We start from the raw sequence: 55,845 nt of genomic DNA, 5'->3' as shown, positions 1-55,845 counted from the left end.
GCGGTTCCGTCACGACCCGCTGGCGCGTGTCAAGGTGCGCAAGGAACTCGGCATGGGGGATGAGGACGTGGTCGTCGGCGTCGTGGGGAGGCGGGTGAAGGAAAAGGGGACTGCGGAGTTCGTCGCAGCCGCTCGGGCATTGGGGGATCGCGCGCGATTCGTGTGGGTCGGCCCGGGTGATCCGGACAAGTCAGATGCCGTGGTCGACGAAGATCCCGCGGTTCAGTGGGTGTCTGCGCGCTCGGACATGGCAGCGGTCTACTCGTCCTTCGACGTCTTCGTGCTCCCCTCCTATCGGGAGGGTTTCTCGCGGTCCGCCATGGAGGCGGCCGCGTGCGGGTTGCCGATGGTGCTCAGCGACATCCGCGGGTGCCGCGAGGTCGGGGTGCACGGGCAGCAGTTGCTGCTCACACCCCCGCGCGATGCGCGCGCGTTGACGTCGGCAATCGCCGCTCTGCTGGACGACCCGGCGTTGCGGCAGCGGCTGAGCGCAGGTGCCGAGCAACGGGCGCGTTCCACCTTCGATCAGAGGGAGGTCGCGGCGTGGTCTCTGCGAACCTATGCCGCAGTGGCCCGCCGGCGCGGCCTCGGTTGGGAGGTGGCATGACGATCACTGCTCGGCGCTACCGGGGAGGAAACGGCTTGCGCCGAGCCGTGGACGTGATCCTCGCGGCCGCCGCTGCTGTGGTCCTCGCTCCGGTGACTGCGGTTGCGGCGCTGCTCGTGCGCTGGCGGATGGGGCCGCCTGCACTCTTCTGGCAGCGCCGTAGCGGCCTGTACGGCCGCGAGTTCGACATTTGCAAGTTTCGTACGATGCGCGCTGAACGCTATGCCGGCGAGCCGGACCCCGAACGACTGACATCTCTAGGGCGGGTCCTGCGGTCGACCAGCCTCGACGAGCTCCCACAGCTGTGGAACGTTCTGCGCGGCGAGATGGCGCTGATCGGACCCCGCCCAACCCTGCCTGAGCAAGTCGCGCATTACGACATGCGCCAGCGGGGCCGGCTCGCCGTGCGTCCCGGCATCACCGGATGGGCGCAGGTAGAGGCGCGAAACAGCATTCCGTGGCCGGAGCGGATAGAACTAGACCTCTGGTACGTCGAGCACCGAAGCTGGGCACTGGACGGACGTATCGTGCTGTTCACCGCGGTTCGGCTCCTACGTCCCCGCGGTGTTACCGCCGTGGGCGGGATCAACCCGGGCTTCCCGCAGCCGGCTGAGTCGCCGCAACCGAAGGCGGCATTGTCAGATGAATGTCCGGGACCGCGAAATCAATCTCAAGACGGATCCTTGCGTGGCGGCGATTCGATTGGACTCCGAGCATGCTGAAAAACATTGCGCGGAATGCGCTGCGACCGTCCTACCTGCGTGAGATGACTCGTAAGGCCTCCTTGCGGATCAGATCCACTGGTCGTGAGGTAGAGGAGGCGAAGGCGTGGGCTTCCGCTAACGCTGTCGACATGACGGCGTGGGCAACGGAAGTCGATCCGGACCTCTGGCGGGAGGCAGAAGAATTCGCATCCGCCATGGCCGCGGACGCTCGTCCACGCGTCGCGGCATTGGAAGACGCCGGCATTACGATGGGAGGAGGAGGGGCATATGGATTGCTCTATTTTCTGGCCCGCCGCCTCGCCCCCGAGCGCATCCTGGAGACCGGGGTGGCCGCCGGGTGGTCCACCTGGGCGTTTCTGGCTGCGATCGAGACGAATGGTCGGGGCTCGCTCTATTCCAGCGACTTTCCATATTTTCGCATCGCAAATCCTGAGCAGTACATCGGCTATCTCGTTCCCGATCGGCTCCGAAACCCCAACTGGCACCTTTACACGAAGGGGGACAGGGCAAACCTGAAGAACATCCTGGCTAAAGAGAAAAGTTTCGGCTTAGTGCATTATGACTCGGATAAGACGCGGGCCGGTCGACAGTTTTGTGTGGATGCATTGAGAGGTCACCTTACCGATCGTTCGGTGCTTGTCATGGACGATATAGGCGATGATCTCTTCTTCCGCGACGTCCTCTACTCCCCGGATGACGCAGTGATCTTCGCCTGGGAGGGCAAGTACCTAGGCATGGTCGGCAAGGTGTGACTTCTCGCCCGAGTCCGACCGTGTCGCCGAGGGGAAGGGTTCATCTCCCTGTGGCCAGTGCGGTCGCGTCAAGATCGTTGCGATATGCATCCGGAGCGTATCGCCAGGCCATGCGTCGAAAGCAGTAGTCGCCGTGCGTCTTATGGGACTGCTGAAACGCAGGAAGGGAGTCGGCTCTCTCTTCAAATACAGCGCCACGTATGCAGCGGGCGATCTCCTTGAAAAGGCAATCGGCCTTGCGATGCTCCCGGCCTATGTCTACTTCCTCGCTCCAGCCGACTTCGGAATCATCGCCTTGGTGGGGACTGTCACTGGGCTCGGCGGCGCCGTGTTGAGTCTCGGCGTCTACCAGTCAATCGTGCGGTACTACCACAACCCGCCCGAAGCGAAGGACGGGCAACAGATCGTAGGTGCCGCGTGGCTGGTGCTGATGATCGTACCTGCGGCAGCCATAGTCGCATTGTTAACGATCGGACGGCCCGTTCTGGAGTTCTTGCTCGAGGGACTGTCCTACGGTCGTTACATTCTGGTGGCGATGCTGATCACGTACTGCAACGTCGCCTTCATCGAGACGGTTCTGGCGGTGACCAGAACCAGGGCCCTGGTTCGCCGCTATGTGACGGTAGTTCTTCTTCGCGCAATCTTGACGGCCCTCTTCGCTCTCGCGATCCTAGTGATGGTCGACCAGCCTTCAGCGTTTGAGGTAATCCTCTCCCAGGCGGTCGCGACGCTGCTTTGTTCGATGTACAGCATCCGTCTGCTGCTATCCGAAGCTCGTCTATCGAGCAGTGCGCAATTATTCGGCCCCCTACTGCGGTTCGGCATTCCCCTCATGCCGCTGAGCTCCTCCCAATGGGCCCTCCGGGTGCAGGACCGCCTGATCCTGAACCGGTTCGTGGCATTGAGTGACATCGGTGCATATGCGGTCGGCCAGCGGGTGGCCAGTCCCATGCAAATCCTCATGGCTGCGGGCGTGCGCACGCTGCAACCCATGATGAGCCAGGCGGCCCGCGGACAGGATCTGAGTGGGCTCCGTTCAGCGGTGGTGCGCATCTACGGCGTCGGAACCGTGATTTGCCTTTTCGGCTCCCTGCTGGCGCCGACTGTCTCCCGCGCCCTCCTCCCGCCGGCCTACGGCGATTCTGCCGAGTTGACAGCGGTCCTCATTCCCGGGTTATTCGCTGCGGCGGTCTTCCAATTGGCGTCGAGCGCATCGGTCTTCTACGGCGGCAAGACCTATCGAATGACTCTCTTGGCCTTGATTGCGGCGGTGATGAACGGGGCTCTGAACCTCGTCTTGATACCGATTCATGGAATCTACGGCGCCGCACTCGCCAGTCTCGTCACATCTGTTATCCTAGCCGTCGCCGCCTGGTCTACGAGCCCACTGCCCGCACTCCTCGAGAATGTTCGGCGTAGCTTGTTCTGGACAACGGCTAGTGGAGCGCTTCTCCTCTTCGGGGGCGCATGGCTAAACGCTTCCGCGTTCTCCGGCCACATTGGCGGGCTCCTCATGTCATTGGCGGTATTGGCTGCCCTGACGGTCCAGGCGTTCGTGGTGAATCTGACGATCAAGAAGGCGGGGCATGAGCGAGACTGAGGCGTCGAAATGCACGTCGGAACTTCTTCGCGGCGTTCCCGTAGGAGCGGTCCTCGTGACCCACAACAGGCCTGTCGAGTTGCGCGAGTCCGCCCGCGTGGTTGCCGCTCAGTCCCATCCGCTATCGACGATCGTCGTGGTGGACAACGGCGTGGATCACCAGGCCACCAGGGACGTCCTCGACAGTGTGGAATGGGGCGAGACGGGCGTGAGTCTCGTCCACAAGCCGGAGAACATCGGGCCGGCCGGAGGATTCGCCGTGGGATGCAGACAGCTCGATGCCGTGGATCCCGTCGACTGGGTGCTCCTCTTGGACGACGACGATCCGCTCCCGGGCCCGAGTGTCTTGGGTGACCTGCTCGAACTGGCTCTGGCGATGCGACGCGCCGACGAGACCTTTGGCGGCATTGCAATGAAGGGCGCCAGGTTTCGGGCCCGTTCACTGCGAACGCTGGGGGTGGAACTCGACGACCAGGCGGTGGCTCCGGTCGACCACCTGCACGGCTGTAACGCTCCGCTGTATTGGAGGGCCGCCCTGCGGGACGTGGGCGAGTTCGACGAGAAACTCTTCTGGGGCCTGGAAGAACTGGACACCGGGCTGAGGCTCACGAGGAGAGGGTGGCGCCTCTACATGGCCGTCGGGTTGATGAAGCAGTTTCCCCTGCCTGAGAGGTACTACCGCCTCCGGCGCCGTCCGAGGCTGACCGTCTCTGAACCTGTGCCTGCCGACTACTACCGCATTCGGAACCTCGCGTACATCGGGTGGCGTCACGCTGCGCCGATCAACGTGGTTTCGGCATTGTTCGTCCGCGCCATCGGTAAGCCGCTTGTGAACCTGGTCATTCATCCTCGCCGCGCCTCCCGAACGCTGGCGATGAACTTGCGCGCCCTCTACGACGGCACGACCGGCCGGATGGGACGGAGGCTGTAGATGTACTCATCCGACGCACGGAGCGGATCGGTCTTCATCATTGGGTGCGGTCGTTCTGGTACGACGCTGCTGTACGAGTTGCTCGCGACCCACCCAGGGTTCGCATGGCCGTCGACGTGGACGGACCGAACACTGCGCCCGTCGCTCGCTGCCTTAAACGGCGCATTCCGATGGAGTCGTCGCGGCTCGACCTCGCATCGCGGCGTTCCGCGCCCCTCCGAGGGCTATCGGCTGTGGGATGCCGCTCTGGGGCCGCGCCAAGGGGCTGCAGACGGCGTCCTTGGTTCGGCCGACGTGGACGAGGAGCAGGCGCGGAAATCGCGTGACATGGCTGACGCTCACCGACGGTGGTCGAGGGGTGCTGTCTTCCTGAACAAGAACACGCGCAACACCCGGAGAGTGGCGGCCCTGAGTGCGATCTTTCCGGACGCGACCTTTATCCACGTCCTCCGGTCCCCGCTCGACGTGGTGAGTTCCCTACTCGCGGTGTCCTGGTGGAAGGACCTCCCTCTCTGGACACGTGCTGGGGAGCAGCCCGGCGTGCGGTCTGCCGTCGAGCAGGCCTCGATGGCTGGTGAGCTCTGGACCCGTGAGGTCGAGGTGGCCTGTGACAGCGCTACGCGGCTTGATCCCGACCGATACTTCGAGGTCCGGTATGAGCAGCTTCTGCAGAACCCCCGTGACGTCGTATCGATGACGCTCGACCGGCTCGGTCTCACGATGTCCCGTTCGACGGAGCGTGCCGTCGGTGGGCTCACCGTCTTGCAGCGACGCGGAACCTACAGGTCGCGCCTCACGCTCGAGCAGCAGTCGGCAGCCTGGGAAACCGCCTCCTCAACCGCTCGAGCGCACGGGTACGCGAGCGACTCTCCGTCGTTGTAGGGCGTCGGAAGGAGTTAGGCGCAGAGATGTCCTCACCAATTCGTCGCCGAGTCGGTCGGCGCTTGCGGCTGTGGTTCTTGGCGGGCGTCGAGGCGTGGTTGTGGCTCGTGCGCATCGCATTGCGAGCCCGCCGTACAAGGCGACAGCGGGTACTGCTCGCCGCGGCGAATCCGCTGATGGCGGACTACGTCCTGCGGATGTGGCACACGATTGCCGACCTCGACGGCGTGGAGGCGCGGCTCACCCGTCACACGGGCTTGGCGCAGCGACAGGAGAGGGTCAAGGCGATCGCGCGCTGGAGAGCACGTTTGTACCCCTGGGACCTCATACTCCTCGCGGATCACATGCCGCTCGAGTACGCCCGTACCATTCCCAAGGTGATCATGCCGCATGGGCCTGGTCCATCCCGGATCGTCCGTGGAGGTAGTTACTACTACGACCGGCAACGGGTGTTCTGGCCGGATGGCGAGCGCGTATACACGTTGATGTTCGACACGAGCGAGGTGGCGAAGACCCGCGCCCTCGCCGGCGTTCCTGAATATCGCGACAAAATCGTGGTGGTCGGTGACCTGCGCGCAGATGAGCTCCTCAAAGCGAGCGCTCGTGCCGAGGAGACGAGATCGGGGATGGGCATCGGTGACCGGAAGCTCGTGGGGATCATGTCCACCTGGGGTCCGTACGGTCTGGTACCGACCCTCGGCGAGGCTCTCGTGGGCGAACTCAAGCGCATAGCCTCAGTCGGGGAGTACGCCTTTGCGTTGACGATGCACCAGAATCTGTGGGACGTGTCCCGCTGCGGCACAACCCGGTGGAGGGACATGCTGCTGGGTGCGGAGTCGGAATTCATCCGCGTAATCCGCCCCCATGAGGACACTGCTATGGTCCTTGGCGCGTGCCATATGGTGGTCAGTGATCATACGTCACTAGCTATGACCTTCTCCATACTCCGTCGTCCTATCATTCCGGTGGCAGTCCCCGTGGGCGTCGTTGGCGAGGGCACGTTTTCACACTGGCTCTTGACCAACCGACGCCCGCTCAGTCGCGCGGACGAACTGTACGAGGCGCTCCGCACGGCGCATTCAAACTATGCACTAGACGGCGCTCCCACCGTCATCGACCGCTTGGGCGAGAGCGCCGGGTTGGTGCGTGAGGCTCTCGCGAATGCCCTGAATAATGGCGACAGGCAGCGCTAGGGAAGAGTGATCCCATCGACAATGAGCGGCAATCCATCGTCCTTCATGGGGCATCGGTGACGTGGGAAATGCCATGCGCTCGAGTAGGTCGTCCCACGCAATGGCATCGCTCCTCGACGCTTACGCGCCGGTGTCGCGCCGAGAAGTTATTGTGACAGCCGGTCGCGGGTCTCCGCGGCACGCCCGTTCAGGCGCGGCTGGAGGGAGTCGCTCGACGACTCACGGCGTCCCAGGCTCCGTGAGCTACAGGTAGGCCGCAGCAGAATTGGGCTGAGCGCCTACATGTCCCGGGCTCTGGTGCAGCGTCGCGTACAGCGAGTCCTTTGGCCACCTCGATGCCTGTAACCCTGACCCTCTTGGTGGCTCACCCGGTAGGTCACGCAAGATCGACGTATCCGAACCGAGCCGCTGCCCGTTCTAGGTCGTCCTTTTCTCTTCCTGCTGGCAGGTCAGACCATTCGATGCCGGTCAGCTTGGTTCCGCGACGGGTGGAGCTGTTCACGTCCCTGTCCACGCTCGCAAAGGCGGCCCCTGCAGTGTCTGGGTCGGCGCCGATCATCTCGAGCAGATTGGCGAACAGTTCAGGGTTCAGATCCTCGAGTCGGAACGTCTTCGTAGCGTGCTGAGCGCCCATGTTGTTCCAGAACACCCACCAGCGCATCGCATCGAGCATGTCATTCCCAGACGGCGTAAAGAAGGTCGTTGCGTACCGGTACTGAGTCCGATGCGGTTGAGGGTTTGAGAAAAAGCGCGTCCCTACAAAACTGCGAACCACCGCCAACGGGTGACGAGTCTGAAGGAAGGACACGCCTCTGAATGCGGCAAGCCTGGGAACTGCCATCCAAGACGAGTCGCCGTCGAGATGGGTGGTGGCGCGCCTCCGAGACTCTCGAACCCTAGCCAGCGGTTCCTTTGCTCGCGCAATCCAGCCAGACCGCGGTGCCCCCTTCTCGCGCCCCGCAGGCCGTTCGGTGAATACTTCTTCGTGCCCGCAGGTCAAGCCGGCAGCTGTGAATAGTGCGGCTGTGTATCCAGTGCCGCTCCTGCCTGTACCTGTCACCACGAAGCGCATGGTTGGGCAATGTACTTGAGAAACGTATCCAGCGGGTCGGGTTGCGGGTCATCACCGCGAGACAGACTCGCTCGTGAGAGTCATGCCACGCAGTGAACGGAACAAGTGCCCTGGGGGCGGGGGATCAACGGGAGAACGGCCACAATGTATGCGTGTACCTCTACATCGCCGGAGCCGGTGGGCTCGGCAGGGAGACTCTCGACGTGGCACTGGCATGCGGTGTCGGGGTGAGAGCCTTTCTCGACGACCAGAGGGCCGGTGTATCGGTCCGCGGCGTGCCGGTAGTGGTGCCCGCCGAGGCGCCGGAAGGGGCCCACTACGTCGTCGGCATCGCCGACCCGCGGGCCCGCCGCCGGCTCGAGCAGCTGCTCGACGGCCGAGGGCTCGAGCCCTTCACCCTGATCCACCCGAGGGCGGTCATCGCCCCGGAGACGACGTTGGGGATCGGCTGCCTGGTCCTCTCTGGCGCGTACGTATCCAGCAGCGTCGTGCTCGGCGCGCACACCCAGGTCCAGTACAACGCCACGATCGGGCACGATGCCGTTCTCGGCGACCGGGTGACTGTCCTGCCCGGCGCCAATGTCTCCGGGTCGGTGACGCTGGAGGATGACGTCACCGTCGGCAGCAACGCCGTCGTGCTGCAGGGCCGGCGTGTGGGGCGTGGCGCGTTCATCGGCGCCGGTGCCGTCGTCACCCGTGATGTGCCGCCCGGTGCGGTGATGATCGGTTCCCCGGCGCGACCGCTGCAGCGCTGAGCGGGCCCTATCGAGCGGGACGAGCGATGTGCGACGGGGGTTGGACTCGTGTGGGCGCTTCGGCCGCGGCCGTACCGAGACCAAGGATGAACCCCGCAGTCGCAATCAGGACGGGGAACTGGAACAGGTAGTCGACCGATGCATGCACTGCGAGAGCGGCTGCGGTGGTCGCGGTGATGAGGCCGACGCCGGTGGACATCCGCGAGGAACCGACGAGCAGTGGCCTGGTTGCCGCCCAGACGAGCAGAGCCAGTAGGGCCACCGCACCGGGCCAACCGACCTCGGCCGCCATTTGAAGCGTCGCGGAATGCGCTTCCCGCGTGTCGGGATCCAGCTGAGCCGTCGGGCTGGCTGCCGGGAAGCGGCGCGGCCCGACACCGATGAGTGGGTGGTCGGTTGCCAGCCGCACGGCGTCGCTCCACAGGTCCAGCCGACGCTCGCTCAGCGAGGCTGTCACGGCGGCCTCGGACGATGACGCGTGGACCGAGGGCCGGTGTGTAGCGCCCAGGACCAGGACCGCAACGTGGGCTCCGATCAGCACGACGGCGATGCCGCCGGCGAGCACGGAGCGTGCAGGTAGCCGCCACCTGAACAATGAGGCGGAGATCGCGGCGACCACGGCTGATCCCGTCACGAAGCCGCCGACCGACTGCATTGCTCCGGCAGTCAGGACGAGAACCACCGAGCAGGCCACCGTGGCCTCCTGCCATACCCCACTGCCAGCGAGGACGGCGGCCACGCCTGCGATCCCCGCCGCTTGCACATACAAGGCTGCGTTGGCGTTCGCGTAGGCCAGTGGAGGCCCCAGCGGTGCTGAGGACAGGGCAAACGGCAAGGCAATCAGGGGTACGAGGGTCGTGGCCGCCGCGATGCCCGCCACCGCCAGCAGACGCGGCATCAGCTGCCGGCCGGCGGCATAGCTCGCGCCAGCCACGGTGAGCGTCGCCAGTGCCGGCCACGGGTTGCCCGCCCCGACGACTGATGAGACCACCACGGTGGCGGCGACGAGTAGGAGTAGTCCGCCGCCGACCGCGTCAGCCAGCCGTGGCCGAGGCACCTATCGGGCTCGGCTGCTCGGAGGAACGATCAGCAGGGGAGAGGCTCTCGAACCAGGCCACCGTGCGTTCCAGCCCCGTCCGCAAGGGCACCGGTCCCAGTTCGGGGAACAACGCTCGCAGGCGTCCGTGGTCGGCCTGCGAGTGCGGCACGTCCCCCGCCCGCGTCGGCAGGTGTTCGACGTCGAGCCGGCGGCCCAGGATGTCGCCCAGCAGGTCGATCACTTCCATCAGCGTGGTGCGCGAGCCGAACGCCAGGTTGACCGGGTCAGGGCTGGACACCCGCCGCAGAGCCGCCTCGCTCAGCACTCTGGTCACGGTCTCCACGTAGGTGAAATCCCGGCTCTGCGAGCCGTCACCGTGCACGGGGAGGGGGCGGCCGGCGAGGGCTGCATCGACGAAGGCCGGGACCACAGCTGCGTAGGCGTGGCCGGCTGCCTGCAGCGGGCCGAACACGTTGAAGAAGCGGAACGGCAGCACCTCGAGGTCGTAGCAGGCGGCGTAAGCGAGCGCGTAGCTCTCGGCCGCCAGCTTGCTCACCGCGTACGGACTCATCGGCTCGCAGCGCAGCTCCTCGTGCTTCGGCAGCGCCGGGTTACGCCCGTACACCGACGAGGACGATGCCAGGACCACGTGGGCCCCCACCCGCCGCGCAGCCTCGAGTACTTCGAGACTGCCGGTGGCGTTCGCAGCGTGGCTCGCCACCGGATCGACCAGCGACCGGGGAACCGAGGGGATCGCGGCCAGATGCACGATCGACGAGACGCCCGCTGTGACGGCGTCCATGACCTCCCGGTCCAGGATGCTGCCGACGACGAGTGAGGCGTCGACTCCCTCCAGATTCGATCGGGAACCCGTCGAGAGATCGTCCAGCGCGATCACGTCCAAATCTGGCGTTGCGGACAGCGTGCGGCAGAGGTTTGCGCCGATGAAGCCAGCGCCACCCGTTACCAGAATCTTCATGAATACCCCCGTGCGTCGGCGCCAGACTAGGCGCTCGTCGGTCGGTGGGACGGACGGGGCTGCCCGAGCGATCAGAGGGCATTGGATCTACGCCCGCGGCGTCCCTACTGGCGACGGGCGACCTTTGTCAGAGTGGGTGTGCCGGTCTCAGGCAGCGTCGCGACGACCGGCGGCAACCGACGCCAGCACCTCGTCCGGGATGAAGTCCGGCACGAGGGACGACGGTCGGGTCGCCTCCGCATCCCGCCGGTCGGCGATGCGCATGGCGCGGCCGATCATCAGGCCGACCGGGACGGACAGGAGCGTCCAGGTCAGCGCGAGGATCAGCAGCAGATGCATGTCGACCTTCCTAACCGAGTGGCACAGCGTGACTACGCACCGCCATGCGGCAAACCCTGCTGAAGGCAACGGCTGCTGACTGGCGTTTCTGGAGGCCACGCCACGATCGGATGAACGGACACCTCCGAAGAAAGTCCTGACCTGTCCGTCACGTTGGTGGCGGTTCCTGCCGATGTAGAAGGCGTGTGGTGGCTCTGGGTTCTGGGTGGACTGGTCGCGTGGACCGTCCTCGCCTTCGCGGTGGCGGTCGTCGTGGGCCGGGGGGTCCGCCTGGCCGACCGCTGGTCGCCCGGCACCGGTGAGGCTGCGCCGCTGACTACGGCCGCGCTGGGCGCGGCCCCGGCCGTCCAGCTGGCCGAGCCTCGCGCGCGCCGCCGCGCCATCCCACTCCCGCCCATCGGCATCGCGCTCGTCGCCATCGCCGTCGCGCTCGAGACCGCCGGCTACATCACGCGTCTGAACGGCTCCTCGGGCGCCACTGCGCAGTTGCTGTCGATGGATGCGGCCTTCTCGCTGCCCCGACTCTTCGTCGCCGCTGTCTTCGCTGCCGCCGCGCTGGCCGCCGTCGCCGGGGCTGGAGCGCTCCCCGGACGCCGTGCCTGGTGGCTCGCCGTCGGTCTGGTCGGGGGCGTCATCGCCGCGGTCAAGGCCGGCAGCACCGTGCACGCCGAGGCGCTTAACTCGCTCAGCCGCACGGTCGGCGGCTACGCGGCCCTCGCCATCAGCGTCGGTGTCGTCCTGGCCGTCGTCGCCACCCTGGCGTTCCTGACCCGCACCGAGCGCCGCGACCGGCGCCGGGTCCTCTCTGTACTCGCTCTCTACGGCGTCGCCGCCGTGGGTCTGTCCGCCGTCTCGTCCGTGGTCTCCGATGCGTACGGCTGGGCCAGTAACTGGGCTGCCGCCGCGACGTTCGTGGAGGAGTCCGGTGAGGCGCTCGCCGGTGTCGCCTTCCTCGTGGCCGTCCTCGCCGGTGTCGCGCCGCGGGTGGTGCTGCCCGCCAGTTGGGCGCTCCGCCGTGAGGTGGACGCCCAGACGCTCGACCTGCCCGAGCAGGTGCCCGGCCGATCGGCGATTCGCGGCTCGCAGCGCTGAGCCGCAGCACGTTCAGCTACCGAGGCACCTCGGGCAGCTGCTGCTTCTCGAACTCGTCCGCGTTCTGCGACAGCGAGTCGGTCTGCAGGTAGGTCCACATCCGGTCGCACTCGACCCGGTCGAGATACACGACGCTGGCTGCGCCCTCCCGGCCGGTGCCCTCGACGGGCGCCGTGAAGAAGTCGACGTTGTCCGGGGTCACGTTGCGCATCGAGTAGGCCAGCGAGAGCAGATCGCCGTTGCCGAGGCTGTCGTCGATGCTCACCGCGCTGGTCACGGCGAGCAGCGCCGAGTCCAGTCGGCCCGGGTTGGTGAAGGTGTCGGAGCTGAACAGCTTTCCGAACATCGAGCGCAGGTACTGCTGCTGCCGCTTCACGCGGTCGAAGTCGCCACCCTGCAACCCGTAGCGCTGGGCGAGGTACCACCGGGCCTGCTCGCCGTTGAGGTGGTTCACGCCGGCTGGGAAGGTGTACGGGCCGTTGCGGGTCGTCTCGGCGACCACGACGTCGACACCGCCGAGGTCGTCGGTCACCTGGATGATGCCGTCGAAGTCGATCGCCACATAGTGGTCGATGCGTACGTCGGTGAGCTGCTCGACCGTCGCGATCAGCAGTGACGGGCCACCGAACGCGTAGCTCGCGTTGATCTTGTTCATCCCGTGGCCGGGGATGTCCACCCAGGAGTCACGAGGGATCGAGATCAGCTGCGCGTGCCGACGGTCGGCGCTGAACCGGGCGATCATGATCGCGTCAGACCGGCCGTCGGGGTCCTCGCCCTCCAGCGTCTCGCCGCGGGTGTCCGAGCCGACCAGCAAGAACGTCACCGGGTCCTCGCCCGCCTCCTGCGCCGGCGTCGCCGGTGCCGGGCGGGCGTCCTCGTCGAGGTCGCCGAAGACGTCGGAGATGCGGTCGATGTTGCCGGCGTAGCGCTCGGTCAGGAACCACAGCCCGCCGCCGATGAGCAGCGCGAGTACCAGGCCGAAAACACCCAGGCTGATCAGGATCCGGCGCATGACCCTGCGTTTGCGGGGGTGCTCGTCGTCGGGCTCGGCCTCGTGGGTGCGCTCAACGTCGGCGTCCGTCCCCGTGGGAGTCTCGACGGAGTCGCTGTCCGCGGTCCCGCTGTCACGCCTGGGCGCGCCCGTTTCGTCCGTACTCATGAACGACCCCCGTCTGCGGCGTTGACCGGGCCGAGGATACGGGTCCGGACCGGACCGGAGGCGGCGCGCTCACCCCGCCGGGGGAGGCGTCAGCCGATGCCGGTACGGCGGATCGGGTCGGTCTGGCTGCCGGACTCCTGCGCCCTCGGCGCCCCGGGCCGCGCCACCGGGATGCCGGGAATCGTGGGGGCGTCGCCGGTGGAGGGGCGCGGTGCGGGCGTCGGCGGGGCGTCGCCGGCGGTGGCCGGGAACGGGAGCACCGTGCCCGCCGGGGACCCGCCCGGCTCGGTTGCCGGGTCGACCGCGAAGTTCGGCTCGTCACGCTCCGCCTCAGCTGCGGCCCTGGCGTCGGCCAGGCGCACCGAGCGCCCGATCAGCACCGCGATCAACGCGGCAAGCAGCAGCCAGCCCGCCCCGATCACCAGGACCCAGGTCATGTGACCTTCTTAGGGGACGGCCGGATCCCTGTCGGGCTCCGGCGCGGTCGTAGGGTGCCGAAAACCATTGAACGCCTTGGTGCAGCCGTCCGGTTCCCCCAACATTGGTGGATCATGCGTGGCCGGTGTGACGGATGTGCCGTCCGGGCCCGTCGAGCCGGGCTTTCTCGTTCCGTTGGCGTGGCGTGCTGCGGGGGCCGTGCGCGAGCCGCTACACACCGGTAATGAACCGGTCCGTCCCAGAGCGGCGCCGGTCGAGCTCGACACGACGCGGACGGTGCGCGGTCTTGCGTGGCTCAGGTCTCCGGCCGTCGTGCGCGCAGGGCCACCCAGCACCCGGCTGTGGCTTACCGTCGTTGACCGGGTGTACGAGCGGCCGGGTCGACGCACCCGACCGGAGCACAACGAATGGAGCACGTCCGTGAAGATCTCGGTCATCGGCTGCGGCTACCTCGGCGCCGTCCACGCCGCGTCGATGGCCGAACTGGGTCACGAGGTCGTCGGCATCGACGTCGACCAGGACAAGGTCGAGTCCCTGTCGCAGGCGAAGGCGCCGTTCTACGAGCCCGGCTTCGAGGAGCTGCTGGGCCGGACGCTGGCCACCGGGCGGCTACGGTTCAGCACCGACTTCGGCGACGCCCGAGGCTCCAAGGTCCACTTCGTCTGCGTGGGCACGCCACAGAAGCGAAGCGAGTACGCCGCCGACCTCCGGTTCGTCGAAGGCGCCACCGAGAGCCTGCTCGATGTCCTGGCGCCGGGTGACCTCGTGGTCGGCAAGTCCACCGTTCCGGTCGGGACGGCGGCACGCCTGGCCGACCTGGTCAGCTCCAAGGTGCCCGGCGCGATCCTCGCCTGGAACCCGGAGTTCCTGCGCGAGGGCTTCGCGGTGCAGGACACCCTCGAGCCCGACCGGCTCGTCTACGGCATCCCCGACGACGTCGACGGCGAGACCGCCCGCGCCCTGCTCGACGAGGTCTACGCCTCCATCCGAGAGCGGGGCACCCCCCAGGTCGTCACCGACTACGCCACCGCCGAGATGGTGAAGACCGCGGCGAACTCGTTCCTCGCTACCAAGATCTCGTTCATCAACGCCATGGCCGAGCTGTGCGAGGCCACCGGCGCCGATGTGAAGCAGCTGGCGGACGCCATCGGCTACGACGACCGCATCGGCCGCAAGTTCCTCAACGCCGGCCTCGGCTTCGGCGGCGGCTGCCTGCCCAAGGACATCCGCGCGTTCATGGCCCGGGCCGGCGAGCTCGGCGCCGACCAGGCACTGACGTTCCTGCGCGAGGTCGACAACATCAACATGCGGCGCCGGATCCGCATGGTCGACCTCGCTCGCGAGGTCTGCGACGGCTCGCTCGTAGGCAAGCGGGTCGCCGTCCTCGGGGCGGCGTTCAAGCCCGACAGCGACGACATCCGTGACTCGCCGGCGCTCAACGTGGCCGCCCAGCTGCAGTTGCAGGGCGCCGTCGTGCGGGTGACCGACCCGGCCGCGGTGGAGAACAGCCGGCGGCTGTGGCCGCAGCTCGACTACGCAGCCACGCCCGAGGAGGCCGCCGAGCGCGCAGACGCCGTGCTCGTGCTCACCGAGTGGAAGCAGTACCGCGAACTCGACCCGGCCGCCTTCGGCAAGGTGGTCAAGCAGAAGCGCGTGCTCGACGGGCGCAACGCCCTCGACCGCGACGCGTGGACGGCGGCCGGTTGGAGCTACCGCGCATTGGGCCGCCGACACGGCTGAGGCGCGTCAGACCTTCAGGTCGAGGCGATCCGGCTGCTCCAGCACTTTGATGGGAGCGGGTTCGACGCGCTCGCGGAGCAGCCCGATCACGAAGGCCGCGAGCACGGCCATGACGGCCAGTTCGCCGCCGTCCTCGAACGCCCCGGCGACGGGGCCGGCCACCGGCAGGCCGTCGAGGAACATCGAGTGCAGTTGGTCGAACACGATGCCGAAGAGGACCAGCGCACCGAGCAGGACGCCGAGCGCGGCGCTCAGCCGCCGGGTCGGGCCGTCGCTGAGCCGGTGCAGCACGACGACGGCGAGCAGGGGCAGCAGCGCCAGGACGGCCCACACGGCCAGTTCGCCGACGTCCTGCGCCCGGACGCCGAGGATCTCCGTCGGTGAGCCGAGCAGCCGGACCAGGATCCGACCGCCGCGCTCGTGCACCATCATCTGGTCGTCGAGCAGGATCAGCGCGAACGTGGCGGCCCAGGCGTGCAGCACCGGCCGGGAGCGCCGCCGGCCCAGGACGACCAGCCCGACGATCCCGATGGTGAGCAGCGCGTAGCCGTACAGCTCGGGAATGCCCCGGTCGCGTTCCACCGACCACTCCGACGTCGCCAGCCACTCGGCTGCTGCCGGGGTCCCGCTCGCGCCGCTCCACAGGTGACGGGCGAGGAGCCCTGCCACGATCCCGAGGAAGAGGATGAGGGCGACCGGCGAGCTGCGCCGCAGCGGCTCGGACCAGTCCCCGACCCGGTACGGCCGGGTACTGCTCGACGTCATTGCTCAACAGTGACCGACAGGGACCCGCCCGCACCACACCCGTTGGGGGCACGGGTGACCCCTGAACGGGGTCGGCGGGCACCCGTCCGGCTTACGTTTTCTCCCATGAGCTCGGTCGACGAGGTTCTCGAGGTCGCACAGCACGACGATCTGCTCGTGCCGCGGCCCGTGCCGTGGGGCGGCATCGTGGCCCGCCTGCGCGCCAGTTCCGGGCTGCGCCGGCTCGTCCCGGCCCCGCTCGCGATGGCCGTGCTCGACCTCGGGCAGCGGCTCGCCGTCGCCCGCAACCCGAAGCGGCTGGAGACCGGCCGCGCGGCCATGCGCGCCGTCGTCGGCAACACTCCGCTGGAGGGCGACCTCGAGCGGCTGGCCTTCCGGCACCTGTGCGCGTGGGCCCGCGGCTGGGAGCTCATGTGGCGCCCCTGGCTGCTGGCCAAGATGCCGGTCGAGGGCCTCGAGCAGCTCGACGGCATCGAGCCCGGTCGCGGCGTCGTCTTCAGCGCACCGCACTTCGGGCCGCTCGTCGGCATGGCCGCGCTGCCCCAGCACGTCGGCCCGATCCACGCCGCGGTCGGCGAGCACCAGGTCACCGGTGACCTCCCGGCCGGCTACAACGGCTACCAGATCGAGCAGGTGCGCAAGATCGTCGGCCGGTTCGGCTTCGTCCCGGTGCGCGCCATCGGCTCCGCCCGCACGTTCACCACCGTCCTCAAGGAGGGCGGCCGGGTGCTGATCAACCTCGACGTCCCCGGCAAGACGCCGGTGCAGTTCCTCGGCAAGACCGTCGAGCTGATGAGCGGCACCGCGCGCCTGGCGGCGAGCACCGACGCCGTCGTCGTCCCGGTCGTCCCGCTGCCCCGCGGGCACAAGTGGTACGTGCACGTCGGCGCCCCCCTGGACCCGCGCGACTTCCCGTCCTGGGAGGACCTGCTGCAGGCCGTGGCCACCGCGGTCGAGGAGCTCGTCCTGCGCGCCCCCGAGTACCTGGAGGACCCACTGCGCGACGGCGGCTGGGCCGCCGCCGACCGCGACGGCTGGCGGAGGTCGGCCTGACGACGGCCCCGGTCCGCGCCCTTCTCGTCAACGAGAACATCGGTGGCCACGCCACCGTGCACCACCACCTGCGCACCATCGCCGCGGACCGCGACGACATCGACGTCCGCATCGTCGACGTCCCGCCGCCGTCGTTCTGGCGGAAGGTCGCCGGCGTCGCGGTGCCCGGTCTCAGCCGTCTGGACGCCGACCTGCGGGCCGCCCGCTACCAGCTCGCGCAGTCGGCGTGGGTCGCCCGGCAGCTGCCCGGGTGGCTGGCGGGCAACGGCTCCGGCCCGGTCGACGTCGTCCACTTCTACACGCACAACGCCGCGCTGCTGGCCCGTCGCGCGCTGCGCGGCACGCCCTACGTTGTCACGCTCGACTCCACCAACGCGCAGAGCAACCTGCTGCACCCGGCCCGCCGGCCCACGCGCTTCACGCCGCTGAACACCCGCATGACCCACCGGTTCGAGCGGGGCGTCTACGGCCGCGCCCGCACCGTGGTGGCCAACAGCCGGTGGACGGCGGACTCGTTGGTCGGTGACTACGGCCTCGATCCGGCTCGCATCGAGCTGCTGCCGATGGGCGTGCCGGTGCCGCCGCTGCCGGCGCGGGTGGCCCAGGCCGGGCTGCCGCGGGTCCTGTTCGTCGGCCGCACGCTCGCCCGCAAGGGCGGCTACGACCTGCTCAGCGTGCACCGCCGCTGGCTCGCCGACCGCTGCGAGCTGGTCATGGTCACCACCGACCAGGTGCCGCCGGCCCGCAACGTCACCGTGGTCGACGACGCCCGGCCCGGCGACGGCACCGTCGACCGCCTGCTGGCCTCGGCCGACGTCTTCGTGCTGCCCAGCCGGATCGACCAGTGGCCCAACGCGGTCATGGAGGCGATGTCTGCGGGCGTTCCCCCGGTCGTGAGCGACGTCGGCGGGATGCCGGAGATGGTGCGGCACGGCGAGGCCGGTGTGGTGCTGGCCGACGGCGCCCCCGAGACGCTGCGCGACGCGATCCTCGGCCTGCTCGACGACCCCGCCCGCCGCCAGGCCCTCGGTGCGGCCGCCCGCCGCCGGGTCGAAACCGACCTCGACGTCCGCCGGACCGCCGGCCGCCTGCTCGACGTGGTGCGCGACGCCGCCGGGACGTCACCCGCCCCCTGATGCGGTGTCTTCCCCGAAGCCGTTCTCCATGCAGGTGCCCCGCAGGTGCGGCAGGTCGGCGAGATCCGGATCGGCACACAGCACGCTGAGCAGCGGGTGGAAGTGCTCCTTGACCTTTGTGGGCTCGCGTCCGGTCCGCTCCGAGTGCCTGATCAGGTAGAACGCAACGGCGCGCTGCCGGTCGGTCGGGACGTCGGGTGCCCGCCGGTCGACCAGCGTCGTCACCAGACGCAGGTACGCGGCGACCGCGTTCCGGTCGCGGGCGTGCTCCTGGTACCAGTGGCCGAGCGCGGCGTTGGCCTCCTCCCGCATGCGCAGGTCGACGCGGCGGTCGATGCCGAGGACGTTCCCCGAGTACCAGCCCGCGGCTGCCAGCTCGTCGAACGCCTCCAGCCCGCGCCTGTCGACGACGCGACCGACCACCGCACGCACCAGGTGCTGCCAGAAGGTGTGCACGTAGGGACGCGCTGAGTCGGTGTCGTCGGCCCGGCGGGTCGAGGGTGCGACCGTGACGGTCTTCAGGAACTTCTCGACGTTCCTCAGCCAGGCGAAGCAGTCGTCGCGGAAGATCTCCAGGGCAGGGGCGGTCACCGCGCCTGCCGCGGCGTCCGCGGCGTCGGCCAGCTCCGTGCCAGTGAGCCGCCCGAGGACGGCGGCGTAGTTGTGCGTGGTGCAGAGTTCGAGGTCGCCGACGATCCGTCCGATGACCCATTCCAGGTAGGGGCCCAGGCCGAGGCCGCCGATCCGGGCGTAGGTGCGGGAGACGACTGCCAGGCGCTGCTGCGCCTGCCAGTCGACCGTCTCGGCCCCCGCGAGCAGGCGGAGCAGGGCGAACCACTCCCGCTTGCCCGCCGGCTCGTGTTCGTGATGGGCCAACCAGCCGGCCACCGCCCCCTGCGCGGCCGGCGGAGACCCGACGGCGGCGAGCCAGGCCGGGGGCTTCGGGGCGTCCGGGTCGTCGAGCCACCGGGTCCAGACGTCCTTCTTGGCGCGCGGGGAGGCCGGGCCCTCCGCGAGCAGCCGGAGCCCGATCTCGCAGACCGCTGCGTCGAGCGGCTCACCGGCGGCGCCGTCGGCGAGGAAGGGGCGCGCCGCCGAGAGGAAGGCCTGCGAGGGCACCCGGTCGCGTTGCGCCGTGTCCGTCAGGGGCCGGGCGATGCGGTACGCCCACAGCGGCGCGAGCCGTGGGGTCACTATCTCCTCCGGCAGGTCCAGTTCCGCGTCGCCCTCCGACGTCACCTGCAGCACGCCGGCGTCGCTGAGGCGCATCAGCAGCGCTCGGGCCGAGGTGGGCCGCTGCAGCAGCGCGGCGGCGTCCGGCCGCTTCAGCACGCCGAGCACGTCGCGCAGCGGCGCCGTGCGGGGCGCCCCCGCGGCGTAGTGGCGGGCGAGCAGGAGGACGACCTGATCGAGCGCGTCGGTCTGCTCCCGGTCCCCTCGGCCGAGCGCCACCTTCCGCCGGTCCCAGAAGCGCCTGATCACCGCGCCCGCGTGGACGTCGACGACCGCCGGGTGCTCGTTCCCGGCGCCGTCCGGGTCCGGGTCGACGTGCAGCCACGCCACGAGCGGCGCGCTCAGCAGCGTGGTCTCGTAGCGGAACGAGGCCGGGTCCCGGCCGAGCTCGGCCAGTTCGGCCCGGATCCCGGGAGGCCCGTGGTCCTCGAGCAGCTGGAGCCCGATGGACTGCCGGACGTTGGATGCGTCCAGGTCGAGCCATTCCTCCGGCCCGGGGTCCATGACGCTGGCCCAGACGTAGGCCGGCCAGAAGCGGGCGCGCGACCGGTCGTCGGACAGCAGGGCGTGGAACCGGCTGTGCTCCGCGGTCAGGGTCCATCGGAGGCGGTCGTGGGCCGTGGCGGCCGCGATCGTGTCCTGGAGGTCGTCGAGGGCACCGGCTCGTCCCGCGCACCACTCGTCGGCGTCGTCCAGCAGGAGGTGCAGGTCCGCGCCGAGCACCTGGTCGAGGAACCGGCCGAGGTCTTCCAGCGACGCGAACGGCCGGGCGAAGAGCCGGCCGGCGCCCGTGAGTACGTGCGCCTCGAGGGAGGTCTCGGCGGGCGCCGGGCGCAGGAACAGGGCGAAGTCGCCGTCGGACACCGCGGTCTCGGCCAGCTCGGTGACGAGTCGGCTGCGCCCCGACCCCCAGCTGCCCACGCAGGCGAAGCAGGCCCGGAACCGTGGTTCGTCCACTTCGCTCCGCAGCCACCGCAGGTCGGCGCGGAGGCCCAGGAGTTCGCGCCGCAGGGGCCGGTCCCCGTCGTCCTCCGGGTCGAGGTGCGACAGCGCCGTCCGGACCGCCGCCAGCATCGCGCCGAGCGGCAGCCGACCCAGCCGGACCACCACCGACACGAACGTGCCGCTCGCGTCGAAGCCGTCGAGCGCCGCGGCGTGCGCCCGCAGCTCCGGGTGGTTCCGTGCCGAGACGGCCAGCGCGGCAACCCGGTGACCGACGCCGTGCCGCCAGCTCGCCGTCCCCGCGTAGTCGGCCCACTCCGTCAGGGCCGACGAGTTGATGAGCACGCGATCACCGGCGTCACGGTGCCGGCGGCGGGCGATGTCGTTCGCGATCCGGTTCCGGGCCGTGCGGGCGATCTCCTCGCCGTCGGCCTCCGGTGATCGCACGAGTGGGGTGATGGCCGTGAACCGGCGCTGGATGACGAGGTTGGCCAGCTTCGAGCCGTCCTCCTCGGCCGCGAGCTGGAGCTTCCTCGGCAACCTGGTCAGGAACTCGTCGAGCACCATGGCGACGTCGACCGGGACGGTGCCGCCGTCCACGTAGACCTGGAACGTGTCGGCGTCGAAGTCCGGGGAGTCCCGCAGGACGTCGAGCAGCCGACGTACGGTCGCCGGCCGCGCCTCGGCATCGAAGACGTCGTCGGTCGGGCCGGTCTCCGCGGCGCGCGACAGGCTGTAGAGCAGGGTCGCGGACAGGTGGCCGGCCTGCTCCTCGTCGACGCCGTAGGGCTCGAGCAGGTCGAACACGACCTGGACGAGGGTGCGTTCGGTCACCTGGGCCGCCGCGTTGACGTGCGCCGGGCCGAGTACGGCCTGTGCCACCTTCTTGCCCAGGGGTTTCAGGAACGCCCCGAGCAGCCCGAACAGCATCTTGGTCCAAGGTTCCGGCACTGTCATGCGTCCCCCAGGTGCCCGTCGTCCGGATCGACGGTGGCCGTTGCGGTCCCGGCGGGCTCCGGAGGTCAAGCTTGGCGGACGTTCGACCGATCGACGCCGTCCCGTTCCTTCTTGACGAAATGGTGACGGTGCGAACCACGGGGCACGAACCGCGCCCGTGCAGCCGGCACACGACATAACGTGCCCGCCGTGCTCCGACCGCCCACCACGCGCCGCGCCAGGGTCGCCCTGGTCGCCGGTGCCGTCGCGGCCGCCGTCCTCGTTCCGGTCGCCGTCGGGCGGGACGGCGCCTCCGCCGACGGCGGTCCGGTATTGGCGGTCTACGGCGACAGCTACAGCGCGGGCGGCCGGCAGGGCGGCAAGGGCGACGACGGCTGGCCGGCGATCGTGGCCGACCACCTCGACGCCGACCTCCGGCTGCACGCGGCCGGGGGCGCCGGCTACGTGAACGGCAGCCAGGCCCGCGACGAGACGTTCCTCGACCAGGTGCAGTTGCATCCCGAGCCCCAGGCCGACGTCGTCGTCGTGTTCGGCAGCCGCAACGACCGCGAGCTCCCGGCGGCGGAGATCAAGGCGCAGGCGGCGGCCATGTACGACGCCGTCCAGACGGCGTCGCCGTCGGCGACGGTCGTGGTCATCGGCCCGCAGTGGGACGACGACGTCGCCCCCCGGGAGATGTACGTGACCCGGGACGCCGTCCGGTCCGCCGCCGCGTCGGCCGGGGTGCTGTTCGTCGACGCGTTGCAGGAGGGGTGGCTGTTCGAGCGCCCGCAGCTGATCGGAACCGACGGCGTCCACCCGAACGACGTGGGGCACGCCTACCTGGCGTCGCTGATCGAACCGCTCGTGCGCGACGCCCTGCTGGGGGCCGGCACCGCCTGAGCCGGCTCAGGTCGTCGCGTGCAGCGTGATCATCCGGTCGACGACCTCGACCCAGGCGGCGCGCAGGTGGGTCGGCTGCTCGCCGACCAGGCTCGCGACGGCGGCGACGGTGCTGCGCCCCTCGGAGACGATGGCGTCGAACGCGAGGTGGAAGAGGTGGTCCCGGACCTCGTCGAGCGCCAGCCCGGCAGCCAGCACCGGCTGGATGACCCAGTAGGACTGCTCTGACGTGAAACCTCCCACGAGCATTCTTCGCGCTGCACCGCCGATCCGGATGCGTGACTGCCCTGGAGTCGGGCAACTTGCGGCGACGCGCAGGTCACGTCAGTGAGCTTCCCAACAGCGCGTTTGCCATCTGTTCACCTTCGCCTCCTTGCGCGGCCATCTCCCCGACAGGGATTCTTCGCCTCGTGACCGGAGATGTCGTGGTCCTGGACCGCGCTCGGCGTGACGCCGACCGAGTTGTGCTGTGCCGGTGCGGTGGCGCCGGCCGGGTGATCCATGAGCCGGTGCCCGGCGACCCGGACCACTACGTCCGCGCCGGCTTCACCTGCACCTGGGACCGTCCCGGCCCGCACGAGCCCCTCCTGGCCCCCCGCCGCAGCTAGTCCGACGATCGGGCTTCGGCGGCTGCTGTGCTGACAGGTGCCCGCCGAGCTGCTTCCCGACTCGTCCCCTGTGCCTGCCCGGCGGGTAGGGCTCACCCGCTTGTGCTGAGCGCGTCCAAGAAGCGGTTGCGAATGTGGCTGCGCTGAAGATCGCTGAGGCTGTTGGGCAGCGCGCTCCACGGATGAGCCCACATCCATGCGCCGTCCTTGCGAACGAGGACCACGTTGCTGCGGGCGTGGTCGTCGCCCTCGCTCGCGTAGACGAACACGGGAATGAGCCAGCGGGCGCCCCTGCGGCGCCTCACCGAAGGATGTATCCGCTGGACCTGTTCGAGGTCAGAGCGTGGCACCCATAGGGACTGGGCCGCGGGGACGAACTCTCCGACACACTGGTCGACGAAGGCGTCGAGGACCTCGAGGGTGCTTGAGAACGTGTGACGGGCCGCTGCGGCGGCCTCTGACGCAGCATGCTGCCGGGCGCGCACCTCCTCCTCCATCGACACGACGGCCAGCCTATGGCCGGCAATGGTCGATGGAGGGCCACGAGGATCACCGTCCCGTTTGCCGATTGTGGGCAAGTGAGCGCAGTGTGACAGTCCGGTCAAGGGGGTGGACGGTGACGATCGTCGAGACGGACGCGCTCAGCCGGGTGGTGCTGCCGGGTCACAGCAACCAGCGATTCATCCTGACCGAGAACTCCGACGGCAGCCTTCTGCTCCAGCCCGCCCGTGTGGTCACCGAGGCGCAGGCCGAGTACGAATCGGTCCCGGAGCTGCGCGCCCTGCTCGCCCGCGCCTCCGAGTCGCGCACGGTTCACCGGGTTCGGCGTCCGGAGTGACCGACGGCGCCTCCTCCGAGGTCGCTGACCAGCGGCCGGACGGTCTGAAATGAGCTGGACGGCGACCTGTACGACGCCGTTCTCGATGCGCGCGAGTTGATCGTCCGCATCCCGGCGCATGCCCAGGCCCAGTCGACGCGATCACGACCACCAACGGCGTCCGATGTCGACTCCCCGTCGCCGGGCAGTCTTCGGTGTTCTGGTCCGCCGAGGGGTCGAGGCTCGAACTCGTCCTTCCGCACCCGTGAGTGGCGGCGTCCGCGCCGGCTTGACCCGCCCCGGTGCCTCGCGACTGACCATGCCTGGAGGTGAGGCGTCAAGCCTCATCACAAATCTGTGGACAGGGCTCTGACCTGGGGATTCATGCTGCACGGGCCGCTTCGATGCGATAGTCTTCGAACACCTGATCGAACGGTGTGGCGGAGGTTGTGGTGGGCGAGCTGGAGTCGGCCCTGGACGCGCTGGGCGCCCTGGCCGCCGATGACCTGTTCGAGCATTCCGACGCCGATCTGCTCGACCGCACCCGCGCCCTGCTGCGCGCCCGCAACATGCTCGACGCCGAGCTGGCCCGCACCGTGCGCCGCGCCGAGCTGGCCCAGGCCCCGGAGCGCGACGGGCTGAAGAACATGAAGTCCTGGCTGCGCACCCACGGCCGGCTGGCCGGGTCGGCGGTCACCGCGCTGGTCACGGCCGGCCGGGTGCAGGAAGCGTTGCCGGCGGTGGCCGCCGCCTGCGCGGCCGGGCAGGTCACCGCCGACCAGGTGGAGCTGCTGGCCAAGACCTGCACCCCGCAGGCCCTGGAGCAGGCGGCCGCGGCCGGGGTCGACCTGGCCGCGATCGAGGCCGCGCTGGTCGCGGTCGCCGTCAGCGCCCCGCACCGGGACCTGCAGAAAGCCGTGGCCGCCTATCTGGCCGCGCTGGACCCCGACGGGCCCGAGCCGGACCCGACCGAGGGCCGGTCACTGAAGCTGGTCCAGCACCCCGACGGCAGCTGGACCGGCCGGTTCGACCTCGACGCCGTGGGCGGGGAGAAGGTGGCAACCGCGCTGGAGGCGATCGCCGCCAAGGGGCGCTGCGCCGGCGACACCCGCACCCGCGACCAGCGGCTGGGCGACGCGCTGGTCCAGCTCGCCGACAATGCGCTGGCCGCCGGCGACCTGCCGGTGCTGCGCACCGTCAAGCCGCACGTCGGGGTACTGATCGGCGTGGAAGACCTGGTCGACCCGACCGAGGGGCCCGGCGCGGCCACCACGAGCCTGGGGGCGGCGATCTCCGCGGCCCGGGTGCGGATGCTGGCCTGCGACGGCAGCGTCACCCGCATCGTCATCGGCCCCGACTCGGTGCCGCTGGACCTGGGCCGCACCCAGCGGGTGGTCCCGCCGCACCTGCGCCGGGCGGTCGACGCCCGCGATCAGTGCTGCGTGTTCACCGGCTGCGAGGCGCCGGCCTGGTGGTGCGACGTCCATCACGTTCTGCATTGGGTCGATGGCGGAGAGACATGCCTGGAGAATTCGGCCCTGTTGTGCGAACGGCACCACACCAAGGTCCACCACGGCTTCACGATCGAACGAGACGACGGCCGATGGCGCACCTACCGGCCCGACGGCACCGAGATCGTGCTCTACGAGCCCCTGCTGACCTGACGCTGCGCAGGGCAGACGGCGCATCTGTCGCCGGACATTCGAGAGATGTGGTGGCCCGGGGGAAGGAACGTGCCCTGGGTGACCGTCAGGCGTTGGTGCTGGGAGCAGGTGCCGCCTCGCCGGCCCCCGGCACGCCCGGCCGCAGCAGGTCGCGCAGGCCGACGAGCAGCAGCACGACGAGCACGGTCGCGCCGATCGTCGTCCCCAGGACGCCCGAGAGCGCGTCCGGCCGCCAGGCCATCAGCGCGATCGTCGCCCCGATGCCGGCCACCGTGCCGCCGACTGCCGAACCGGTGAGCCAGCGCATCTGCCCGCGCGCCAGGAACATCGTGAAGGCGACGTAGGAGACCAGGATCGGCAGCGCCGAGAGCGCCACCACCCGCACCGCGGGCACGGCGTCGGCCCAGCGCTCACCGAACGGGATGGTCGTGATCGGCCCGGCCACCAGCCAGCCGACCACCGCGATCACCAGCCCGGCCAGCGCCGCCAGCTTCAGGTAGTGCCGCGCGGCGCGGCGGAAGGCCACCGGGTCGGCGGCCAGCGCCGAGAGCCCCGGCACCAGCCCGAACCCGGCGGTGTGCGCCACGGTCACCCCGGCGTCGAAGAACCGGGTGGCGACGACGAAGGTCGCCAGCGCCCCCACGCTCCCGGCCGCGCCCACGACCAGCGTGCCCTGGCGCCACAGCAGGATCACCGCGGTCGACGCGACGGCCATCCAGAGCCCCTGGGTCAGGAGCTCCCGCGCCAGCACGCCCTCCCGCCGCCGCGGTCGCAGCAGCGCGACGCCGACCAGCAGGACGGCGACCTCCTTGAGCAGCACCACGAGCAGCAGGTCGGTCGCCGAGCCGCCGGCGATGATCACGACCGAGCCCACGGCCACGAGCGCGACCGCGGAGCCGAACTGCAGCGCCCCCTCGAGCAGCACCCGCCCGGTGGCCCGCAGCACCTCGGCCCACAGGTTCACCAGCCCGCCCGCCAGCACGAACAGCACGGTCAGCGCGAGCGCCGAGCCAGGCACCTCCGCCGGACCCCACACCACGGTCAGCAGCACCGTCGCGGCGGCCGCGGCCACCACCGACACCACCTGCGGGCCCAGCGCCGCACGCAGCGCACCGTCGGCCGGCATCCGCCCGGCGGCCACCTCGCGACCGGCCACCGACGCCACCCCGAGGTCGGTGAGCATGGTGACCAGCGTCGCCGTCCCGAGCAGGTAGCCGTAGACCGCGACCGTCTCCGCGCCGGTCTGCCGGGCCAGCACGATCACCAGCACGATGCCGACCAGCCGGCCCATCAGCCGCGACACCATGGCCGCGGCCAGCCCGACCTTGGCCAGCCGGCGGGCGTCCTGCTCGGCGATCGGTGCGTCGGTCAGCGTCATGGCTGCTCCTGGGTCCGGACGGCGCCCAGCAGCACGCCGAGCACGTAGAGGGTGAGGAAACCGGTGGTGTAGCTGGCCAGCGAGGAACGGCCGATCCAGTCGACGACCGACACCGCGAGCACGCCGAGCGCGGCCCACGCGGCGCCGTCGGTGGGGTCGAGGCGTACCCGCCGCACGAGGAAGACCGCGGTGGCGGCCAGCGCCGTCAGCAGCGCGGCGCTGCCGACGATGCCGACGTCGGACTGCACCTGCGCGTAGCTGGAGTCGAGGAACGCCGGGTTGCCGGCGAACGCCGCGTCCGGCGCCGAGCCGTCGAACTGCGGCGGGCCGGTCACCGCGACCTCGGTGCGGGTCGAGCCGGTACCCCGGGCGCCGACCCCGTTGCCGACCACCAGCGAGTCCCAGCCGTCGACAGCCAGTGCCCACGCGTCGGAGCGGCCGTTGAGGGTGAGCAGCAGCGGCTCCTCGGGCGCCCCGGGCCGCACCGCTGACGTCGTCGTCGCCAGGAAGAACACCCCGGCCACCGCGGCGACCGCACCCAGCGCCGCCGCCTCCCGGGCGAAGCCGCGCTTGACGGCGTAGACGACCAGCAGCAGGCCGGCCTGCAGCATCGCCGTCCGCACGCTGGTGGCGCCGAGCACGGCGACCGCCGACGCAATCAGGACGGCGGCCTGCCACCGGGACGCGACGAACAGCGCCAGCGCCAGCCCGAGGACGGCGAGGGCGGCGAGCTGGAACGGGTCCTCGAAGGTGCCCGAGGTGCGCACCCCGCCCCCCGACGTCGACCGCACCTGCGAGCCGTACTCGTAGCCCCACCAGCCGTAGATGAGCGACGCGGGGCCGGCGATCTGCTGCGCCCACGCGAACGCCGCCTCGAACGGGAGGACGACGACCATCGCGCGCACCAGGTGCACCAGCGTGGCCCGCGGCGCGAGCAGCGCCCCGGCCAGCAGCAGCGCCAGCACCTCGACCAGCAGGCGGGTGCCGAAGATCCACGAGGTGCCGTGCGCGCCGGCCGGGTCGAGCGCGTAGAGACCGACCAGCACCGCCAGCGCGGCCGCCGGGAGGGCCAGCGGGCTCAGCCGGCGCAGCGTCGAAGGGCGCTGCCGCACCGCGACCAGCGCGAGCACCACGAGCAGGCCGACCAACGCGTCCTTGAGCACCCCGATCGTCGGGTCCAGGCGCAGCCGCAGCTCCGCCGACGTCGAGAAGACCAGCACCGCGGCCCAGGCGGCGAGCTCGGGCCGGCGGTGCAGCAGCCAGGCCCCAGCCAGCGCCACCGGCGCCCCGACCAGCAGGCCGAGGGCGAGCACCGGGGGGTACCCCAGCGCGAGCAGCGCGGCGGCGGCCGCGACGACCAGCAGCCCTCCGCCGACGGCCACGCGGACCAGGCCCGCCCCCGGCTCCACGAGGGGAGCGGGGGCGGGCGTGGTCCGCGGGCCGAGGTCGATCACGCCGGGACGACCACCGCGTCGACGGCCTGCCACGGCGCGAGCAGGGTCGCCGCGTCGGCCAGCGCCCGGCGGGCGGTGCCCCGCGGGGCCACCAGCACGACGGCGGCCACCTGGCCCGCGGCCGGCCGCGGTGAGAGCACCACGCCGGCCGGGTCGGTGGCGGCCACCACGCGCGAGGCCTCCGACCCGTCGGCGCTGCGCTTGCGCGCCCACTCGGCGAACGTCTGCGCGGCCTTCTCGGCGTCGGCGTCCACCGGGACGATGAGCACCGATCCCCGCGGGCGGTCGTCGAGCAGCCGGCGGACCAGCCGCGCGGCCTCCGGGCTGCCGCCGTCGCCGAAGCCCACGGCCGGGCGCTCGACGATCCGCTGGGCCACCCGCGGCTCCTCGATGCCGGGCCGGGCGAACCGGGCGCCGATGACCAGCAGCGCACCCGCGGCCAGGCCGACGATGCCGAACGCGGCGACCGTGGCGTAGGCGGGGGAGGTCTGCTGCGCGTCGCCGGTGGCCAGCGCGACCAGCGGCTGCACGCCGCGGGTCAGCACCCGGGCCCGCTGCTCGATCAGGGCCTGGAACTCGCCGTCCTCGCCGCCCAGGCCGGCGGAGCTGGTGGTGATCCGGTCCTCCAGCGCGTCGATCATCGCTGCGGCCACGGCCTCCGAGGTCGCCTCCGCCGTCGCGGCGTCGGTCGCGGTGGCGGTGATCGACACGGCGTTCGACGACGACGACGGCGTCACGACGACGGCGCCGGCCAGGGCGGCGCCGTCCCGGCCGTCACCCAGGTCGTCGGCGGCGCGGTCGAGCACGTCGCGGGAGCCGGCCAACGTGGCGGCGTCGGCGACGTCGGCCGAGCTGACCGTGCTGCTCTGCCCGGTGAGCAGGAACGACTCCACCGACCAGAACCGGACCAGGACGTCGGTGCTCGCCTCGAACTGCTCGCCGCGCGAGTGCTCCAGCGCGTACCCGCCCCCGGCCCCGGCCAGCGCCAGGCCGACGACGAGGACGGCGGCCGCCCGGCGGGACAGGTTGAGCTTCACGAGGAGGTCCTCTCGTAGGTGCGGTCGGCGCTGGTGAGGTCGTCGAAGAGCGCGCCCACGCGGGCGGCCCAGAGGTCGAGCGGGTAGACCCGGCGGGCCCGGTCCCAGCCGGCGGGCCCCCACTGGGGGTCGGGGGCCGTGGCGTCGTCCAGACCCTCGAGCAGGGCGCGGCCGAGCGCGTCGCCGTCGTGCGGCGGCACCAGCCGGCCGGTCACGCCGTCGTCGACCATCTCCGGCAGGCCGCCGACGTTGGTAGAGACCACGCCGCGCCCGGTGGCCATCGCCTCGAGCGCCGCGTATGGGAAGCACTCGACGGCGTAGGAGGCGAGCACCAGCAGGTGCGCGTCGCGCAGCAGGTCCTCGGTGTCGTCGCGGACGCCGAGGAACTCCACCGACTTCGCGATGCCGAGTCCGACCGCCTTGGCCTCCAGCTGCTCCCGGCACGGGCCGTCGCCGGCGAACCGGAGCCGGGCGTCGGGGTGCCGCTCGAGCACAGTGGGCCAGGCCTGCAGCACCAGGTCGTGGTCCTTGTCGGCCCGCATCGCGGCGACCATGAGCACCGTCGGCGGTCCGGCGGGCAGCGGCGGCGGCTCGGCCGGCACGGCGACGGCGTTGGGGACGACGCTGATCCGGTCGGGCGCCAGCCCCAGCTCGTCGGCCAGGTAGCGCACCTGGGTGTGGCAGACCGCGCCGTACCGGGTGACCGCGCCGCCGGTCAGCCGCTCGAAGGCGCGCTCGCGCAGCCCGCGGTGCCCGATGTGGCCGTAGGTGTGCTTCCAGGTGATGTTCGGCAGCGGCCGCCGGGCCAGCGCCCGGCGCACCGCCGTCTCGGCGAGCACGTGGTGCGCGGAGACCAGCGCGGGCGCGATCCGGTCGATGGTCCGCCGCACCGCGGCGGCCCCGGCCGGCACCGAGCGCAGCCCGCCCGGCAGCGGCACGACCTCCACCGGCACGCCGGCGGCCTCGAGGTCGGCGCGGAACGGCCCGTCGGCGAAGGCGAGCACGTGCGCGGTCCAGTGCGCCGGGTCCAGCGCCGTCGCCAGCAGCACGCCGTGCCGCTCGGCGCCGCCGCGGGCGAGCGAGGGCATCACGATCAGGACGGTCCTCACCGGCGGGTCAGCCCCTGGATCGCGCCGGCCAGCTTGCCGAGGTCCTTGGTGGCCAGGGCGACCGGGAGCAGGGCCACGGCCCGCGCCCCCGCCCCGGCGCGCAGGGCCCGGGCGACCGGCAGCGACAGGTAGGCCGCGGCACCCAGGGCGAGGGCCGCCCGGCCCGCGGGCCTCGTCGCCAGCAGCGGGGCGGCGACGTAGGCCAGCCCGCGCGCGCCGTCGCGCACCAGCAGCGCGCGGTTGCCGCCGTCGGTGCTGGCCCGCCCGTAGCTGCGGTACATCCGCCATGTGGGCCTAATTCCGTCGCGCTGGCCCCAGTCGACGAGCGCGTCGGTGGTCGCCTCGCACCGGCCGGTCCGGGCGACGGCCAGGCCGAAGGAGACGTCCTCGCCGGTGGGCAGGTGCTCGGGGAAGCCCCCGGCGGCCTTCCACGCCTCGCGCGTGAACGCGACGCAGCGGCCGACGGCGAACCGCGGGTCGAAGCCGCTGCCGAACAGCCGCGTGTAGGCGCGCACGAACAGGCTCGGCCGCCGCACCTCGCCCGGCTGCGGGTAGCAGGCCAGGGCCTGCGCGAGCTCCATCGGGTTGCGGGCGCTCGCGGTGTAGACGCCTGAGACCAGTGCCGGGGGATCGGCGACGGCGAACGCCCGCCGGAAGCCGTCGACGAAGCCGGGCTCGGGCACGCAGCCGGCGTCGGTGCAGGCGATGATCTCGTTCCTCGCCACCCGGATGCCGTGGTTGCGGCCCGCGGAGATGCCCGCGCCGGGCACGACCTCGAGCCAGAGCTGGTCGTTGCGGGGGAGGGCCTCGATGCTGCCGTCGGTCGAGCCGCCGTCGACGATCACGAGCTCGTCGCCCTCGGCGAGCTGCGGGAGCAGGTCGTCGACGAGCCGGCCCAGCGCCGGGCCCTCGTTCAGCACCGTGACGACGACGCTGACCCGCGGGCCGCCGGTGGTGTCGGCGCCCGGCCGCCGGGCGGCGCGGGCGAGCTGCTCGCCGTCGGCCGCGCCGGTGACGATCGGGGCGCCCAGCGCGCGGGGTGCGGCGCCCGGCGTGCCCTGCCACCACACGGGCACACCGAGCGCGGAGAGGACGGCGGCGCGGACCGAGTCTCCCGGCCGGCCCCCGCCGACCGCGGCGACGTCGACGTCGGCCAGGCCCCCGCCGAGGAGCCGGCGGGTCAGCGTGGGGACGCCGACGATGCGGAGCGGGCGCTTCTGGTCCCGGCTGGTCACCGTCGTCACGACGTCCTCCCAGTTCTGCAGCGTGGTGCGCAGGTCGGCCACCTCCAGTGCCCGTCGGCGGGCGGCGCGGCCGTCGGCGGCCGCCCGGTCGGGATCGGTGAGCAGGCGGGCGAGGCCGGCGGCCAGGCCCGTGAGGTCTCCGGGTGCGACGAGGGCGCCGGTGTCACCGAGCGCCGTCGCGACGCCCTGGACGTCGAAGCCCACGACCGGCCGGCCCATGGCCATCGCCTCCAGCGGCACCAGCGGGCCGCCCTCCCAGCGGGAGGGGAGGGCCACGACGTCGGCGGCGGCGTAGAAGTCGGCGGGGTCCTGGGCGCCGGCGAAGTGCACGTTGGGTGGCGCGGCGGCCTCGAGGGCCGCGCGCTCGGGGCCGTCGCCGACCAGCACGAGCCGCGCCTCGGGGACGGCGTCGAGCACCTCGGCCCACGCCCGCAGCAGCAGGTCCTGGCCCTTCTGCTCGGCCAGCCGGCCCACGCAGACGACGGTCGGGGAGCCGTCGAGGCCCAGCCGGGCGCGCGCGGCGTCCCGGTCGCGGGGCGCCAGCGCCTCGACGTCCACCCCGTTGAGGACGACGACGCTCCCGGCGTGCACGCCGTGCCGCCGGCCGGCGGCCTGCTCGTCGTCGCTGACGCAGACGACCAGGTCGGCCCAGCGCGCGCCGATCACCTCCCAGCCGGTCGAGAGCCGGGCCAGCGGGCCGCGGACGGCCTCGAAGCTCCAGGCGTGCGGCACGAAGACCGTGGGGCGGCGGCCGCGCACCGCGAGCCGCCCGGCGAGCCCGGCCTTGGCCGAGTGCAGGACGACGACGTCGGGGTCGGTGGCGGCGACGATCCGGGCCAGCCGCCGGGTCTCGGCGAGGACGGACGGGCCGGGGGAGCGGGTGGCTGCCCAGGCGTGCACCGTGGCGCCGCGTGCCTGTGCCTCGTGCGCCAGGCCGGGGCCGGGCGGGCAGGCGACGTGCACGTCGTGGCCGCGCGCCACCTGGTCGGCGACGAGCGACGCGACGACACGGGGGACCCCGGCCTCCACGGGCTGGCTGACGTGCAGCAGTCGGAGGGCCACCCCCCATCGCCTCATTTCACCGTCGTGGCTGATCAGATCCGGGTCAGCGTGAGCGGGAGGGGGGTGAACTGTCGTCCCTCGAACGGGCTAACGGCGCCGGCCCTCCCCCTCCGTGGGGAGACCCGGCGAGATCGCCGATCTCGCACGTCTTGGGCCCGCAAAGCGCGCGAGATCGCCGATCTCGCCGCGAGAGGAGGAACCGGCTCAGCGGCCCCGGGCGAAGAGGACCTCGGAGACGGTCCGCAGGATGATCTTCACGTCGAGCCAGAGCGTCCAGTTCTCGATGTAGAAGTTGTCGTAGCGGGCGCGGTCGGCGATCGAGGTGTCGCCGCGCAGGCCGCTGACCTGCGCCAGCCCGGTCAGGCCCGCCTTGACGCGGTGCCGGTGGGCGTAGCGCTCGTACTGCTGCGAGAACTGCTCGACGAAGTGCGGGCGCTCCGGGCGCGGGCCGACCAGGCTCATGTCGCCGCGCAGGATGTTCCACAGCTGCGGGATCTCGTCGAGGCTGGTCATGCGCAGGATCCGGCCGACGGTGCCGACCCGGTCGTCGTTCGCGATCGACCAGTTGGTGGCCGACTCGGTCTCGTCGACCGGCTTCATCGACCGGAACTTGAGGACGTCGAAGACGCGCCCGTTCATGCCCACCCGCGGCTGCCGGAAGATCACGCCCGGGCCCTCGGTGCGCACGGCGAGCGCGATCAGCCCGAGCGCCGGCGCCATCAGGAACAGGGCCAGACCCGAGACGGCGACGTCGAAGGCGCGCTTGATCCGCCGGCCCGGGCCGACGAGGTTGGGCGTCCGGATGCGCATGACCGGGATCGAGCCGATGTGGTCGGCCCGGCCGGTCTGGGTGTGGAAGTGGTGCAGCCGCGGGACGACCAGCAGGTCGCAGGCCACGGCGTGCTCGGTGCGGACGGCGTCGTGCACGTCGACCTCGGCGAACTCGCCGTCGGTGACCAGCAGGACGTCGGCGTCGTGGATGCGGACCACGCGGTCGAGGTCGGCGACGGTGCCCAGGTGCGGCACCATCGACCGGGCCACGCCGTCGTCGCCGTCGTCGACGTAGCCGACCACCGACAGGCCGTAGCGCGGGTGTTCGTGCAGCTTGGAGGCGAGCTCGGCGGCCAGGGCGCCGCCACCGACGAGGACGGTGCGGTGCGCGGTGAGGCGCCTGCGTCGGCTCCAGGCCACGACCGCGGTGGTCGCGACGCGGCCGCCGACGACCAGGCCGGTGGCGACGGCGGCGGAGGTCAGGAACTGGACGACGTCGTTCGGGTCGGGGTCGCTCAGCGCGACGACGATCGCCACGGTCGCCGCGGCCATCAGCAGGCGGCCGATCAGCGTGGGCACCTCGTCGAGCACGCTCAGGTGCAGGCGGGCGCGGTAGCGGTCGCCGCCGGTGATGAACAGCAGCGCGAGGCCGGTGAAGGCCGCCAGTTGCAGGAACTGCCCGGGCGCCCAGACGGCGGGGGTCATCAGCAGCGCGGCGTCGACGGGGAGCTGCACCATCCAGGCGCGGATGCCCCCGACGAACGCGCGGAGCTCGGCGGCTCGTGACCGCCCGGCCACCCGGCGCCTGCTGCTCCCGGGCGCGCCCGAGCCGGGACGCAGTCGCGTCCCCCTGCTCAGGTCCCGAACCTGCAGCGTCACTGGTGGCCTCGTGTCCCCTGGTCAGAGCGGCGGCCCACCGGAGGTGACCGCCCGCACCGTGTTCATCGGGCGCTTCCGCCACGAACTTGATGACGTGTGCGTGACGGTGTGAATGGTCGGCGGTCGGGGGACGCGGTTACGCCCGAACGGGGACGGCGGCACCCCAAGGGGTGAGCGCTGGCACGCCCGGTCGGGTGAGCGCGACGTCACATCACCGCGGAAGGCCGCCAGGCTGCACAATGTGCCGCCGGCAACGACGCCGACGACCCGAGGAGGAGCCATGTGGGTGTTCACCCTGCTCATGGCCTGGCTCGTCGTCGGCCTGCTGATCGCGCTGTTCTTCGCCGCCCTCGCGCGCGGCGGGCACGGGCGCGTCCGGCGGCAGGTGCGCTAACCGCCGGCGAGCCGGTCCGCGGTCAGCTGCACGCCCGGCCACCGCTGCGGAACCGCCCGGAGGTCGTCGAGCGCGGCCTCGTCACCGGCGAGCGACCAGCGCAGGAAGTCCGTCGTCGCCGCCGCGACCGCTTCGTATGCGGGGTCGCTCGCCTCGTCGAACGGCGCGGAGTGCGTGCCGCCGACGAGTTCGAGGAAGGCCGCCGGGCCCGGGTACGCGCTGAACATGGTCTGAGCGTCGCCGACCGGCAGCACGGTGTCGTCGGTGCCGTGCACGAACAGCGCCGGGACGCCCGGGGGTGCGAACGCCGAGCCGAAGTAGAGCGGGGCACCGGCCAGGATCACCGCGGCGTCGATGCGCTCGTCGGTGCAGCACGGCCCCAGCAGCCCCAGCGTGGTGATCGCGCCGGCCGAGTGCCCGCCCGCCGCGACGTGCTCGCCGTCGATCCGGCCCTCGAGGTCGTCACCGGCGGTGTCGTCGAGCGCGAGCACCGCGGTGAGCACGAAGGAGATGTCGGCCGGCTGCTCCCGGACGTCGTCGAACACCTCCGCCGACCCCTGGCTGGTCAGCGGGTAGCGCGGTGCGACGACGAGGAACCCGGCCCGGGCCCACTCGGTCAGCAGCTCCTCGTACGCCTCGGGTTGCGAGCCGAGGCCGTGGGTGAAGACGACGACCGGGAGGTCATCGCCCTCCGGCGGGTAGGCGATGGTGGTCGGCAGGTCGCGGCCCGGGGCGGCGTCCTTCCCGGGTGTCGCCGGGGTCGGATCGGTGGTCCGGGACCCGTCGCGGAGGTCGAGCGTGCGGACGGTCAGCGCACCGTCCTCTGCCGGGGACGCCGGCTCGGCCGTCGTCCCGCCGCCGCAGCCGCTGAGCAGCACTGCCGCGACCAGGACGAGGGAACGGCGCACCGCCCCAGGGTGCCCGACGGCGGGCGCTCGGCCCTGCCCGGCGCGCTCGACGGCGCCTCAGGAACCTGTTCCGGCGATGCTTGTGCTCTGCCCACTCTGGTGGGCAGAGCACAAGCGTCCGGGGAGTAGGTCGCTCCGGGCTCAGCCGGTCCAGTCGAGCAGCCGGTCGGCCGGCCAGGTGTTGACCACGCGGTCGGGGTCGACGCCGCACTCGACCGCCCGCTCGCAGCCGTTGCCCTGCCAGTCGAGCTGGCCGGGCGCGTGCGCGTCGGTGTCGATCGCGAAGTCGCAGCCGGCCTCGACGGCCTGCCGCAGCAGCCGCTTCGGGGGGTCGAGCCGCTCGGGGCGGGAGTTGATCTCCACCGCCGTGCCGAACTCGACGCACGCGGCGAACACCGCGTCGGCGTCGAACTGCGACTCCGGCCGCGGCTTCTGCGTGCCGTCGCGCTGCCGGCGGCCGATGACCAGCCGGCCGGTGCAGTGCCCGAGGACGTCGGTGTGCGGGTTGGCGATGGCCGTCAGCATCCGCGCCGTCATGCTCTTCGCGTCGGCGCGCAGGTCGGAGTGCACGCTCGCGACGACGACGTCGAGCCGGCCGAGCAGCTCGTCGGTCTGGTCGAGGCTGCCGTCGGCGTTGATGTCGCACTCGATGCCGGTGAGGATCCGGAAGGGGGCCAGCTCCTCGTTGAGGGCCGCCACCTCGTCCAGCTGCCGCTCCAGGCGAGCCGCCGTCAGCCCGTTGGCCACCGTGAGACGGGGGGAGTGGTCGGTCAGCGCCATGTACTCGTGGCCCAGCGCCAGGGCCGCCTCGGCCATCTCGCGGATCGGGCTGCCGCCGTCGGACCAGTCGGAGTGCACGTGCAGGTCCCCGCGCAGCGCGGCCCGGAACTCGGCGACGTCGTCGGCCAGCGGGACCAGCTCGGCGAGGTCCTCCTCGAGCTTGGTCAGGTAGTCGGGCACCTCACCCTTGTGCGCCTGGACGACCACGGCCGCCGTCTTCGGGCCGACGCCCTTGAGGTCCTTGAGCGTGTTGGTGGCGATCTTCAGGTCGAGCGCGGCGGCGTCGAGACCGTCGATCACCGTGGCGGCCGTGCGGAACGCCTGCACCCGGTAGCTGGGCTCGCGGGCGCGCTCCAGGAGGAAGGCGATCCTCCGGAGCGCGGCCGCGGGCGGGAGCGGACCGCTCAGCTGGAAACCCTCTTGGCCTGCTTCTTCGCGGCCTTCTTCGCCCGCTTCTGCGCCTTGGCGGCGCGCTTCTGGGCCTTCGCGAAGCTCTTCTCGGTGGAGTCGGCGGCGCGGTGGGCGGCCCGGCGGGCCCGGTACCCCACCGACGGCTTGCCCTCGGTGTCGACGGCGGCCAGCAGCAGCCCACCGAGCAGGCCGGCGTTCTTCAGGAAGTTCGAGATCTGACCGAAGCGCTCGGTCGGGTCCGTGTGCTCCCAGAAGCGGTGCCCGGCGAGCGTGGTGGGCACGATCGACGCCGACAGGGCGAGCGCGGTCAGCCGCGGGAGGCGGCCGAGCCCGAACAGCGTGCCGGCGACCACCTTGAGGGCGGCGTCGGCCTTCACCCACTGCTCGACGTCCCTGGGCACGTGCACCGGCAACTGCTTGTCGGCCGTCTCCGCGAGCTTCTCGACGACCGGGCGGGCGCCGGGGACGCGGTCCTGCGGCTTGCGCAGGGTGCTGATGCCGCCGTAGATGAACGGGGCGGCGAGCAGTGGCCGGGCGATCCGGCGGACCAACATGGGGACCTCTTTCCATCGCTGTTACCTGGAAAGGACCGTAGCGATCCGCACGGCCCCCCGCTGCCCGAAGATCGCGCGGGAGGATGGGTCACGCTGCGCTGGAACCTGCCGGCCGCCGGCCCCCCGGCGGCCCTCAGTACGCGCCGTCCCCCCGGATGACCGCCCCGAACGTGCGCCACAGGATGAGCAGGTCCAGCAGGAGCGACCAGTTCTCGACGTAGTGGACGTCGACCCGGACCGACTCCTCCCACGACAGCGCCGACCGCCCGCTGACCTGCCACAGACCGGTCAGGCCGGGCTTCACGACGAAGCGCCGCCGCATGTCCAGCCCGTACCGCTCGACCTCCGTCGGCAGCGGCGGGCGGGGGCCGACCAGCGACATGTGCCCGGCCAGGACGTTGAGCAACTGCGGCAGCTCGTCGAGGGAGTAGCGCCGCAGCAGGCGGCCGATGCGGGTGACCCGCGGGTCCTGGCGCATCTTGAACAGCACGCCGTTGCCGTCACTGTGCGGCACCAGCTGGGCCAGCCGGCGCTCGGCGTCGACCTCCATCGTGCGGAACTTCAGCATCGGGAAGATGCGCCCGTCGCGCCCCACCCGCTGCTGCCGGAAGAGGACCGGCCCGCGGCTGCCGACCTTCACGGCGAGCGCCACGGTGAGCAGGACCGGGAGCAGCAGGAACACAATCAGTGCGGCGCCGGCGCGGTCGAACGTCGCCTTGACCACCCGGCGCGGACCGTGCAGCTCCGGGCGTTCCATGTGCAGCAGGGGCAGGCCGCACACCGGCCGGATGCGCACCCGCGGCCCGGCGATCTCGGTGACGGTCGGAGCGAGCAGCAGCTCGGCCCGGGTCTTCTCCAGGTCCCAGCCGAGCCGGCGCAGCGCGGCGCCGTCGAGCTCGGCCGAGGGGAGCACGGCCACGGTGTCGACGTCGTACCGGCGCACGACGTCGACGACGTCCCCCGGCCCGCCGAGCACCGGTAGCCCGGAGAACACCATCCCGGCGCCGCTGCCCGCGGGCAGGCAGCAGCCGATGACCTGGTAGCCGAGACCGGCCTGCCGCCGGAGCTGCTCGTGCAGGCCCGCGACCCCGAGTGCGTGCCCGACCAGCAGGGTCGTCTGGGGGTGCCGGCCCTGCGCGCGGGCCCGGCGCAGGAGGCGGCGCTGCGCGTACCGGTGCCCGAGCGTGAGTGCTGTGCCCAGGGGCAGGGTCAGCGCCACGAAGCCGCGGGGGACGTCGACCTGGCCGGCCCACGCGAACAGGGCCGCGCCGCCGAGCACGAGCACGGCGCCCACGAAGACGCGACGGAACTCCTCGGTGCCTTCCCAGAGCACGTTGCGGTCGTAGCCGCGCGCCACGAACAGGGCGGCGACCCAGACGACGGGCAGTGCGAGGGCGACGGCAGGGGCGACCCCGGACGTCGTCGCCCAGCCCACGGCGACCGCGACCAGCGCGGTGCCGGCGTCGGCGGCCACGAGACGGCGCACGTAGGCGGCACGCCAGGCGCGGCGGGCGGCGACGGTCTGCGGCTGGGGGAGCTCCCCGGGCAGTGCCGCCGGCGCGAGCACGACTCTGGCCGGGGACACCTTCCCCGGGGGCTCGTAGGTGGCGCGACTCATCTGGAAGTCCTTGGCGTGCGGTCGGGCGGACGCCCGGAGGGGCGCGAGGCGGTGAGGTCGCGGACGGTGGGGTCGCAGCCCGGGAGGGCGCGGAGCCGTCGTGATCAGGCAGGCAGGCCGGGCGAGGGTTCCTCGCGGTGGCTGCCGACGGGACGCGACGCGTCAGTCGGGGCGATCGCCCGGCTCGCCGACACCGCGGACGACGGACCCGGCCGGGCCGCCGGCGAAGCCGACCGTGGCCCGCGCGAGGGACGCCGGGAGGCCGGCAGCGAGCACGGCGCTGAGCAGGTCCTGGCGATCGGTGTGCCCGGAACCGCAGGTCGACGGGCCGGCGGAGGCGAGCGCCGTCGTGCTGCCCGGAACGGGTGGGGCCGGTGGCGCCGGCAGGCTGGTCGGCGCGAGCGGCGGGGCGGGCGGGATCGGCGCGCCGCCGTGCGACGGGGACGTTTTCGGTCCCTGGCCGGCCGCGGCCTCGTCCGTCGCGTCGGCCGGGCGCTGGGTGGTGGTCGCGTGGGATGCCACGGCTGTGGGGCTGGGCAGGGGGGCGATGACGCAGTCGGCCAGGACGTCCGGCACGGTCGGCACGGCCGGCGCCGGGACGTCGGCGACCGCCGCGGTCTCGGCGGCCGCGGCCGGGTCGACCGGGGGTGTCTCGACCAGCGGGGCCTCGACCGCCGGAGCGGCCTCGACGGGCGGTGCGTCGACCACGGGTGCGGCCTCGGCTGCGGCTGCGTCGGCCGCGGGTGGGGTGTCGACGACGGCCGGCGCCTCGACCACGGGCGGCGGCTCGGCGACGGGTGGCGCCTCGACGACGGCCGGCGGCTCGGTCACGGGCGCCGGGTCGGCCGGCGGCTGCTCGACGAGCGGGGGCACCGCCACCGGGGGCGGGTCCACGACCGGTGGCGGGTCGACGACCGGTGGTCCGCCGGGTGGCTGCTCGACGACCGCGGGCAGGTCGACCGGCGGCGTGCCGGATGCGTCGACCGCCCGATCCACCGCTGGCCCGGCGCCTCCGAGGTGCTCCGCGGACCCGCCGCCCGACGGTGGCGGGACGAGATCGAGCAGGACCTGCGCCGCGGCCGGGGCGGGCTGGCCGCCCGGGTCCGCATGGGCGCGGTCGGCGGTGGCGGCGAGCAGGACCCACAACCCGAGGACGGCGGCGGCGAGCACGAGGAGCCGGGTCAGGCGGGACCGGTCGGCGCGCCCGGCCGCCACGGACGGCGAATCCCCCGCCACCCGCTCAGTGACCGTGCACACGACCATGGGCTGACCGCTCCTGAGATCACCTGCTTGCCGGGACTCAACGACCGACAGCCCTGATCGACAACTCTTCCTGTCCCGACGGGCGCTGGGCGGACGTCCCACACGGCCCGGCCTGACGCTCGGTATCCGGTTGACTCGGATTCGTACCGACGGCGGGGTCAGGACGTCCGGCAGCAGTAGACGGTGAGAACGGCCCGTTTCCGGAAGACGAACTCGGTGGACTCCTCGCCCATCTCGCCGTCGAAGGCGACCACCTCGGGGCCCGACCGGCTCTCCACCCGGACCTCCTCGGCGGTGAAGTGCCCGTAGCTGCGCGCGTGCTCGCTGACGCCCAGCAGGGTGGCCAGCACCGCGCGGGTGCGGCCGAAGCGGAGATCGGCGCGCAGGTACTGGACGTCGAGCAGGCCGTCCTCCAGCCGCGGCCGCCAGGCCGGGGAGAGCCCGCGGGGCGTGTACAGGCAGTTGCCGACGAAGACGATCCAGACGGTCAGCGGCCGCCCGTTGATGACGAGCCGGACCGGGGCCTGCGCGCGCAGCACCTGGGCGGCGGCGACCGTCATCGCCATCCACTTGCCCATGCGGTCGGTCAGCTCGTCGCGGCGCCGGACCATGTCGGGGTAGGCGCCGATGCTGGCCGTGTTGAGGAACGGCGTCCCGTTGACGTCGGCGACGTCCACCCGTACGGCCGAGCCGCCCAGCACGGCGTCGACGGCGTCCTGCGCGGACTCGAGGCCGACGTCGCGGGCGAAGTGGTTGAGCGTCCCGGCGGGGATGACCGCCAGCGGCAGGCCGTGCTCGAGGGCGACCGCGGCCGCGGCGGCGACGCTGCCGTCGCCCCCGGCCACCCCGAGCGCCTTGGCGCGGCCCGACCGGGCGGCCTCGTCGAGCAGTTCGCCGGGCCCGGCGTCGTCGCTCATCTCCAGGACCTCGGCGCGGGGCAGCAGTCGCCGGATGTCGGCGGCCGGGTCGTAGTCGTCGGTGCCCGACCGCGGGTTCACCGCCACCACCAGGCCCGCGCCGTCGGGCAGGGCCGGCGCCTCGTACGCCGTCCGTACCCGGGCCGCCTCCTTGGGCCGGATCCGCCACCAGTGCTGGGTGGCGGCGGCGACCACGCCGCCGACGGCGAGCCCGGCCACGACGTCACCGGGGTAGTGCACGCCCACGTGCACCCGGGAGTAGCCGACCCCCAGCGCGACCGGGGCGAGGGCGGCGCCGGCGAGCGGGGACTCCATCGCCACGCCGGTGACGAAGGCCGCGGCCGACGACGCGTGCCCGCTGGGGAAGGACGGCGTCACGTGGGTGCGGCGCAGCAGCCGATCGGGGTGCCGGTCGCCGAGGTCGGGCCGGACTCGGTTGAAGAACCGCTTGAGGACGACGTTGACCAGGGCGCTGGAGAACGCCATCGAGCCGAGCCCCCGGACGGCGCCGCGGCGCAGGTGCCCCTTCCTCAGGCCGAGCAGGACGCCGACGACCATCCAGAGCTTGCCGTGGTCGGCCCAACGGGAGAGGCGGCGCAGCCACCGGTCGGCCGGTGACGCGGGGAGGCCGCCGACGAGCGCGTGCAGGCGCGCGTCCCAGTGGCGAGGTGAAGGCACCCCCGGACGCTAGTGCAGCGGGGGAGATGGTGATCAGGCGCGCTTGCGGGCGCGGTACGCGGCGACGGTCGAGCGGCTGGCGCAGGTGTTGGAGCAGTACCGCCGGCTGGCGTTGCGCGAGGTGTCGACGTAGACGTCGTCGCAGCCCTCGGCCGAGCAGATGCCCAGCCGCTGCCACCCGTGCTGGACGACGACCTGCGCGAGGCCCATCGCGACCGTCGTCGTCAGCTGCTCGAGCACCGGGGCGTCGGGGCGGGCGTAGTGCAGGTGCAGTTCGCCGTCGTGGTCGGTGGCGTAGGGACGCGGCCGGGCCAGGGCCAGCAGCTCGTTGAGCCGGTTCAGGACGTCGGGCTGCGACTCGGCGACGGCGACGGCGCGGACCAGCTCGGCGGTCTCGGCGGCCTGCCCGGTCTCGGCGTCGGTGAGGGCGAACGACGTGCCCGGCGTGAACCAGTCGTCGTGGGACCCGAGGAAGGCGTTCGCCCACTGCGGGTCGTCGCGGTCGGCGTTGGCCAGATCGATGGCCAGCTCGACCGCGCTCGACCCGTAGGTGTCGTAATTCATATGACTCCCTACTTCTCCCCGGCTAACCTTGGGGCTAGCGTAGGGGGTCAACGGGGTTTGACCACCTACGAGTCCCCCGTCCTAGTGGAAAACGAGTTCTCCCGTGCGTGCGTACCTCACCGTCTGGCGGCTTCCGTCGGCTCCGGTGCTCCTGGTTGCCGGCTTCGCCGGCCGCCTTCCCTCGGCCATGGTGCCCCTGGCGCTGCTCCTCATGGTGCAGCAGCAGACCGGTTCCTACGCGGTGGCCGGGCTGGCCGCCGCGACCCTCGGCATCGCGATGGCCGTGATGGCGCCGGTGCTCGGCCGGCTCGCCGACCGTCGTGGGCCGCGCCGCGTCCTGTTCGCCGAGGCGGCCCTCTACCCGGTGATGCTGGCCGCGCTCGTCGCCGTCGTCCTGGGCGGTGCGCCGACGGCCGCCGTCATCGCCGCCTCCGCCGCGGCCGGGGCGACGACCCCGCTGGTCTCGGGCACCGTCCGGGCGCTGTGGTCGCGCGTGGACCCCGCCGTCCGGCCCACCGCGTACGCGCTCGACGCGACGGCCACGGAGCTGGTGTTCGTGGCCGGACCGACGACGGTCGCGGCGCTCACCGTCCTGGCCTCCCCGGCGGTCGCTGTCGCGGTGGCCGGGGTGCTGGCCGTCGCCGGCGCCCTGGGCCTGGCCACCTCGGGCGCGATGCGGGCGTGGGTGCCGGTCGCCGGGCCGCGCACCGGCCTGCTCTCCACGGTCACCGCGCCCGGCATGCCGCGGGTGCTGCTCAGCGGGTCCGCGCTGATGCTCGGCTTCGGCGGGCTCGAGGTGGCCATCCCGGCCTTCGCCGACGCTGCCGGGACGCCGGGGATCAGCGGCGTCCTGCTGGCGGTGTGGGCGCTGGGTTCGGTCGCCGGTGGGCTCTGGTTCGGCGCCCGCGTGGTGAGCGCCACGCTGCCGCGGCAGTACCGCTGGGGCCTGCTCGGCGTGACGATCGGGCTCGCGCCGCTGGCCATGGTCGAGAGCCCGTGGGCGCTGGGCGCGCTGCTGTTCCTGGGCGGGACGGCGATCGCGCCGACGCTCACGGTGCAGAGCTCGCTGGTCGGCTCGATCGCGCCGGCGCACGCCACCACCGAGGCGTTCACCTGGCTGTCGACGATCGCGTTCGGCGCCTCGGCGATCGGCGCGGCCGTGGGCGGGGCGCTCATCGAGGGGCCGTCGGGCGTCAGCGGCAGCCTGATGCTGGCCGCCGGCGGTGCCGCGCTCGCGGTCGCTCTCACCCTGGTGCCCGGCCGCCGTCCCGCCGTCGTCCGGTCCCGGCGGGAGCCGGTCGCGGCCTGACGCGCGCGGCGCGAGAGCCGCCGTGCATCCGCGAGAGCCGCACTGCAGCGTGGCTCTCGCGGATGCAGGGCGGCCCCGGTGGAGGGGGAGCCCGTCTCGGGGGGCCCTCCGGCCGCTGGTAGTCTCTCTCCTCGGTGGTTACGAGGTGACTCGAGCCCCGGGAGGCTTCGCCTAGTCCGGTCTATGGCGCCGCACTGCTAATGCGGTTTGGGTTAATCCCCATCCCGGGTTCAAATCCCGGAGCCTCCGCGCACGACAACTGAACAACAGGCACCCGTAGCTCAACGGATAGAGCATCTGACTACGGATCAGAAGGTTAGGGGTTCGAATCCCTTCGGGTGCACGTCTGGTTGAGACACCGATCTGCCGCGCAGTCCCGACGGGGGCCGCGCGGCAGATTCGTCTCCGGGCTACAGATCGCCGTGGACGACGACCACGGGGCAGGGCGCGTGCGCGACGACGTGCTGGCTCACCGAGCCCAGCAGCAGTCCCGCGAAACCGCCGTGGCCGCGGGACCCCACGACCAGCAGGTCCGCGCCGTCGGCGGCCTCGATCAGCCGCCAGGCGGGGTGCCCGGGCAGGGCCTCCCACCGCACCTGGTGCGCCGCGACGTCGCCCAGGGCGTCCTTCACGGTCTGCGCCAGGAAGGTCTCGCACTCGTCGGCGTAGTCGGGCTTCTGCACGACCGGCGCCCACGAGTAGGCGGTCGGCAGCTCCCAGGTCATGATCGCGTGGATCTCGGCCCCGGTGAGGTGGGCCTGCTTCGCCGCCCAGCGCAGCGCGGCGGCCGACGACGGGGAGCCGTCGACCCCGACGACGATCCGCCCGGTTCGTGGTCCGGCTCCTCCGTCGCTGGTCATCTCAGCCCTTCGAGACGGCGATCTTGGTGGGCTCCGCCGCCGTCTGCTCGGCGACGGGGATGCGGATCTCGAGCATCCCGTCCTTGTACGAGGCGGTGATGTCGGCCTCCGTCGCGCCCTCCGGCATCGGGAGCGTCCGGGTGAAGCTGCCGTAGCGGAGTTCGTGCCGGGTGTAGCCCTGGTCCTCGGTCTTCTCCTCGACCCGGCGCTGCGCGTTGATCCGCAGCATCCCGTCGGCCGCCGTGATCTCGACGTCCTGCTCCGGGTCGATGCCGGGCAGTTCGGCCCGGATCACCTGGGTGTCGCCCTCGCGGTACTCGTCCACCCGGATGAGCTCCTCGCCGGGAACCTCCCAGGCCATGCCGGGCATCCGCCGTGCCGGCAGGGCCCGCATCCATTCCTCGAACATGCGGTCCAGCCGCGCGAAGGGGGTGGGCATGTCACTGCGGCGGCGCTGCACGCTGCTCATGGGGTCTCCTCGTTCTCGTTCCCCGTGCACCTCGACCGTGCCCGGGGAACGCCGCCGTGTCAGCGGGTCGTTGGTCACCCGCGGGAGGGCAGGACGGTGTGGCTCAGACCCCCGCGACGACGGTGATCGCGTCAGGCAGGCGCCTCGCGGATCAGGCCGGCAGCACGGTGGCGAGCAGCTGCCGGGCGGTCGCGGTGAAGCGGGTGACGTCGCCGTCCAGGCGGGCGATGAGCATGGCTCCCTCGAGACCGCCGAGCACCAGCGAGGCGATGTCCTCGGCGGTGCCGGGGCAGCGCAGGCTGCCGTCGGCGCAGCCCTCCTCGAGCACCCGGCGCAGCCAGGTGGTGTTGGCCGAGAAGAACGCGCTCACGGCCTCCTGGAGCGGGTCGGGCAGGGTGCGGTGCTCGGCGGCGAGCATGCCGCACAGGCACATCCGGTCGGCGCTGAGCACGTCGGTGTAGAGGTCGACGTAGCCGCGCAGCTTGGTCGCGGCGTCGGGGGCGGTCGCGTCGAGCTCGTCGAGCGCAGCGGCGAACCGGCTCGCGTACCGCTCGATCAGCGCCTGGCCGAGCTCGGCCTTGCCCTTGAAGTGGTAGTGCAGGGCGGCCCGCGTGATGTCGAGCTCGCCGGCGACGTCGGCGTAGCTGAAACCGTTGTATCCGCGCACCTGCAGCATGCGTTCGGCCACGTCGAGTATCCGACTCGTCGTCCCGGTGCCGTTCGCCTCGCCTCGCCGCGACATCGGAGCCCTCCGCCTCTTGACCCCTGACTTACGTGCAAGTAAGCCTACGCCTGCGGCCGCACCTCAACGGGGGAAATCCAACCGTTGTCGAGGAGGCAGGGATGCCCGCACAGAACACCGAACACCGGAGCTACAGCGAGCCCGACGAGGTCCGGGAGTTCCCGCACGGCAAGGTCGAGATCCTCAAGGTCGGCGGGGCCGACATCGGGCGGCTGACCCTCGAACCGGGCTGGAAGTGGTCGACCGACGTGAAGCCGATCGCCGGCACCGACCTGTGCGAGGCGCCGCACATGCAGTACCAGGTCAGCGGCCGGATCCACGTCGTCATGGCCGACGGCACCGAGTTCGAGGCCGGCCCCGGCGACGTTGTCTCACTGCCCCAGGGGCACGACGCCTGGGTGGTCGGGGACGAGCCGGTCGTCGTCGTGGACTGGTACGGCGCCACCGACTACGCGCGCTGAGGACGACACCCCCTGAGGAGACGCCGGCACCCGGCGCGCTCCACCCACGAGAACGAGAACGACACCGGCCGGGCGCCGGACGGGCCCCCGGCCTGACGGAAGGCACGCACATGGCCCGCAAGATGATCGACTGCCGCACGATGCCGAGCGAGATCAACTGCACCCTCACCATCGCCGGTGAGGAGGCCGAGGTCCTGGACGCGGCGGTCATGCACGCCGTGGCCAAGCACGGTCACGAGGAGACCGCGGAGCTGCGGGAGCAGATCCGGGGCGGACTGGTGGACGCCGAACCCGCCCTGGCCTGATCCCCCCGCACGAGATCTGCACACTGGCCCGCTTCGGAGCGCTGACGGGGGCGAGTGTGCAGATCTCGCCGTGTTCGGGAGCTCGCCGGGCCGGTGATTCCGCGCGCGGGGAGGCTGTGGGGGCGGGGGGCCGGTCCTGACGGTCTGGCCGCGTTGGTCGGTCCATCCAGCAGTGGATGGCCACTCTTAGCCGGCTCCCCCGCCCGCGAACCACTGTGACCCAGAGCACAGTCCGCCGTCAACCCGACACCGGAGTGTCGCGGCCGATCGGGCTCAGCCGACCCGGCGCAGGACGTCGGGGCTGAGCTGGTCGACGGCGGTGTGGCCGGTCAGCCCGAGCGTGAGGTCGAACTCGCCGAGCACGTCGGACACGACCTGCCGAACGCCGTCCTCCCCGCCCAGCGCCAGACCCCAGGCGAACGGCCGGCCCAGCAGCACCGCCGTCGCCCCGAGGGCCACGGCCGTGAACACGTCGGCGCCGGTGCGCACGCCGCTGTCCAGCAGGACCGGCGCCCGCCCGGCGACGGCGCCGACGATCTCGGGCAGCGCGTCGAGGGAGGCGATGGAGCGGTCCACCTGCCGCCCGCCGTGCGTGGAGACGACGACGCCGTCGACGCCGCAGTCCAGGGCGCGGCGGGCGTCGTCGGGGTGCAGCACGCCCTTGAGCAGGATCGGCAGCCGCGTGCGCGCCCGCAGCCAGGCCAGGTCGTCCCAGGTGATCGAGGGGCGCGAGTAGATGGACAGGAACGTCTCGACGGCGGCGCGGGGCAGCGGCGAGCGCAGGTTGTCGCGGAACGAGCCCGGCCAGGCGCGGGTCATCCCGACCAGCGCCCGGACGGCGGCCGGCGTGGGCCGGGGCTGCGGTTCGGCGGGCGCCGGGGCGGCCGCCCGCTCCTCCACCAGGCGCCGGAACACCGGGTCGGACGTGTACTGGGCGATCCCCTTGCCCAGGGCGAAGGGCAGGTGGCCCTGGTCCAGGTCGCGGGGGCGCCAGCCGAGCATGGTGGTGTCGAGGGTGACCACGAGCGCGTCGCACCCGGCCGCCTCCGCCCGGCCGACCAGGCTCTCGACCAGCTCGTCCGACGTCGACCAGTAGAGCTGGAACCAGCGGGGCGCGTCGCCCATCGCCGCGGCGCAGTCCTCCATCGCGACCGACGCCTGGTTGGAGAACACCATCGGCACACCCAGGGATGCCGCCGCCCGCGCCACGGCCAGGTCGGCCTCGCCGTGCACGAGCTCGAGCGCCCCGACCGGCCCCAGCAGCAGCGGCGCCGGCAGCCGGCGGCCGAACAGCTCGATCGAGGTGTCGCGGACGCTCACGTCGCGTAGCACCCGCGGGACCACCGCCCACCGGTCGAACGCCGCGCGGTTGGCCCGCTGGGTGTGCTCGTCGCCGGCCCCGCCGGCGACGTAGGAGTACGCCCGCGCGCCGAGGGCCCGCTTGGCCTTCGCCTGCAGCTCCCGCGCCGCGACCGGTACCCGCGGCAGGTGCCCGAAGACCCCCGCCCGGTAGACCTCGTTCTGCCGCCGCCGCCCCGCTCCCGCTTCGTCCACGGGCTGCACGCTAGTGATCACGGGGCCGGCCCCGCCCGGCGAGATCGGCGATGTGGCCGGGACGGGGCCCGGGAGACGGCGAGATCGGCGATCTCGCCGGGAAAGTTTCCGACACGCCGCGCGACACGCCCGCCAATCCCAGTAGCGGGGCGACAACGAAGCGTCACGCAAGCAATCATGTGGGCACGTACAGCACAGCAGGGGGAACGTTCCATCAGCATCACCCAGGGGGCCGCCGCGAGGCGTGCCACGACGGCGAGCGCCACGCCGTCCACCATGACCGCCGCCGCGCTCAGCGGTCTCTTCCTTCTTCTCATGGGCGCCGGGCTCGCCACGGCCGCCCCGGCCCACGCCGTCGACGACCCGACGCGTCCCGACGCGCGGGTCACCCACGGCCCCAGCTGCCGCCCCGGCGGGCTCGTGGTCGAGGTGAAGGCCGGGACGGCGCCCTACTTCGTCCGGCTGGCCACCACCCGGCAGCCCTCCGGCGAGGACCAGGCCTCCGTGGCCCCCGGTACGACGGTGACCCTGCGCACCGACGACGTCGCCTGGGGCGAGACGATCGACGGGCGGCTGGAGTTCACCGCCCGCGACGGCTCCGGGGTCACCTACGTCGACGAGCTGGAGAACTACAGCTTCACCCGGCCCACCCGCGAGGACTGCGACGCCGCGCACGCCCCGACGCAGCCGCACCCCTCGCCGTCGCCCGCCCCGTCGCCGTCCCCCTCGGCCGGGTCGGAGCAGCCGGGCGGCGGGTCGGCGCCCTCGTCAGCGCCGTCGTCGGGGTCGTCCCGCACACCCGCCGAGCCGACCCCCGAGCCCACCGGCCGGCCGCAGGATGCCGACCCCGGTGCGGCAGCGGCCGGCCCGCCGAGCTCGGGCAGCGTGTCGGCCAGCTCCGTCGCCCCGGGTGACACCGTGACCGTCCAGGGCACCGGGTTCCTGCCCGGCGAGCGGGTCGTCGTCCAGCTCCGCGGCGGCGCCGTCCTGGCGTCGGCGACCGCCCGGGCCGACGGGTCGGTCAGCACCGAGATCCGCATCCCCGAGCGCACCGAGTCCGGGCCCGCCACCGTCGACCTGGTCGGCGACGACTCGGCGGTCGTCGCCGACGTCGCGCTGCAGGTCGCCGGCCTCCAGACCCCGACGGAGGCCGACGACGCCGGCACGCTGGTGCCGCTGGTCGCGGCCGCGGGCGCCCTCGTCGCGACCGTCGCCGGGTTCGTCCGGGTCGTCGGCCGCCGCCCCCGCCGCGGCTGATCCCTCCCCGGGCTCCAGCGGCCGAGGTCAGCGGCGGCCGGCGAGGGCGCTGAAGAGCACGGACTGCAGGTCGCTCGGGTCGACGGCGGAGTACGCGCCGCCCTCGGTCGCCTCGGCGATCTGCTCGAGGGCCGCGAGGTCGGCATCCTCGCCCAGCGCGATGCCGTACACCCCGACGGGACGGTCCGGGTCCGCCTCGGCCCGGAGGCTGGTGAGCAGCTGCTCGAGCGAGATGCCCTGGTCGTCGTCCTCGTTCGTGCCGTCGGTGATGAGCACGACGCTGTTGACGTAGTCGGGGTCGTAGCTGTCCCGCGCGGCGCGCACGGCGGCGAGGGCGGAGTCGTACAGCCCGGTGCCCCCCGGGCTGAGCCGGTCGGGGACGGTGTCCAGCGCGCTGGAGAGCACCTGGCGCTGCGGCACGCCGTCCGCGTCGGCGGCCAGGGGGCGCAGCGGTACGAGCTCGGTCCAGTCCTGGTCGCCCTGGAGCTGGTAGGCGAAGACCCACAGACCCACTGCCGCCGACTCCGGCAGCAGGGCCAGCGCGCTCTTGGCGGCGTCCCGGGCCAGGGTGGCGCGCGTGCCCTCGCCGACCGGCGCCCGCATCGATGTCGAGACGTCCAGGACGGCGAGCAGCCGGGACGGTGTGGCGAGGCTGGCCAGGCGGGACAGCAGCTGCTGCACAGCCGTCGCGTCCAGGGCGAGCTCTTCGGGCGCCTCCTCACGGATGCCGGCGAGGTCACCGGTCGGGGGTGCGCCGTCGGCGCCGCGGAAGCCGAGGTCCTGGGCGGCTCGCTGGGCCTCGCCGGAGGTCAGGACGCCGGCGACGGCGTCCACCGCCGCCCGCATGGCCCGGTCCTCGGCGCCGACCCGGAGCACCGGGTAGTCGAGCACCGGCGAGCCGTCGGCGGGGTACATCGCGACGAGCGCGGTCGTGCCGGCCTCCCGGTTGGTGGCCAGTACCTCCTGCTCGCTCAGCGCGCCGAGGGGTGCGTCGGCGCCGCCCTCCACGGCGGCCGCGATCGCCTCCGCGGGGGCGGGCACGGTGCCGCGGGCCGCGGCCAGCGCCACCTGGACGACGCGGTTGTCGGCCTCCTCCCCACCGCCCAGGGACGTGTGGACGGCGGCCATGGCCATCAGCGCCTCCACGGTCGCGTTGAGGTCGGGCACCGCCAGCGGCCGCTGCGCGTCGAGGACCTCACCCCAGGTGGGTGGGTCCTCGACCCAGCCGAGGTCGTCGGCGGCTGTCTGGTTGGTCGCCAGCACGACGGGGGAGGAGGTCATCGACCCGGCCGAGTCGAGCTGCACGCCCCCGGCGCGGGTGCCCCACAGCGTCGAGTCCGGCACCCAGATCTCCGGCACCGCGGAGTCCTCCAGGGCGCGCAGGTTGGCGACGGTCTCCAGCGGCGCCTGCGTGCTGACCGCGGCCACGGCGCAGGCGTCCTCGTCGATCGCCACGGGCTCGGCGAGCAGGTCCTTGACCAGGCCGCCCAGCTCGGGGGCGACGACGACGCGGACGTCGCGGGGGGCGGCGCAGGGCCCGTCGTCCCCGGACGACGAGGCGAGACCCCACCAGGTCAGGCCGCCGGCGAGCAGCAGGACGACGACGCCCGCGGCGATCAGCACGGGGGAGACGGACCGGGTGGGTGCGGAGGGATCGGCGTGGCGGCCCATGCTCGCTCTCTGACATCGACTGCGGGGAGGCGCGGCCCCCCCGAGTCCGCGCCCACAGAGTAGATGCCGCTACTGCAGGTAGTTCTCCACCTGGGGCTCCGGGCGCGCAGCGGCCTCGTCGGGGTCGTCGCCGTACTGGCGCTTGGCCCGGCGCTGCCGCAGCAGGTCCCAGCACTGGTCGAGGTGGGCCTCGAGCTCGGTCATGCGGGCGCGCTGCTCGTCGGTGTGCTCACTGCCCTCCCGGAGCTGGTGCTCCTCGTCGACGAGCGCGTGGATCCGGCTGAGGATGTCCTTCTCGTCCATGGCCCGATCCTGCCCCCTCAGACGACCTCCGGCATCCAGCCCTCGACGAAGGCCGCCAGCCGCCGCGTGATCGCGCCGCCGGCCCGGCCGACGGACAGCAGCGCGGCCCGCTCCAGCGGCACCCGGACCTCGCGCCGCCCGGTCTGCCGCGTCGCGACGGCGTGCCCGCCGGCCACCAGCGCCGGCCACGGCCGGTCGAGGTGGGCCAACACCCGGGCGAGGGCCGCGGCGGTCGGCCCGGCATTGGCCTCGACCATCGCGGTCACGAACGCGGGGTCGCTGGCGATCACGCGGGTGCCGCTGGCGAAGCTGCCGGCCGCCAGCCCCAGCGCCAGCGGGCCGGCGTCGGCGGCGGCTTCGGCGAGGGCCGCGGCGAGCAGGTGCGGCACGTGGCTGATCGCCGCGACGGCGTCGTCGTGCTCGGCCGCGGTCACCGGCACGACCTCGGCCCCGACGGCCAGCGCCACCTCGGCCACCCGCAGCCAGCGGGCCAGCTCGGTGTCCTCCTCCAGGCAGACCGCCCACCGCGCGCCGGTGAACAGGGCCGGGTCGACGGCGGCGTGGCCGGACCGTTCCGTCCCGCACATCGGGTGCCCGCCGACGACGCGGGTGCCCCACCGCTCGCCGAGGGCGCGCAGCACCGGGCCCTTCACCGAGCCGAGGTCGGTGATGGTGGCGTCGGGGGTGACGGTGAGCCCGTCGAGCGCGGTGGTCATCGCCGGCAGGGGCACGGCCAGGACGACGACGCCGTCCAGGTCCTGCGCGATCCGCACGCCGCGCGCGGCGGCAGCGTCCCGGGCCGCGGCGTCGACGTCCCACCCGGTCACCGGTCGCCCGGCGGCGGCGAGGGCGGCGGCCAGGGAGCCGCCGAGCTGCCCCAGGCCGACCACCGACACCGGCGGTGCGGGCATGGTCGGGACGGGGAAGGCGGTCACAGCTCGCTCCAGTCCCGCCCCGTGCGGAAGACGCGGGCCAGGGCCGTGGCGACCAGCCGGCCGTCCTGCGCCCGCGCCTCGATCCGGTAGACGGCGGTGCGGTTGCTGCGGTGCACCTCCACGCCCTCGGCCTCCAGCCGGTCGCCGGGCCGGCCGGCGTCGAGGAACTCGGTGTGCACGTCCTGGGCGACGGCGACCGTGCCGTGGCTGTTGCTCACCGCGGCGTGGACGACGTCGAGCAGCGCCATGGTCGCGCCGCCGTGGGCGGTGCCCACGGCGTTGAGGTGGGTGGGCGCGACGTGCATCGACGCGCGGGCGTAGCCGGGCCGGATCTCGTCGAGGCTGATGCCCAGGTGGGCCGCCAGCGGGTCGGCCGCCAGTCGGGTGAACAGCTCGGCCGGGACGTCGTCCTGCGGGTCCGCCATGATCAGAGGCTATGACGCCGCGCTCCTTCCTACTCAGCCCGGAGCTCGCCGACTACGTGCGCGCCGGTTCCGAGCCCCCCGACGCGGTGGCGGCCGACCTGCTCGCCGAGACCGCGTCGATGGCCGACCGCGGGGAGGTGCCGCCGACCTTCCAGATCGCGCCCGAGCAGGGCACGTTCATGCAGCTGCTCACCGCCGCCCTCGGCGTCCGGAACGCGATCGAGATCGGGACCTTCACCGGGTACTCGGCGCTGTGTGTCGCCCGCGGGCTCCCCGACGACGGGTCGCTGCTCTGCCTGGACGTGAACGAGGAGTGGACGGCCGTCGCCCGCCGGTACTGGGCCCGGGCCGGGCTGGCCGACCGCATCGAGCTGCGGCTGGGCGACGCGCACGAGACGCTGCGGGCGCTGCCGCCGCACCCGACCTTCGACCTCGCCTTCGTCGACGCGGACAAGACGGGATACGCCGACTACGTCGAGCAGCTGTACCCGCGGATGCGCCCCAACGGGGTCGTGCTGCTGGACAACACGTTGCGCGACGGGCGGGTGCTGGATCCGGAGAGCGACGACGACCACGCCGTCGTCGAGCTGAACGCCGCCCTGGCCGCCGACCCCCGCTGGGAGACGGTGCTGCTGCCCCTCGCCGACGGCCTGACGATGCTGCGGGTCCGATGAGCGGGCGGGCGAGCTTCGCGGTCCGCGTGACCCGGCCCGGGGGACGTTGGAGCGTCGAGCTGCTGGCCGACGACGCCGGTGACGAGCTCCCGGTGCTGGAGCGGGCGCTGGGCGAGCCGGGCGCAGGGGGCTGGCCGCCGCCCTTCGTCCTGGTCGTCGACTCCCGGCTCTACTTCGTGGTGCTGCGGCACGGCCCGGGCGGGATGGTGCGCGCGCTGATCTCCGACGCGACGATGCTCGAATGGGTGCTCGCCGCCGAGGTGGTGGAGCGGTACGGGATCGGGGTGGACACCGAAGGTGCGTTCGACGACGACGAGTCCGGCTGGCCCGGGGGTGACCTCGACGTGTTCGCCGACGACGGGCTGCCGCACGAGGAACTGCGGGCGATCGTGACCGCCGACGACCTGTGGGCCGACGAGATGGTGCAGCGGATCGCCGATCGGCTGGGATTCGCCGACGAACTGGCCGCGGCGGTGACGGCATGAGGGTCAGTGCCGTCGTCTTCGACCTGGGCGGGGTGCTCACCGAGAGCCCGATCACGAAGTTCGCCGCCTACGAGGCCGAGGCCGGGCTGCCGGAGGGGCTGATCGTCCGGCTCAACTCGACCGACCCCCACACCAACGCCTGGGCGCGCTTCGAGCGCAACGAGCTGGACGTCGCCGGTTTCTCCGCGGCGTTCGAGGCCGAGGCTGCTGCCGCCGGGCACCGCGTGGACGCAGCGCGGGTGCTCGAGGCGCTGCGCGGGGAGCTGCGGGTGGAGATGGTCGCGGCGGTCCGCCGGCTGCGGGAGGCCGGGCTGCCGCTGGCGCTGCTGTCGAACAACGTCGCGCCGATGGAGCGCACGGGCGCGCTCGGCGAGCTGCTGGCGCTGTTCGACGCGGTCGTCGAGAGCTCGACGGAGGGCGTGCGCAAGCCGGAGCCGGAGATCTACCGGCGGGCCCTGACGCGGCTGTCGGAGGCGGTCGGGCGCGCGGTGGAGCCGCACCACTGCGCCTACCTCGACGACCTGGGCATCAACCTCAAGCCCGCCCGTTCGCTGGGGATGCACACGATCAAGGTCGTGGAGCCGGGCGCGGCGCTGGCCGAGCTCTCGGCGCTGGTCGGCTTCCGCCTGGACGGCGACGCGTGAGCAGGTCCTTCCCCCGATCCTTGTGCTCTGCCCACCCTGATGGGCAGAGCACAAGCATGCAAAGAAACCTTTGCACGCAATCCTTGTGCTCTGCCCCGGTGGGTGGGCAGAGCACAAGCGTCCGAGGGGGAACCTGGTGAGCGTCGACGTCGACGCCGCGATGGCACGGGCGCTCGAGCTCGCGGCGGCCGCCGTCGAGTGGGGCGACACCCCGATCGGGGCGGTCGTGCTGGGGCCCGACGGTGCGCTGCTGGCCGAGGCGGCCAACGAGCGGGAGAAGCGCGGTGACCCGACCGCGCACGCCGAGGTGCTCGCCCTGCGGGCGGCCGCCCTGGTGCACGGCGACGGCTGGCGGCTGACCGGGACGACGCTGGTCGTCACGCTGGAGCCCTGCACGATGTGCGCCGGCGCGAGCGTGCTGGCCCGGGTCGGGCACGTCGTCTACGGCGCCGAGGACCCGAAGGCCGGCGCGGTCGGTTCGCTGTGGGACGTCGTCCGGGACCGCCGGCTCAACCACCGACCCGAGGTCACGGCCGGGGTGCGCGCCGAGGAGTCCGCCACGCTGCTACGTGCGTTCTTCCGGGCTCAGCGGGGCCTGTAGTCTCTTCGGCGGTGGCGTGTCCGAGCGGCCGAAGGAGCACGCCTCGAAAGCGTGTGAGGGCAACCCCCTCCGTGGGTTCAAATCCCACCGCCACCGCCCTGCGAACGGCGGCGTCCACCCCGGTGGACGCCGCCGTTCCGGCGTTCGGGGCTCAGCCGACCTGGCTGTCGACGTCCATGAGCAGTTGCCCGTCCTCGCCGACGGCGAGGGTGAACTGGTGGGCCTCGGTGAACTTCTCGCCGTTCTCGGTGAACTCGATGGTCGCCGTGGCCGTGGTCGAGCCGTCCTCGGCCTGCACGTCCCTGAGCTTCACGTCGCTGAACCGGCCCCAGAACTCGGCGTAGGTCTCGAAGCCGACGTTCGCCTGCAGGGTCGGTCCGGTGAGGGTGTCGTAGGCCGCGCGCGGGTCCTCGAGCACGGCCTCGTGGTAGTCCTCGAGGAAGTCGCGGATGTCCTTGGCGCTGAGCGCGTCGCCGTCGGCGGGGGCGTCGGTGGTCTGCTCCGCCGTCGTCGGGGCGGCGGACTCGGTGGTCTGCTCCGCGCTGCTCGCGGCGGTGGACTCCGCGGACGTGGTCGACGCCGGGTCGGCGGAGGGGCCCGGCTCGTCGTCGAGCGCGACCGCCCAGAAGATCACCAGCCCCGCGAGCAGCAGCCCGACCAGCGCGGCGGCCACCCACACCGCGCGCCCGCGGCGACGGTCCGGCGCCGCGGGGGGAGGGGGCGGCGCCGTGCGGGCGCCCGCCGGGGCCGGGGCAGGGGCCGCAGCGCG

54 protein-coding genes, 3 tRNA genes and 1 pseudogene (1 of these 58 only partly in view) are annotated in these 55,845 nt (G+C 72.5%); 26 read left to right on the top strand and 32 right to left on the bottom strand.

Annotation, left to right across the window (positions count from 1 at the left end; genetic code table 11):
* The 7 genes from ABD644_RS19550 to ABD644_RS19520 all read left to right on the top strand — a co-directional run.
* Positions 1-607, top strand: the 3' portion of a protein-coding gene (locus ABD644_RS19550; protein WP_344690720.1) for a glycosyltransferase. 560 nt of this gene lie to the left of the window's left edge; 607 of the gene's 1,167 nt are visible here — the last part of the coding sequence; its start codon lies beyond the left edge, outside the window; it ends in the stop codon at positions 605-607.
* Positions 604-1,329, top strand: a complete 726-nt coding sequence (locus tag ABD644_RS19545) for a sugar transferase (protein ID WP_344690719.1) — start codon at positions 604-606, stop codon at positions 1,327-1,329. The genes ABD644_RS19550 and ABD644_RS19545 overlap by 4 nt, the downstream gene beginning before the upstream one ends.
* A complete protein-coding gene (locus ABD644_RS19540; RefSeq protein ID WP_344690718.1) occupies positions 1,323-2,084 on the top strand; it encodes a class I SAM-dependent methyltransferase in 762 nt (253 codons plus the stop codon). Before ABD644_RS19545 ends, ABD644_RS19540 begins: the two co-directional genes overlap by 7 nt.
* A gap of 142 nt (positions 2,085-2,226) precedes the next feature.
* Positions 2,227-3,684, top strand: coding sequence for a lipopolysaccharide biosynthesis protein (locus ABD644_RS19535; RefSeq protein ID WP_344690757.1), 1,458 nt, complete (start codon positions 2,227-2,229; stop codon positions 3,682-3,684).
* A complete protein-coding gene (locus tag ABD644_RS19530; RefSeq protein WP_344690716.1) occupies positions 3,671-4,615 on the top strand; it encodes a glycosyltransferase family 2 protein in 945 nt (314 codons plus the stop codon). The genes ABD644_RS19535 and ABD644_RS19530 overlap by 14 nt, the downstream gene beginning before the upstream one ends.
* Positions 4,616-5,497, top strand: a complete 882-nt coding sequence (locus tag ABD644_RS19525) for a sulfotransferase family protein (protein WP_344690715.1) — start codon at positions 4,616-4,618, stop codon at positions 5,495-5,497. It abuts the gene before it with no gap.
* A 107-nt stretch (positions 5,498-5,604) separates the two neighbouring features.
* A complete protein-coding gene (locus ABD644_RS19520; RefSeq protein ID WP_344690714.1) occupies positions 5,605-6,690 on the top strand; it encodes a hypothetical protein in 1,086 nt (361 codons plus the stop codon).
* Positions 6,691-7,066: 376 nt separating this feature from the next.
* Here the strand turns inward: ABD644_RS19520 and ABD644_RS19515 are convergent, their stop codons facing one another.
* Positions 7,067-7,363: a hypothetical protein gene (locus tag ABD644_RS19515; protein ID WP_344690713.1), complete on the bottom strand. Its 297-nt coding sequence runs from the start codon at positions 7,361-7,363 to the stop codon at positions 7,067-7,069.
* A gap of 551 nt (positions 7,364-7,914) precedes the next feature.
* On the opposite strand from ABD644_RS19515, the gene ABD644_RS19510 reads away from it, so the two are divergent.
* A complete protein-coding gene (locus tag ABD644_RS19510; protein WP_344690712.1) occupies positions 7,915-8,517 on the top strand; it encodes an acetyltransferase in 603 nt (200 codons plus the stop codon).
* A 7-nt stretch (positions 8,518-8,524) separates the two neighbouring features.
* On the opposite strand, the gene ABD644_RS19505 is transcribed toward ABD644_RS19510, so the two are convergent.
* From ABD644_RS19505 to ABD644_RS19495, 3 genes are all read right to left on the bottom strand, one after another.
* A complete protein-coding gene (locus ABD644_RS19505) occupies positions 8,525-9,451 on the bottom strand; it encodes an O-antigen ligase family protein (protein WP_344690711.1) in 927 nt (308 codons plus the stop codon).
* A 100-nt stretch (positions 9,452-9,551) separates the two neighbouring features.
* Positions 9,552-10,535 carry an NAD-dependent epimerase/dehydratase family protein gene (locus ABD644_RS19500; RefSeq protein WP_344690710.1) on the bottom strand — a complete coding sequence of 328 codons (984 nt, stop codon included), beginning with the start codon at positions 10,533-10,535 and terminating at the stop codon, positions 9,552-9,554.
* A 147-nt stretch (positions 10,536-10,682) separates the two neighbouring features.
* Positions 10,683-10,874 carry a hypothetical protein gene (locus ABD644_RS19495; RefSeq protein WP_344690709.1) on the bottom strand — a complete coding sequence of 64 codons (192 nt, stop codon included), beginning with the start codon at positions 10,872-10,874 and terminating at the stop codon, positions 10,683-10,685.
* Positions 10,875-11,030: 156 nt separating this feature from the next.
* On the opposite strand from ABD644_RS19495, the gene ABD644_RS19490 reads away from it, so the two are divergent.
* Entirely contained in the window at positions 11,031-11,966 is a 936-nt protein-coding gene (locus tag ABD644_RS19490) for a hypothetical protein (protein WP_344690708.1), read from the top strand.
* Between the two features lie 16 nt (positions 11,967-11,982).
* Here ABD644_RS19490 and ABD644_RS19485 read toward each other — a convergent pair whose 3' ends face one another.
* Both ABD644_RS19485 and ABD644_RS19480 read right to left on the bottom strand, forming a co-directional pair.
* Positions 11,983-12,978 carry an LCP family protein gene (locus ABD644_RS19485; RefSeq protein ID WP_344690707.1) on the bottom strand — a complete coding sequence of 332 codons (996 nt, stop codon included), beginning with the start codon at positions 12,976-12,978 and terminating at the stop codon, positions 11,983-11,985.
* 236 nt (positions 12,979-13,214) lie between these two features.
* Positions 13,215-13,562: a hypothetical protein gene (locus tag ABD644_RS19480; RefSeq protein WP_344690706.1), complete on the bottom strand. Its 348-nt coding sequence runs from the start codon at positions 13,560-13,562 to the stop codon at positions 13,215-13,217.
* A 421-nt stretch (positions 13,563-13,983) separates the two neighbouring features.
* On the opposite strand from ABD644_RS19480, the gene ABD644_RS19475 reads away from it, so the two are divergent.
* Complete coding sequence (locus ABD644_RS19475; RefSeq protein ID WP_344690705.1) at positions 13,984-15,303, top strand: UDP-glucose dehydrogenase family protein; 1,320 nt, start codon at positions 13,984-13,986, stop codon at positions 15,301-15,303.
* A 6-nt stretch (positions 15,304-15,309) separates the two neighbouring features.
* Here ABD644_RS19475 and ABD644_RS19470 read toward each other — a convergent pair whose 3' ends face one another.
* Positions 15,310-16,068, bottom strand: a complete 759-nt coding sequence (locus ABD644_RS19470; protein WP_344690704.1) for a hypothetical protein — start codon at positions 16,066-16,068, stop codon at positions 15,310-15,312.
* 105 nt (positions 16,069-16,173) lie between these two features.
* On the opposite strand from ABD644_RS19470, the gene ABD644_RS19465 reads away from it, so the two are divergent.
* On the top strand, positions 16,174-17,121 hold the full coding sequence (locus ABD644_RS19465; RefSeq protein WP_344690703.1) for a lysophospholipid acyltransferase family protein: 948 nt from the start codon (positions 16,174-16,176) through the stop codon (positions 17,119-17,121).
* 56 nt (positions 17,122-17,177) lie between these two features.
* Positions 17,178-18,257, top strand: coding sequence for a glycosyltransferase family 4 protein (locus tag ABD644_RS19460; protein WP_344690702.1), 1,080 nt, complete (start codon positions 17,178-17,180; stop codon positions 18,255-18,257).
* Here ABD644_RS19460 and ABD644_RS19455 read toward each other — a convergent pair.
* On the bottom strand, positions 18,243-21,383 hold the full coding sequence (locus ABD644_RS19455; RefSeq protein ID WP_344690701.1) for a hypothetical protein: 3,141 nt from the start codon (positions 21,381-21,383) through the stop codon (positions 18,243-18,245). The two genes, ABD644_RS19460 and ABD644_RS19455, sit on opposite strands and share 15 nt — an antisense overlap.
* Before the next feature lie 195 nt (positions 21,384-21,578).
* Between ABD644_RS19455 and ABD644_RS19450 the strand changes: the two genes are divergently transcribed.
* Complete coding sequence (locus tag ABD644_RS19450; protein ID WP_344690700.1) at positions 21,579-22,271, top strand: SGNH/GDSL hydrolase family protein; 693 nt, start codon at positions 21,579-21,581, stop codon at positions 22,269-22,271.
* A 6-nt stretch (positions 22,272-22,277) separates the two neighbouring features.
* Here ABD644_RS19450 and ABD644_RS19445 read toward each other — a convergent pair whose 3' ends face one another.
* Complete coding sequence (locus tag ABD644_RS19445) at positions 22,278-22,514, bottom strand: hypothetical protein (RefSeq protein WP_344690699.1); 237 nt, start codon at positions 22,512-22,514, stop codon at positions 22,278-22,280.
* 457 nt (positions 22,515-22,971) lie between these two features.
* Complete coding sequence (locus ABD644_RS19440) at positions 22,972-23,382, bottom strand: hypothetical protein (RefSeq protein WP_344690698.1); 411 nt, start codon at positions 23,380-23,382, stop codon at positions 22,972-22,974.
* Positions 23,383-23,495: 113 nt separating this feature from the next.
* Here ABD644_RS19440 and ABD644_RS19435 point away from each other — a divergent pair, with 113 nt between their 5' ends.
* Positions 23,496-23,717: a hypothetical protein gene (locus tag ABD644_RS19435; protein ID WP_344690697.1), complete on the top strand. Its 222-nt coding sequence runs from the start codon at positions 23,496-23,498 to the stop codon at positions 23,715-23,717.
* 431 nt (positions 23,718-24,148) lie between these two features.
* The gene (locus tag ABD644_RS19430; RefSeq protein WP_344690696.1) at positions 24,149-25,360 is read left to right on the top strand and encodes an HNH endonuclease; all 1,212 of its coding nucleotides are present in this window, start codon (positions 24,149-24,151) and stop codon (positions 25,358-25,360) included.
* 85 nt (positions 25,361-25,445) lie between these two features.
* Here ABD644_RS19430 and ABD644_RS19425 read toward each other — a convergent pair whose 3' ends face one another.
* From ABD644_RS19425 to ABD644_RS19365, 13 genes are all read right to left on the bottom strand, one after another.
* On the bottom strand, positions 25,446-26,738 hold the full coding sequence (locus ABD644_RS19425; protein ID WP_344690695.1) for a lipopolysaccharide biosynthesis protein: 1,293 nt from the start codon (positions 26,736-26,738) through the stop codon (positions 25,446-25,448).
* On the bottom strand, positions 26,735-28,225 hold the full coding sequence (locus ABD644_RS19420; protein ID WP_344690694.1) for a hypothetical protein: 1,491 nt from the start codon (positions 28,223-28,225) through the stop codon (positions 26,735-26,737). The genes ABD644_RS19425 and ABD644_RS19420 overlap by 4 nt, the downstream gene beginning before the upstream one ends.
* The gene (locus ABD644_RS19415; RefSeq protein ID WP_344690693.1) at positions 28,189-29,229 is read right to left on the bottom strand and encodes a YveK family protein; all 1,041 of its coding nucleotides are present in this window, start codon (positions 29,227-29,229) and stop codon (positions 28,189-28,191) included. Before ABD644_RS19415 ends, ABD644_RS19420 begins: the two co-directional genes overlap by 37 nt.
* A complete protein-coding gene (locus ABD644_RS19410) occupies positions 29,226-30,338 on the bottom strand; it encodes a glycosyltransferase (protein ID WP_344690691.1) in 1,113 nt (370 codons plus the stop codon). Before ABD644_RS19410 ends, ABD644_RS19415 begins: the two co-directional genes overlap by 4 nt.
* Positions 30,335-32,644, bottom strand: coding sequence for a glycosyltransferase (locus ABD644_RS19405; RefSeq protein WP_344690690.1), 2,310 nt, complete (start codon positions 32,642-32,644; stop codon positions 30,335-30,337). Before ABD644_RS19405 ends, ABD644_RS19410 begins: the two co-directional genes overlap by 4 nt.
* Positions 32,645-32,848: 204 nt before the next feature.
* Complete coding sequence (locus ABD644_RS19400; protein WP_344690689.1) at positions 32,849-34,213, bottom strand: sugar transferase; 1,365 nt, start codon at positions 34,211-34,213, stop codon at positions 32,849-32,851.
* 471 nt (positions 34,214-34,684) lie between these two features.
* Positions 34,685-35,596: an alpha/beta hydrolase family protein gene (locus ABD644_RS19395; protein WP_344690688.1), complete on the bottom strand. Its 912-nt coding sequence runs from the start codon at positions 35,594-35,596 to the stop codon at positions 34,685-34,687.
* A gap of 141 nt (positions 35,597-35,737) precedes the next feature.
* Positions 35,738-36,784 (bottom strand): PHP domain-containing protein, encoded by a 1,047-nt coding sequence (locus ABD644_RS19390; protein WP_344690756.1) that lies wholly within the window; start codon positions 36,782-36,784, stop codon positions 35,738-35,740.
* Complete coding sequence (locus tag ABD644_RS19385; RefSeq protein WP_344690687.1) at positions 36,781-37,341, bottom strand: DoxX family protein; 561 nt, start codon at positions 37,339-37,341, stop codon at positions 36,781-36,783. Before ABD644_RS19385 ends, ABD644_RS19390 begins: the two co-directional genes overlap by 4 nt.
* 133 nt (positions 37,342-37,474) lie before the next feature.
* Positions 37,475-38,959 carry a sugar transferase gene (locus tag ABD644_RS19380; protein ID WP_344690686.1) on the bottom strand — a complete coding sequence of 495 codons (1,485 nt, stop codon included), beginning with the start codon at positions 38,957-38,959 and terminating at the stop codon, positions 37,475-37,477.
* A gap of 162 nt (positions 38,960-39,121) precedes the next feature.
* On the bottom strand, positions 39,122-40,174 hold the full coding sequence (locus ABD644_RS19375; RefSeq protein WP_344690685.1) for a hypothetical protein: 1,053 nt from the start codon (positions 40,172-40,174) through the stop codon (positions 39,122-39,124).
* A 206-nt stretch (positions 40,175-40,380) separates the two neighbouring features.
* Positions 40,381-41,817 (bottom strand): bifunctional phosphatase PAP2/diacylglycerol kinase family protein, encoded by a 1,437-nt coding sequence (locus ABD644_RS19370; protein WP_344690684.1) that lies wholly within the window; start codon positions 41,815-41,817, stop codon positions 40,381-40,383.
* A 33-nt stretch (positions 41,818-41,850) separates the two neighbouring features.
* Entirely contained in the window at positions 41,851-42,381 is a 531-nt protein-coding gene (locus tag ABD644_RS19365; RefSeq protein WP_344690683.1) for a CGNR zinc finger domain-containing protein, read from the bottom strand.
* 103 nt (positions 42,382-42,484) lie between these two features.
* Here ABD644_RS19365 and ABD644_RS19360 point away from each other — a divergent pair, with 103 nt between their 5' ends.
* The 3 genes from ABD644_RS19360 (at position 42,485) to ABD644_RS19350 (ending at position 44,033) form a co-directional block, all read left to right on the top strand.
* Positions 42,485-43,690 carry an MFS transporter gene (locus ABD644_RS19360; protein ID WP_344690682.1) on the top strand — a complete coding sequence of 402 codons (1,206 nt, stop codon included), beginning with the start codon at positions 42,485-42,487 and terminating at the stop codon, positions 43,688-43,690.
* 160 nt (positions 43,691-43,850) lie between these two features.
* Positions 43,851-43,939: transfer RNA gene (locus ABD644_RS19355), tRNA-Ser, on the top strand.
* 21 nt (positions 43,940-43,960) lie between these two features.
* Positions 43,961-44,033, top strand: a tRNA-Arg gene (locus ABD644_RS19350).
* A 67-nt stretch (positions 44,034-44,100) separates the two neighbouring features.
* Here the strand turns inward: ABD644_RS19350 and ABD644_RS19345 are convergent.
* From ABD644_RS19345 to ABD644_RS19335, 3 genes are all read right to left on the bottom strand, one after another.
* Complete coding sequence (locus tag ABD644_RS19345) at positions 44,101-44,550, bottom strand: universal stress protein (protein WP_344690681.1); 450 nt, start codon at positions 44,548-44,550, stop codon at positions 44,101-44,103.
* Between the two features lies 1 nt (position 44,551).
* Positions 44,552-45,019 carry an Hsp20/alpha crystallin family protein gene (locus tag ABD644_RS19340; RefSeq protein ID WP_344690680.1) on the bottom strand — a complete coding sequence of 156 codons (468 nt, stop codon included), beginning with the start codon at positions 45,017-45,019 and terminating at the stop codon, positions 44,552-44,554.
* A 151-nt stretch (positions 45,020-45,170) separates the two neighbouring features.
* Entirely contained in the window at positions 45,171-45,707 is a 537-nt protein-coding gene (locus ABD644_RS19335) for a TetR/AcrR family transcriptional regulator (protein ID WP_344690679.1), read from the bottom strand.
* Between the two features lie 155 nt (positions 45,708-45,862).
* Between ABD644_RS19335 and ABD644_RS19330 the strand changes: the two genes are divergently transcribed.
* Both ABD644_RS19330 and ABD644_RS19325 read left to right on the top strand, forming a co-directional pair.
* Positions 45,863-46,222 carry a cupin domain-containing protein gene (locus ABD644_RS19330; RefSeq protein WP_344690678.1) on the top strand — a complete coding sequence of 120 codons (360 nt, stop codon included), beginning with the start codon at positions 45,863-45,865 and terminating at the stop codon, positions 46,220-46,222.
* A 110-nt stretch (positions 46,223-46,332) separates the two neighbouring features.
* Positions 46,333-46,527 carry a DUF1059 domain-containing protein gene (locus ABD644_RS19325; RefSeq protein ID WP_344690677.1) on the top strand — a complete coding sequence of 65 codons (195 nt, stop codon included), beginning with the start codon at positions 46,333-46,335 and terminating at the stop codon, positions 46,525-46,527.
* A 273-nt stretch (positions 46,528-46,800) separates the two neighbouring features.
* On the opposite strand, the gene ABD644_RS19320 is transcribed toward ABD644_RS19325, so the two are convergent.
* On the bottom strand, positions 46,801-48,081 hold the full coding sequence (locus ABD644_RS19320) for an alpha-hydroxy-acid oxidizing protein (protein ID WP_344690676.1): 1,281 nt from the start codon (positions 48,079-48,081) through the stop codon (positions 46,801-46,803).
* Positions 48,082-48,357: 276 nt separating this feature from the next.
* On the opposite strand from ABD644_RS19320, the gene ABD644_RS19315 reads away from it, so the two are divergent.
* The gene (locus tag ABD644_RS19315) at positions 48,358-49,338 is read left to right on the top strand and encodes a hypothetical protein (RefSeq protein ID WP_344690675.1); all 981 of its coding nucleotides are present in this window, start codon (positions 48,358-48,360) and stop codon (positions 49,336-49,338) included.
* 27 nt (positions 49,339-49,365) lie between these two features.
* On the opposite strand, the gene ABD644_RS19310 is transcribed toward ABD644_RS19315, so the two are convergent.
* The 4 genes from ABD644_RS19310 to ABD644_RS19295 form a co-directional block, all read right to left on the bottom strand.
* Positions 49,366-51,009 (bottom strand): VWA domain-containing protein, encoded by a 1,644-nt coding sequence (locus ABD644_RS19310; RefSeq protein ID WP_344690674.1) that lies wholly within the window; start codon positions 51,007-51,009, stop codon positions 49,366-49,368.
* 69 nt (positions 51,010-51,078) lie between these two features.
* Positions 51,079-51,312: a DUF2630 family protein gene (locus ABD644_RS19305; protein WP_344690673.1), complete on the bottom strand. Its 234-nt coding sequence runs from the start codon at positions 51,310-51,312 to the stop codon at positions 51,079-51,081.
* Between the two features lie 17 nt (positions 51,313-51,329).
* Entirely contained in the window at positions 51,330-52,247 is a 918-nt protein-coding gene (locus ABD644_RS19300) for a prephenate dehydrogenase/arogenate dehydrogenase family protein (RefSeq protein WP_344690672.1), read from the bottom strand.
* A complete protein-coding gene (locus tag ABD644_RS19295) occupies positions 52,244-52,672 on the bottom strand; it encodes a PaaI family thioesterase (RefSeq protein ID WP_344690670.1) in 429 nt (142 codons plus the stop codon). Before ABD644_RS19295 ends, ABD644_RS19300 begins: the two co-directional genes overlap by 4 nt.
* An 11-nt stretch (positions 52,673-52,683) precedes the next feature.
* On the opposite strand from ABD644_RS19295, the gene ABD644_RS19290 reads away from it, so the two are divergent.
* The 5 genes from ABD644_RS19290 (at position 52,684) to ABD644_RS19270 (ending at position 55,172) form a co-directional block, all read left to right on the top strand.
* Positions 52,684-53,346, top strand: a complete 663-nt coding sequence (locus tag ABD644_RS19290) for an O-methyltransferase (RefSeq protein WP_344690669.1) — start codon at positions 52,684-52,686, stop codon at positions 53,344-53,346.
* Positions 53,343-53,831, top strand: coding sequence for a tRNA adenosine deaminase-associated protein (locus ABD644_RS19285; protein WP_344690667.1), 489 nt, complete (start codon positions 53,343-53,345; stop codon positions 53,829-53,831). Before ABD644_RS19290 ends, ABD644_RS19285 begins: the two co-directional genes overlap by 4 nt.
* On the top strand, positions 53,828-54,475 hold the full coding sequence (locus ABD644_RS19280; protein ID WP_344690666.1) for an HAD-IA family hydrolase: 648 nt from the start codon (positions 53,828-53,830) through the stop codon (positions 54,473-54,475). Before ABD644_RS19285 ends, ABD644_RS19280 begins: the two co-directional genes overlap by 4 nt.
* Positions 54,476-54,611: 136 nt before the next feature.
* Positions 54,612-55,076, top strand: a complete 465-nt coding sequence (locus tag ABD644_RS19275) for a nucleoside deaminase (protein ID WP_425547482.1) — start codon at positions 54,612-54,614, stop codon at positions 55,074-55,076.
* Positions 55,077-55,086: 10 nt separating this feature from the next.
* Positions 55,087-55,172, top strand: a tRNA-Ser gene (locus tag ABD644_RS19270).
* 55 nt (positions 55,173-55,227) lie between these two features.
* Here ABD644_RS19270 and ABD644_RS19265 read toward each other — a convergent pair.
* A pseudogene (locus tag ABD644_RS19265) lies at positions 55,228-55,845 on the bottom strand (hypothetical protein); the annotation flags it as partial.

Origin of the sequence: Blastococcus jejuensis, assembly GCF_039534705.1 — a bacterium.
In the GTDB taxonomy this organism is placed as follows: domain Bacteria; phylum Actinomycetota; class Actinomycetes; order Mycobacteriales; family Geodermatophilaceae; genus Blastococcus_B; species Blastococcus_B jejuensis.
Note: the sequence above shows the minus strand (reverse complement) of the source record. Positions and strands in the feature narration are given on the sequence as shown.

Bases quoted from the DNA above. Each gene is read 5' to 3' on its own strand.
- ABD644_RS19365 (WP_344690683.1), bottom strand. From the start codon at position 42,381: ATGAATTACGACACCTACGGGTCGAGCGCGGTCGAGCTGGCCATCGAT.
- ABD644_RS19545 (WP_344690719.1), top strand. From the start codon at position 604: ATGACGATCACTGCTCGGCGCTACCGGGGAGGAAACGGCTTGCGCCGA.
- ABD644_RS19305 (WP_344690673.1), bottom strand. From the start codon at position 51,312: ATGGACGAGAAGGACATCCTCAGCCGGATCCACGCGCTCGTCGACGAG.
- ABD644_RS19380 (WP_344690686.1), bottom strand. From the start codon at position 38,959: ATGAGTCGCGCCACCTACGAGCCCCCGGGGAAGGTGTCCCCGGCCAGA.
- ABD644_RS19290 (WP_344690669.1), top strand. From the start codon at position 52,684: ATGACGCCGCGCTCCTTCCTACTCAGCCCGGAGCTCGCCGACTACGTG.
- ABD644_RS19285 (WP_344690667.1), top strand. From the start codon at position 53,343: ATGAGCGGGCGGGCGAGCTTCGCGGTCCGCGTGACCCGGCCCGGGGGA.
- ABD644_RS19310 (WP_344690674.1), bottom strand. From the start codon at position 51,009: ATGGGCCGCCACGCCGATCCCTCCGCACCCACCCGGTCCGTCTCCCCC.
- ABD644_RS19425 (WP_344690695.1), bottom strand. From the start codon at position 26,738: ATGACGCTGACCGACGCACCGATCGCCGAGCAGGACGCCCGCCGGCTG.
- ABD644_RS19470 (WP_344690704.1), bottom strand. From the start codon at position 16,068: ATGACGTCGAGCAGTACCCGGCCGTACCGGGTCGGGGACTGGTCCGAG.
- ABD644_RS19485 (WP_344690707.1), bottom strand. From the start codon at position 12,978: ATGCGCCGGATCCTGATCAGCCTGGGTGTTTTCGGCCTGGTACTCGCG.
- ABD644_RS19480 (WP_344690706.1), bottom strand. From the start codon at position 13,562: ATGACCTGGGTCCTGGTGATCGGGGCGGGCTGGCTGCTGCTTGCCGCG.
- ABD644_RS19515 (WP_344690713.1), bottom strand. From the start codon at position 7,363: ATGCTCGATGCGATGCGCTGGTGGGTGTTCTGGAACAACATGGGCGCT.
- ABD644_RS19535 (WP_344690757.1), top strand. From the start codon at position 2,227: ATGGGACTGCTGAAACGCAGGAAGGGAGTCGGCTCTCTCTTCAAATAC.
- ABD644_RS19345 (WP_344690681.1), bottom strand. From the start codon at position 44,550: ATGACCAGCGACGGAGGAGCCGGACCACGAACCGGGCGGATCGTCGTC.
- ABD644_RS19495 (WP_344690709.1), bottom strand. From the start codon at position 10,874: ATGCATCTGCTGCTGATCCTCGCGCTGACCTGGACGCTCCTGTCCGTC.
- ABD644_RS19295 (WP_344690670.1), bottom strand. From the start codon at position 52,672: ATGGCGGACCCGCAGGACGACGTCCCGGCCGAGCTGTTCACCCGACTG.
- ABD644_RS19325 (WP_344690677.1), top strand. From the start codon at position 46,333: ATGGCCCGCAAGATGATCGACTGCCGCACGATGCCGAGCGAGATCAAC.
- ABD644_RS19330 (WP_344690678.1), top strand. From the start codon at position 45,863: ATGCCCGCACAGAACACCGAACACCGGAGCTACAGCGAGCCCGACGAG.
- ABD644_RS19385 (WP_344690687.1), bottom strand. From the start codon at position 37,341: ATGTTGGTCCGCCGGATCGCCCGGCCACTGCTCGCCGCCCCGTTCATC.
- ABD644_RS19465 (WP_344690703.1), top strand. From the start codon at position 16,174: ATGAGCTCGGTCGACGAGGTTCTCGAGGTCGCACAGCACGACGATCTG.
- ABD644_RS19340 (WP_344690680.1), bottom strand. From the start codon at position 45,019: ATGAGCAGCGTGCAGCGCCGCCGCAGTGACATGCCCACCCCCTTCGCG.
- ABD644_RS19315 (WP_344690675.1), top strand. From the start codon at position 48,358: ATGACCGCCGCCGCGCTCAGCGGTCTCTTCCTTCTTCTCATGGGCGCC.
- ABD644_RS19530 (WP_344690716.1), top strand. From the start codon at position 3,671: ATGAGCGAGACTGAGGCGTCGAAATGCACGTCGGAACTTCTTCGCGGC.
- ABD644_RS19280 (WP_344690666.1), top strand. From the start codon at position 53,828: ATGAGGGTCAGTGCCGTCGTCTTCGACCTGGGCGGGGTGCTCACCGAG.
- ABD644_RS19540 (WP_344690718.1), top strand. From the start codon at position 1,323: ATGCTGAAAAACATTGCGCGGAATGCGCTGCGACCGTCCTACCTGCGT.
- ABD644_RS19525 (WP_344690715.1), top strand. From the start codon at position 4,616: ATGTACTCATCCGACGCACGGAGCGGATCGGTCTTCATCATTGGGTGC.
- ABD644_RS19500 (WP_344690710.1), bottom strand. From the start codon at position 10,535: ATGAAGATTCTGGTAACGGGTGGCGCTGGCTTCATCGGCGCAAACCTC.